Origin of the sequence: Arthrobacter sp. B6 (assembly GCF_001663775.1) — a bacterium.
In the GTDB taxonomy this organism is placed as follows: Bacteria; Actinomycetota; Actinomycetes; order Actinomycetales; family Micrococcaceae; genus Arthrobacter.
Genome location: NZ_KV467168.1, coordinates 1,209,766 through 1,267,436, shown reverse-complemented (window position 1 = coordinate 1,267,436; position 57,671 = coordinate 1,209,766). Strand labels below are relative to the sequence as shown.

46 protein-coding genes, 1 pseudogene and 1 riboswitch (2 of these 48 only partly in view) are annotated in these 57,671 nt (G+C 66.0%); of the genes and pseudogenes, 18 read left to right on the top strand and 29 right to left on the bottom strand.

The features are described 5' to 3' along the window. Positions 1-528, bottom strand: partial view of an FMN-binding negative transcriptional regulator gene (locus AU175_RS05425; protein ID WP_066286486.1) — the 5' portion only. It extends 102 nt beyond the left edge of the window; 528 of the gene's 630 nt are visible here — the first part of the coding sequence; it begins with the start codon at positions 526-528; its stop codon lies beyond the left edge, outside the window. 4 nt (positions 529-532) lie between these two features. Further along, complete coding sequence (locus tag AU175_RS05420; protein ID WP_066286485.1) at positions 533-1,504, bottom strand: DMT family transporter; 972 nt, start codon at positions 1,502-1,504, stop codon at positions 533-535. Here AU175_RS05420 and AU175_RS05415 point away from each other — a divergent pair. Further along, entirely contained in the window at positions 1,503-2,915 is a 1,413-nt protein-coding gene (locus AU175_RS05415) for an aminotransferase-like domain-containing protein (protein ID WP_066286484.1), read from the top strand. The genes AU175_RS05420 and AU175_RS05415 overlap by 2 nt on opposite strands. 27 nt (positions 2,916-2,942) lie before the next feature. Here the strand turns inward: AU175_RS05415 and AU175_RS05410 are convergent, their stop codons facing one another. Both AU175_RS05410 and AU175_RS21200 read right to left on the bottom strand, forming a co-directional pair. Continuing rightward, on the bottom strand, positions 2,943-3,347 hold the full coding sequence (locus AU175_RS05410; RefSeq protein WP_197497040.1) for a GNAT family N-acetyltransferase: 405 nt from the start codon (positions 3,345-3,347) through the stop codon (positions 2,943-2,945). A gap of 143 nt (positions 3,348-3,490) precedes the next feature. Next, positions 3,491-3,698, bottom strand: a pseudogene (locus AU175_RS21200) (dihydrofolate reductase family protein); the annotation flags it as partial. A 297-nt stretch (positions 3,699-3,995) separates the two neighbouring features. On the opposite strand from AU175_RS21200, the gene AU175_RS21195 reads away from it, so the two are divergent. Both AU175_RS21195 and AU175_RS05400 read left to right on the top strand, forming a co-directional pair. Next, positions 3,996-4,574, top strand: a complete 579-nt coding sequence (locus AU175_RS21195; RefSeq protein ID WP_082979017.1) for a hypothetical protein — start codon at positions 3,996-3,998, stop codon at positions 4,572-4,574. A gap of 98 nt (positions 4,575-4,672) precedes the next feature. After that, complete coding sequence (locus AU175_RS05400) at positions 4,673-5,344, top strand: hypothetical protein (RefSeq protein ID WP_066286481.1); 672 nt, start codon at positions 4,673-4,675, stop codon at positions 5,342-5,344. A 20-nt stretch (positions 5,345-5,364) separates the two neighbouring features. Here AU175_RS05400 and AU175_RS05395 read toward each other — a convergent pair whose 3' ends face one another. The 9 genes from AU175_RS05395 to AU175_RS05355 form a co-directional block, all read right to left on the bottom strand. Next, the gene (locus AU175_RS05395; RefSeq protein WP_066286479.1) at positions 5,365-6,273 is read right to left on the bottom strand and encodes a GGDEF domain-containing response regulator; all 909 of its coding nucleotides are present in this window, start codon (positions 6,271-6,273) and stop codon (positions 5,365-5,367) included. Beyond that, a complete protein-coding gene (locus tag AU175_RS05390; protein WP_066286478.1) occupies positions 6,270-9,674 on the bottom strand; it encodes a response regulator in 3,405 nt (1,134 codons plus the stop codon). The genes AU175_RS05395 and AU175_RS05390 overlap by 4 nt, the downstream gene beginning before the upstream one ends. A 149-nt stretch (positions 9,675-9,823) precedes the next feature. After that, on the bottom strand, positions 9,824-11,149 hold the full coding sequence (locus tag AU175_RS05385) for an MBL fold metallo-hydrolase (RefSeq protein ID WP_066286474.1): 1,326 nt from the start codon (positions 11,147-11,149) through the stop codon (positions 9,824-9,826). A 60-nt stretch (positions 11,150-11,209) separates the two neighbouring features. Beyond that, positions 11,210-13,288, bottom strand: coding sequence for a putative bifunctional diguanylate cyclase/phosphodiesterase (locus AU175_RS05380; RefSeq protein WP_066290592.1), 2,079 nt, complete (start codon positions 13,286-13,288; stop codon positions 11,210-11,212). A gap of 285 nt (positions 13,289-13,573) precedes the next feature. After that, entirely contained in the window at positions 13,574-13,840 is a 267-nt protein-coding gene (locus AU175_RS05375) for a GlsB/YeaQ/YmgE family stress response membrane protein (RefSeq protein ID WP_066286472.1), read from the bottom strand. Between the two features lie 256 nt (positions 13,841-14,096). Next, positions 14,097-15,461, bottom strand: coding sequence for a UDP-glucose dehydrogenase family protein (locus tag AU175_RS05370; protein ID WP_066286471.1), 1,365 nt, complete (start codon positions 15,459-15,461; stop codon positions 14,097-14,099). Next, positions 15,458-16,657: a glycosyltransferase family 4 protein gene (locus tag AU175_RS05365; RefSeq protein WP_066286470.1), complete on the bottom strand. Its 1,200-nt coding sequence runs from the start codon at positions 16,655-16,657 to the stop codon at positions 15,458-15,460. The genes AU175_RS05370 and AU175_RS05365 overlap by 4 nt, the downstream gene beginning before the upstream one ends. A 117-nt stretch (positions 16,658-16,774) precedes the next feature. Then, positions 16,775-17,644: an HNH endonuclease gene (locus tag AU175_RS05360; RefSeq protein WP_066286466.1), complete on the bottom strand. Its 870-nt coding sequence runs from the start codon at positions 17,642-17,644 to the stop codon at positions 16,775-16,777. Between the two features lie 297 nt (positions 17,645-17,941). Continuing rightward, a complete protein-coding gene (locus AU175_RS05355; protein WP_066286464.1) occupies positions 17,942-18,898 on the bottom strand; it encodes a hypothetical protein in 957 nt (318 codons plus the stop codon). Positions 18,899-19,180: 282 nt separating this feature from the next. Here AU175_RS05355 and AU175_RS05350 point away from each other — a divergent pair, with 282 nt between their 5' ends. Next, positions 19,181-19,996, top strand: a complete 816-nt coding sequence (locus AU175_RS05350) for a DUF2382 domain-containing protein (protein ID WP_066286462.1) — start codon at positions 19,181-19,183, stop codon at positions 19,994-19,996. 263 nt (positions 19,997-20,259) lie between these two features. On the opposite strand, the gene AU175_RS05345 is transcribed toward AU175_RS05350, so the two are convergent. Beyond that, positions 20,260-20,721 carry a DUF4383 domain-containing protein gene (locus tag AU175_RS05345; RefSeq protein ID WP_066286460.1) on the bottom strand — a complete coding sequence of 154 codons (462 nt, stop codon included), beginning with the start codon at positions 20,719-20,721 and terminating at the stop codon, positions 20,260-20,262. Between the two features lie 150 nt (positions 20,722-20,871). On the opposite strand from AU175_RS05345, the gene AU175_RS05340 reads away from it, so the two are divergent. Then, complete coding sequence (locus tag AU175_RS05340) at positions 20,872-22,182, top strand: cell division protein PerM (RefSeq protein WP_066286458.1); 1,311 nt, start codon at positions 20,872-20,874, stop codon at positions 22,180-22,182. A gap of 12 nt (positions 22,183-22,194) precedes the next feature. Here AU175_RS05340 and AU175_RS05335 read toward each other — a convergent pair whose 3' ends face one another. Beyond that, a complete protein-coding gene (locus tag AU175_RS05335) occupies positions 22,195-22,623 on the bottom strand; it encodes a hypothetical protein (RefSeq protein WP_066286456.1) in 429 nt (142 codons plus the stop codon). Between the two features lie 39 nt (positions 22,624-22,662). Here AU175_RS05335 and purN point away from each other — a divergent pair, with 39 nt between their 5' ends. Both purN and AU175_RS05325 read left to right on the top strand, forming a co-directional pair. Continuing rightward, positions 22,663-23,238: a phosphoribosylglycinamide formyltransferase gene (gene purN / locus AU175_RS05330; protein ID WP_066286453.1), complete on the top strand. Its 576-nt coding sequence runs from the start codon at positions 22,663-22,665 to the stop codon at positions 23,236-23,238. A 92-nt stretch (positions 23,239-23,330) separates the two neighbouring features. Then, positions 23,331-24,293, top strand: a complete 963-nt coding sequence (locus AU175_RS05325; RefSeq protein WP_231938462.1) for a hypothetical protein — start codon at positions 23,331-23,333, stop codon at positions 24,291-24,293. Between the two features lie 84 nt (positions 24,294-24,377). On the opposite strand, the gene AU175_RS05320 is transcribed toward AU175_RS05325, so the two are convergent. Further along, positions 24,378-25,730, bottom strand: coding sequence for an MFS transporter (locus AU175_RS05320; protein WP_066286452.1), 1,353 nt, complete (start codon positions 25,728-25,730; stop codon positions 24,378-24,380). 141 nt (positions 25,731-25,871) lie between these two features. Between AU175_RS05320 and purH the strand changes: the two genes are divergently transcribed. Beyond that, positions 25,872-27,542: a bifunctional phosphoribosylaminoimidazolecarboxamide formyltransferase/IMP cyclohydrolase gene (purH, locus tag AU175_RS05315; protein WP_066286451.1), complete on the top strand. Its 1,671-nt coding sequence runs from the start codon at positions 25,872-25,874 to the stop codon at positions 27,540-27,542. Between the two features lie 374 nt (positions 27,543-27,916). Here purH and AU175_RS05310 read toward each other — a convergent pair whose 3' ends face one another. After that, entirely contained in the window at positions 27,917-28,882 is a 966-nt protein-coding gene (locus AU175_RS05310) for a trypsin-like serine peptidase (protein ID WP_066286446.1), read from the bottom strand. A gap of 276 nt (positions 28,883-29,158) precedes the next feature. Here AU175_RS05310 and AU175_RS05305 point away from each other — a divergent pair, with 276 nt between their 5' ends. Both AU175_RS05305 and AU175_RS05300 read left to right on the top strand, forming a co-directional pair. After that, positions 29,159-29,383 (top strand): hypothetical protein, encoded by a 225-nt coding sequence (locus AU175_RS05305; protein WP_066286444.1) that lies wholly within the window; start codon positions 29,159-29,161, stop codon positions 29,381-29,383. A 226-nt stretch (positions 29,384-29,609) separates the two neighbouring features. Further along, complete coding sequence (locus AU175_RS05300; protein WP_066286442.1) at positions 29,610-31,829, top strand: NADP-dependent isocitrate dehydrogenase; 2,220 nt, start codon at positions 29,610-29,612, stop codon at positions 31,827-31,829. A 57-nt stretch (positions 31,830-31,886) separates the two neighbouring features. Here AU175_RS05300 and AU175_RS05295 read toward each other — a convergent pair whose 3' ends face one another. The 8 genes from AU175_RS05295 to AU175_RS05250 form a co-directional block, all read right to left on the bottom strand. After that, the gene (locus tag AU175_RS05295; RefSeq protein WP_066286441.1) at positions 31,887-32,393 is read right to left on the bottom strand and encodes a hypothetical protein; all 507 of its coding nucleotides are present in this window, start codon (positions 32,391-32,393) and stop codon (positions 31,887-31,889) included. Further along, the gene (locus AU175_RS05290) at positions 32,390-33,598 is read right to left on the bottom strand and encodes a serine/threonine-protein kinase (RefSeq protein ID WP_066286440.1); all 1,209 of its coding nucleotides are present in this window, start codon (positions 33,596-33,598) and stop codon (positions 32,390-32,392) included. The genes AU175_RS05295 and AU175_RS05290 overlap by 4 nt, the downstream gene beginning before the upstream one ends. A gap of 207 nt (positions 33,599-33,805) precedes the next feature. Beyond that, positions 33,806-35,242, bottom strand: a complete 1,437-nt coding sequence (locus tag AU175_RS05285; protein WP_066286438.1) for a hypothetical protein — start codon at positions 35,240-35,242, stop codon at positions 33,806-33,808. 1,155 nt (positions 35,243-36,397) lie between these two features. Further along, the gene (locus AU175_RS05275) at positions 36,398-37,468 is read right to left on the bottom strand and encodes a Gfo/Idh/MocA family protein (RefSeq protein WP_066286434.1); all 1,071 of its coding nucleotides are present in this window, start codon (positions 37,466-37,468) and stop codon (positions 36,398-36,400) included. A gap of 388 nt (positions 37,469-37,856) precedes the next feature. After that, on the bottom strand, positions 37,857-38,951 hold the full coding sequence (locus AU175_RS05265) for a substrate-binding domain-containing protein (protein WP_066286430.1): 1,095 nt from the start codon (positions 38,949-38,951) through the stop codon (positions 37,857-37,859). Positions 38,952-39,007: 56 nt separating this feature from the next. Beyond that, the gene (gene mmsB, locus AU175_RS05260) at positions 39,008-40,297 is read right to left on the bottom strand and encodes a multiple monosaccharide ABC transporter permease (protein WP_066286428.1); all 1,290 of its coding nucleotides are present in this window, start codon (positions 40,295-40,297) and stop codon (positions 39,008-39,010) included. A 19-nt stretch (positions 40,298-40,316) separates the two neighbouring features. Continuing rightward, positions 40,317-41,903, bottom strand: a complete 1,587-nt coding sequence (gene mmsA / locus AU175_RS05255) for a multiple monosaccharide ABC transporter ATP-binding protein (protein WP_066286425.1) — start codon at positions 41,901-41,903, stop codon at positions 40,317-40,319. Between the two features lie 122 nt (positions 41,904-42,025). Continuing rightward, complete coding sequence (locus AU175_RS05250; protein WP_066286424.1) at positions 42,026-43,225, bottom strand: ROK family transcriptional regulator; 1,200 nt, start codon at positions 43,223-43,225, stop codon at positions 42,026-42,028. Between the two features lie 175 nt (positions 43,226-43,400). Here AU175_RS05250 and AU175_RS05245 point away from each other — a divergent pair, with 175 nt between their 5' ends. Continuing rightward, the gene (locus AU175_RS05245; protein WP_066286422.1) at positions 43,401-44,225 is read left to right on the top strand and encodes a carbon-nitrogen hydrolase family protein; all 825 of its coding nucleotides are present in this window, start codon (positions 43,401-43,403) and stop codon (positions 44,223-44,225) included. Here AU175_RS05245 and AU175_RS05240 read toward each other — a convergent pair. Further along, complete coding sequence (locus tag AU175_RS05240) at positions 44,204-45,892, bottom strand: PucR family transcriptional regulator (protein ID WP_082979014.1); 1,689 nt, start codon at positions 45,890-45,892, stop codon at positions 44,204-44,206. The two genes, AU175_RS05245 and AU175_RS05240, sit on opposite strands and share 22 nt — an antisense overlap. A 100-nt stretch (positions 45,893-45,992) precedes the next feature. Between AU175_RS05240 and AU175_RS05235 the strand changes: the two genes are divergently transcribed. The 3 genes from AU175_RS05235 to AU175_RS05225 all read left to right on the top strand — a co-directional run bounded on the left by AU175_RS05235 (position 45,993) and on the right by AU175_RS05225 (position 50,945). Then, positions 45,993-47,531 (top strand): amino acid permease, encoded by a 1,539-nt coding sequence (locus tag AU175_RS05235; RefSeq protein WP_066286420.1) that lies wholly within the window; start codon positions 45,993-45,995, stop codon positions 47,529-47,531. Further along, entirely contained in the window at positions 47,528-49,222 is a 1,695-nt protein-coding gene (locus AU175_RS05230; protein ID WP_197497039.1) for a flavin monoamine oxidase family protein, read from the top strand. The genes AU175_RS05235 and AU175_RS05230 overlap by 4 nt, the downstream gene beginning before the upstream one ends. 163 nt (positions 49,223-49,385) lie before the next feature. Continuing rightward, positions 49,386-50,945: an IS1182 family transposase gene (locus tag AU175_RS05225; protein WP_066285291.1), complete on the top strand. Its 1,560-nt coding sequence runs from the start codon at positions 49,386-49,388 to the stop codon at positions 50,943-50,945. Positions 50,946-51,129: 184 nt separating this feature from the next. On the opposite strand, the gene AU175_RS05220 is transcribed toward AU175_RS05225, so the two are convergent. From AU175_RS05220 to purU, 3 genes are all read right to left on the bottom strand, one after another. Beyond that, positions 51,130-51,648, bottom strand: coding sequence for a gamma carbonic anhydrase family protein (locus AU175_RS05220; RefSeq protein WP_066286418.1), 519 nt, complete (start codon positions 51,646-51,648; stop codon positions 51,130-51,132). Positions 51,649-51,730: 82 nt separating this feature from the next. Continuing rightward, entirely contained in the window at positions 51,731-52,411 is a 681-nt protein-coding gene (locus AU175_RS05215; RefSeq protein WP_066286416.1) for a class I SAM-dependent methyltransferase, read from the bottom strand. Between the two features lie 41 nt (positions 52,412-52,452). Further along, positions 52,453-53,313 (bottom strand): formyltetrahydrofolate deformylase, encoded by an 861-nt coding sequence (gene purU, locus AU175_RS05210; RefSeq protein ID WP_066286414.1) that lies wholly within the window; start codon positions 53,311-53,313, stop codon positions 52,453-52,455. Positions 53,314-53,355: 42 nt separating this feature from the next. Further along, a riboswitch (ZMP/ZTP riboswitch) is annotated at positions 53,356-53,441 on the top strand. 145 nt (positions 53,442-53,586) lie between these two features. Here purU and glyA point away from each other — a divergent pair. The 4 genes from glyA to AU175_RS05190 all read left to right on the top strand — a co-directional run. After that, entirely contained in the window at positions 53,587-54,885 is a 1,299-nt protein-coding gene (gene glyA, locus AU175_RS05205) for a serine hydroxymethyltransferase (RefSeq protein ID WP_066286413.1), read from the top strand. An 8-nt stretch (positions 54,886-54,893) separates the two neighbouring features. Continuing rightward, positions 54,894-55,787 (top strand): bifunctional methylenetetrahydrofolate dehydrogenase/methenyltetrahydrofolate cyclohydrolase, encoded by an 894-nt coding sequence (locus tag AU175_RS05200; RefSeq protein WP_066290577.1) that lies wholly within the window; start codon positions 54,894-54,896, stop codon positions 55,785-55,787. A 179-nt stretch (positions 55,788-55,966) separates the two neighbouring features. Beyond that, positions 55,967-56,944: an ATP-binding cassette domain-containing protein gene (locus tag AU175_RS05195; protein WP_066286409.1), complete on the top strand. Its 978-nt coding sequence runs from the start codon at positions 55,967-55,969 to the stop codon at positions 56,942-56,944. Between the two features lie 11 nt (positions 56,945-56,955). Next, a protein-coding gene (locus AU175_RS05190; RefSeq protein WP_066286407.1) for an ABC transporter permease crosses the window boundary here: on the top strand, positions 56,956-57,671 show its 5' portion. 154 nt of this gene lie beyond the right edge of the window; 716 of the gene's 870 nt are visible here — the first part of the coding sequence; it begins with the start codon at positions 56,956-56,958; the stop codon falls past the right edge of the window.

Below are 57,671 nucleotides of genomic sequence, written 5' to 3'. Positions count from 1 at the left end.
GTTCTGGCTCAGTTTGGCCTTCGCCTCAATCCGCGTGATGACCAGTTCAACACCCACGATGGCGCGCAGCTGGCCGGAGATGTAGCGCTCCGGCGCGTCGTCCACGCTCCACGGGTGGTCAAAGCCGGCTTCGTGGACGCCGGTGAGCCGCCTGACCTGGCCGGCGAGCCAGGCCGGGTCGTCGTGGATCACCAGGTTGCCGTACACGTGCGCCGTGGAGTAGTTCCAGGTGGGCACCACGCGCCCGTGCTCGGCTTTCGACGCGTACCAGGACGGCGACACATATGCGTCTGCGCCCTGGATGATCACCAGTGACTCCCCGGTGGCAGGCTCGGACCACTGCGCGTTGTTCCGGGCCAGGTGCCCCTGGAGCGCGCCGTGCTCACCGGCGTCGGGATCGTAGACAAAAGGCAGCAGCGTAGCCAGCAGGCCCTGGGAGGTCATGGTGACCAGGTTGGCTGCGCCGGGGCGGATGAGCAGGTTTCGGATGGCCTCGGGGCCGGCTTCGAAGTGGGCTGGAACGTACATGGTGCTAGTCCTTTGCGGGCTGGAGGGTTTTGGTGGCGTGGGTGGCAGGCTGGGCAGGGACTGGCTTGAGCCGGACCCGGACAGCGGCGCCCGCACAGAAAATGACGGCCAGGCCGCCCACGATGGTCCCCCACGTGAGGGCCTCGCCGAGCAGGAGGGCTGCCCAGCAGATGGTCAGCACCGGCTGGATGAGCTGGATCTGGCTGACCTGGGCGATGGGGCCGATGGCCAGGCCGCGGTACCAGGCGAAGAAGCCCAGGAACATGCTCACGACGCCGAGGTAGGCGAACGCCAGCCACTGGACCGTCGTTGCGGTGGGCGGCTCCTGCACCACGGACACCGCCGTCAGCAGCACCATCAGCGGCGACGCGAGCACCAGCGCCCAGGACACGGTCTGCCAGGCGCCGAGTTCGCGGGCCAGCAGGCCGCCTTCCGCGTAGCCGATGGCCGCAGCCAGCACGGCACCGAGGAGCAGCAGGTCCGCCCAGTGCAGCTGTCCGAAGCCGGACTGCATGGCTGCGAACGCGATGGCTGCCACCCCTCCAGCCCCGGTGATGAGCCAGAACGCGAGCGGCGGACGTTCACGCCCGCGGAGGACTGCCGCCGTCGCCGTCGCGGCCGGGAGCAGGGCGATGACCACGGCGCCGTGGCTGGCCGGAGTAGTGGTGAGCGCGAAGGACGTAAGAAGCGGGAAGCCGACGACGACGCCGGCGGCCACCACTGCGAGCCGCGCCCACTGCACGCCGCGGGGGAGCCGCTGCCGGGTGAGTGCCAGGGCGAAGGCTGCGAGGATGGCGGCCACTACAGCGCGGCCGGAGCCGATGAACAGCGGATCCAGGCCCGCGACCGCGACCCTGGTGAACGGAACTGTGAACGAAAAGGCTGCTACTCCGATGAGGCCCAGCCAGAGGCCGGAGGGCTGGGGCTGCGATAACACTGGGCGCCGAAGTAGAGTAGCGCTACTATTGTCTCTCATGAACAACGATAGCAGTTCCCGGATTGTGGCGCAGCTGAAAAAATGGATCGCCCTGGCCGCGCCCGGTGCGAAGCTGCCGTCCACCCGGTCGCTCGTGGCCGAGTACCAGGCAAGTCCCGTCACCGTCCAGAAAGCCCTGCAGACCCTCACCGCCCAGGGCCTGATCGAGAGCCGGCCCGGAGTCGGAACCTTTGTGCGGGCCGTCCGGACCGCGCGCCCATCCGACTACGGCTGGCAGACGGCGGCCCTCCGGTCCCCGCTGGCGCCGCTGCCCCCGGCCTCCAGCACCATGCGCAACGTGCCCAATGACGCCATCTCCTTCCACTCCGGTTACCCGGACCGCGAACTCCTGCCGGAACGGCTGGTGCGCGCTGCCCTCGCCCGCGCGGCCCGCGGCGATGCAGCGCTGTCCCGTCCGCCCGCGGCAGGCATGCCGGAACTGCAGTCATGGTTCGCCCACGAACTCGGTGCCTCGACGCCGGCCGGGACCACACCGCCGAACCCGAGTGACGTCGTCGTACTTCCCGGAAGCCAAAGCGGGCTCAGCTCCATTTTCAGCGCGCTCGCGGGCCGCGGGCAGCCGCTGCTGATGGAATCGCCGTCCTATTGGGGTGCGATCCTGGCTGCCGCCCAGGCGGGCGTCCGGGTTGTCCCGGTGCCCAGCGGACCGGACGGACCGGACACGGCGGAACTCGCCCGGGCCTTTGAGGAGACCGGCGCGCGGCTCTTCTACGCCCAGCCCAACTACGCGAACCCCACCGGAGCCCAGTGGTCAGCCGAGCGGCGCGAACAGGTCCTGGACGTGGTACGCGCGAAGGGTGCGTTCCTGGTGGAGGACGACTGGGCGCACGACTTCGGCATCACCTCCAATCCCGTGCCCGTCGCCTCCCGCGACGATTCCGGCCACGTTGTCTACCTGCGCTCGCTGACCAAGAGTGTGTCGCCGTCGATCCGCGTCGCTGCGGTGATTGCCCGCGGCCCTGCCCGGGAACGAATCCTGGCGGACCGGGCGGCCGAGTCGATGTACGTCAGCGGGCTGCTGCAGGCGGCAGCGCTCGACGTCGTCACGCAGCCCGGGTGGCAGACGCACCTTCGCAGCCTCCGCCACCAGCTCGAATCCCGGCGCGACCTGCTGGTCACCAGCCTGCGCCGGCACGCACCGCAGGCTCACCTCGAGCAGGTGCCCAAGGGCGGCCTGAACCTGTGGGTGCGCCTGCCGGACGGGACCGATCTCGACCGGCTGACCCGCGACTGCGAAACCGCCGGCGTCATCATCGCAGGCGGCAATGAGTGGTTCCCGGCCGAACCGGCGGGCCCGTTCATCCGGCTCAACTATTCGGGGACCAATCCGGGCGCCTTCCCGGAAGGCGCCCGGATCATTGGGGAGGCACTGGAAAGGAACAGGGGGTAGGGCTTGGTGGCCGCGTTTGCCCGGCGCTCATGCCGTCGAACCCTCCCCAGGGCCACTGGCGGCGCGTTCCATGCACACGAGCCCCGGCCGTTCATCCCACGAGGGCACAGCGACGAACCCTCGAGATTCGTACAGCCGCCTCGCCTGGGTCCGCCAATCCCATACCGAGAGGCGCACCACGCCAGGGCTTTCCCGCAGGACGGCATCGAGCAGCGCGGAGCCTACGCCTCGACCGCGTACCTGCGGGTCGGACCAGAGCCGCTTGATCTCCGTAGCGGCCCCGACTTCCTTGGCGATTGCAACACCGACGGCTTCGTCATGGATCTCGGCCAAGTACACCGACGCGTTCTCGAAGGCGGACTCGGGATGATCGACCTCGGCCTGATATTTCGGAGGGAGTTCCTCCTCCTGCTCAAGGGGCGGAAGTGACAAGTTCGCTCCCTTCTCACGTTCCGTCTGCCGGAGGTACGCCCCAACGAGGAGTCCAACCTGCTCGGAACCGGCCCGGAGACGATGGCACGGCGAACTGTCAGCAGAGATGAAGAATCAGGCATATCCCCACTCTAGGCACCGACCCGCCCGCTGCCGGCCACTACCGGGTGGGTCATGAGGGTCAGCGCGTCCAGCAGCCCGGCGAACAGCAGCTGGCGGGTGACGGAAATGCTGCCATACAGCGATCTCGCCGCCGTCACGCTGCTTCAGCTCCGCCACGAAATCTTCCAACGGTCCCTCAATCAGGTGCGAGTTCTGCCACTCCAGCGGCTCAGTCAGCGTCCGGGGAGCTGCGGCAGGGAAAGTGCCCGCGGACGTGACACCCTCCTAGGACGCTGACCGGTATGCGTAACTTTTGGCTCGGCGCGCACCCGCCACCCGCGTGAATCCGGCCTTGGCCATTCCGCCGCCGCCGATAAATCACGCATTTAGGGCGGAGTTTAGGGTCAAGGAAATCCTTTCCCAATCCGGTCCGGAGTTAGGTTCGTCACCACCGCCTGCGTGTTGCCGGGATCCGCGCCCCGGCAGCCCCATACTGGTGTTGATGCGGCCTGTCGCCGCAGCCCCCGGCCAGGCAGGAGGAAGTGCATGGAAACCCTGAAGAAGATTGTGAAGAACGAGTATTTTCCTGCTGCCACGGTGCTGCTGGCGGTGGTGCTGTTTTGGACCATTGCCATGTTCGGCGGCCTGTCGCTGCTGAACAACAACCAGCCGCCCATGGCCACGCTGACGTGGATGCTGTTCGTCTACGCCGCCGCAGTGCTGACCCCGCTCGCAGGGGTCCTCGCCGCCCTCAACATCGTCCGCCGGTGGCAGCGCAACCGGCAGTACGCGCAGGCTGTCGCCGAGGCCGAAGCAGAGTTGCCAGACGAGGTTACCCTGGCGGAAGAGCCCGAGATTGCAGCCGCGCTGGAGTCCGAACCTGCATCCGAGCCCGCAGCCGCGTTGGAGTCCGAGCCCGCAGCGGAGCCTGCAGCCGCGTTGGAGTCCGAACCTGCAGCCGTAAAGCCTGAACAGGGACGCCCTGCACAGCATGGCAATCCTGCACCCAAGCAACCGGCCATGAACCACCAGGCACCGAGCCAGGCAGCGGCGAAGAACCACCAGGCAAAGAGCCAGCCGCTCAAGAAGCCTGCCCAGACGAAGCAGCGCAAGAAAGCCGCGTAGCCAGACGGTAATGTCTGTGCCCCTGCATAGGCTTCCCCCGGAAAGTCAGTCAGTGCCTAGGCCCTTGGGCCGCGGCGCTTTCACAAAAGGGGGAAATCGTGATCTCTGGTTCAGTGGCGGCCATCAGTCAAAACCTTCAGCTGCGGCCCACCAGCATTTATTGCTTTGCCGTCTCCGTCCTCGGGATTGCTACGATTACGGGCTCATTGAGCGGAGGGACTGGTTCGCCGGTCCTGGAACTTGGCAAGTGGTGGACATTCTTTACCGATGAGCCCGCCACAGGGCTGGGCGCCGCACATGTCTGGCTGACTCAGCGGGAAGAATTCTTCTCCGGGATCTCCTGGGTTGTGTTGACCAGCATTGCTGTTGTTCTGGCCATAGCCGGATTCCGATCTGTAAAAACGTTGGCGGGCCCGACGTTAGTACTTGCCATCGCGTTGGGCTCATCGGTCGGGATGGCGTTGGCCTGGCAACTTAGTGCTGCAGGCGCCGTCTGTGCAGCCGCCCTACTTATCCGGCGCTTCCTTGCAGCCAACGCCGACGTCTCGGTTGATGACCTTGGCGGAATCGTCATTGCAGTAGTAATGGCATTCGGCTTCGCCCCGGTTTTGCTTTTCCAATGGCTCACCGGCGAGGTCGGCTCGGAGACCGAACAGCTCACGCGGCGGCAGGTTGCAGCCTTGGAAAGGATAGCCCGCAGCGTTAGCGACCCGGACGCCGCGACAGGCGCGGTGGCTGTCAGAGCGGCAAGTCTTCCACGGCGGGCGTAACTCCACCCGGCACAGCGGCGTTACAGCGCCAGTTCCACCCGGTTCCGGCCGGCCGCCTTGGCAGCATAGAGGGCAGCATCGGCTTCACCCAGGAGGGTTTCAGCGTCAGCCTGGTGATCCGCCCTGAAGGCAGCAATGCCGGCGCTCAGGGTCAACTGCCGCGTGGGGTCGCCGGAGTGGGCAATTTCCAGGTCCCGCACGCAGTCCAGCGCCCGCTGCATAAATGCCTTCGCGCCCAGCCGCGACTGGTTCGGCAGGACCAGCAGGAACTCCTCGCCGCCGTACCGGTAGACGCCGTCACTCTTTCGTGCCGCGCCCACGAGTGCGGCCGCCACGGCCCGCAGCGCGAGATCGCCCGCCTGGTGCCCGTAGATGTCGTTGTAGCTTTTGAAGTTGTCCACGTCGCACATGGCTACGCAGTATTCCTCCGCATAGCGCTGGCTCCGGGCGTGCAGTTGCTCCAGGTCCTCGGACAGCTTCAGCCGGTTGTGCAGTCCGGTGAGCGGATCCGTCCTTGCCTGCTGCGACAACACCTTCCGGTAATGCGCCAGGTCGGCGTGAAGCGTGGTGACCCGCAGCGCCACCAGCAGCCGCGCGTGCAGCACGAACGGGTCCAGCGGCTTGGTGACGTAGTCGTCCGCGCCGGCCTCCAGCCCCGCGAGTACGTCCTCCCGGGACCCTTGCGAGGTCAGCAGCACAACGTACGTGTACAGGTCCGCAGCCCGCGCCCGGATGGCCCGGCACAGCGCCAGTCCGTCCATCCCCGGCATCATCCAGTCAGTGACCACAACGTCCGGCTGGTGCTCCAGGTACAGGGCCCAGGCCTCGTCCCCGTCCGCTGCTGCCAGGCAGTCATGACCGTAACGCTCGACGGCGGCCCTTGCCACCAGCAGCGAACCCGGATCGTCGTCGGCCACCAGAACTTTCACTGCGCCACCTCCAATGCCGCATCAAGTTCACGGTCCACGTGCACGAGCTCGGCTTCAAGCCGGCTGACCAGTTGCGCGCCGCCGTCGTGCGTACCGCTGCGCCCCATCTCCTCCAGCTCGCCGCACAGGGCGGCGACGGCGGTGGCCCCGATGTTGGCCGCTGCGCCCTTCAGTGCATGCGCGGCCTGGGCCAGGCCGGGCCCGCCGCCGTTGTGCACAGACTCCCGCAGCGCCGCGAGGCGCTGGGGAGCGTCTTTCCGGAACGCCTCCGCGGCAGCCGGCAGCAGGCCCAGGCCGTCCTCAGGACCGAGGTCGCGCAGCACGGCCAGCCGGTCCGGATCGACCGACGGCGGCCGTCCGCCCGTGACGGCCAGCAGCTGGGGCGCCTGGCGGGGAACCCAGCGGGCGAGCGCAGCTTCCAGTTCCGCGGCGTCCACCGGTTTGGCGAGGTAGTCGTCCATGCCCGCGGCAAGGCAGCGTTCCCGGTCGCCGTCGAGGGCGCCGGCCGTCATGGCGATGATGGGGAGGCGGCTGTGCTTGCCGTCGCGGCCCCGGATGACCCGGGTGGCCTCAAAACCGTCCATGACGGGCATGTGGCAGTCCATGAGGACAGCGGCGTACTGGCTGCGGGCGGTAGCTGCAACAGCCTGGGCACCGTCCGCCACCACGTCCACCGCGTAGCCGAGCTTTGTCACGGAAGCGCGGGCCACGAGCTGGTTCACCCCGTTGTCCTCCACCACCAGGATGCGGCCGCGGGACAGTTCCCAAGGGGACGACCCACCCGCGGACGACCCATCCGCGGACAACCTATCCGCGGGAAACCCAGCGGCAGACGGCTCCGCAGGGGCCGGCTTCAGTGAAGAAGGAGCAACCGCTGCGGCGGGCGCGGCATGTTTACCGGTGGACATCAGGCGCACCAGGCGGTTGTAGAACTCGGAGCTGCGCACCGGTTTCATCAGCCATTCGCGAACCCCCGAGCCGGCAATCTCCGCCGCGTCAACCTGCATGCTGGAGGTGAGCATGATGAGCTCGATGTCCGCCAGCCCGGCGTCGGCCTTAATTTTGCGGGCCAGTTCGAGGCCGTCGGTGTCCGGCATGCACAGGTCCAGCACGGCGAGGTCGAACGGCTCCCCAGCCGCTTTTGCCGCGCGTGCCCGGGCCAGGGCCGCCTCGGCGTCCGGAACTGCCTCCGGCTGCAGCTTCCAGCCACGCAGCTGGGACTCCAGCACCAGGCGGTTGGTGGCGTTGTCGTCCACCACCAGCACCCTGAGGCCGGCAAGGAAGCCGGCCGCGGGCAGCGGATCGGTGGACGGCGGCGCCACCGGAAGCGGGATCCGGAACCAGAAGGTACTGCCCTCTCCCGGGACGCTGTCCAGCCCGATTTCGCCGTCCATGGCTTCGGTCAGCCGGCGGCAGATGGCCAGGCCCAGGCCAGTGCCGCCGTAACGGCGCGTGGTGGAGGCATCCGCCTGTGAAAACGACTCGAACAGCCGTGCATGGTGGGCGGGATCGATGCCGATGCCGGTGTCACGGACTTCGAAGTAGACCATCGCCGTGGCTCCGGACTTGGCGTCCGGCGTGTCCACCTTCACCCGGATGGACACCTCGCCGGCGGCCGTGAATTTCACGGCGTTCGAGGCGAGGTTCAGAAGGATCTGGCGGATCCGGCCCGAATCGCCGTGGAACCTGGCCGGAACGCCGGGTTCGCAGTAGGCGATGAGCTCCAGGTCCTTGACCTGCGCAGGTTCGGTCAGCAGGCCCGCCACCTCCTCCACGAGGACGCGCGGGTCGAACGGCCGGACGTCCAGGTCCACTTTGCCAGCCTCCAGCTTGGAGAAGTCCAGGATGTCGTTGATGAGGGCAAGCAGCGCCTCACCGGCTCCTTTGACACCCTGCGCATACTGCTTCTGTGTCTCGTCCAGCGGCGTCTCGAGCAGCAGTGCAGTCAGCCCCACCACGCCGTTCATGGGGGTGCGGATCTCATGGCTCATGGTGGCCAGGAATTCGGATTTAAGCCTGCTGGATTCCAGGGCCGCCACCCGGGCAGCCTGCAGTTCCTGTTCGGCTGCCCGGCGCAGGGTGATGTCCCTGGCAATGACTGCGATCCCACGCACCTTCCCCGCCTCGCGGATAGGGGAGATGGTCACAGATACCGGGATCACCGTCCCGTCCTTCCGCAGGTGCTCGGTCTCGAAGCTTACGGCCTCGCCGCTGCCGCGGAGCTGCTCGAACACCTCATCGTCGCTGTAGGGGTTGCCCGGCGGCAGCAGGAAACGCGCGTCGCGGCCGACTACCTCCTCGGCCGTGTAGCCGTACTGCCGCTCCGCTCCCGGGTTCCAGCTCGTGATGATGCCCTCCGGCGTGGTGCTCAGGATGGCGTCCGTGGAGGAATTGACGATCGCGCCGAGCCCCTCGAGCTCTGCTGTCCGGGCAGCCACCTCCTGCTCCAGCCCGGTGGTGAGGGTGAGGTTTTCGATGATGATCAGGACCTGGCGGAGCAGGATGAGGGCAACAGTCGTTCTGGCCACCACCAGCAGGAAGGCACTCATTTCGTTGGCGTACGGTGATGCCACCGTCACAACTGCCACCAGGATCGGTGCGTAGGGCAGCAGCTCCAGTGCCAGCGCAAAGGCCTTGCGGTCCGGCCGGGGTTTCTCCGCATAGGGGACTAGCGGTGCCAGCGCAATCAGGAGGAAGGCGCCGATCCAGCCAAGGGCGAGGGGAGACCCGGTGACTCCCGTGACGCCGTCGAACGTCAGCCTGACGTAAATGCTGTCAGTGATGGTCAGGACCAGCAGGCCGCCGCCAAAACACAGCCACGGCAGCCGTTCACCGGGCTGCCGGCGCATCCCGAGGGCCAGTACCAGGGACGTCATGACCACATCCACCACGGGGTAGCCCATGGTGGTCAGACGGGTCAGGAAGTCGCCCTCGGAACTTATGGCCGGGCCCAGCGCCGTATACCAGCTGATCACCAAAACGGAGCCGGCAATCACAGCGGCGTCCAGGGCAGTCCGGACCAGCCCCACCCGCGTGGTGCCGCCGGGCCGCTTAAAGCTGAAGAGGGCGATGGCGGCCGGCACGGAATAGGCGAGGAACAATGCATCGGCCAGGGAGGGGAACGGGTACACATGGTTGTTGGCGAGGCCGAAGTACGTCCAGACGGCCATACCGGCCGCCCACACATAGGCCGCCACCGACATGAGGGTCCAGGCGCGGGCGTTCGCGCCGCCGCGCAGGGCAGCGCGGCCACAGCTGAAACCGGCCAGCAGGGCAGCCGTAAGGATGGCGAAATCCCCCGCCACGATGGCTACGGCAGTGCCGCTGTTGGCACTAAAAAACAGTCCAAGAACGCCCAGCACCACGGCACCAGGCACCATCAGCCAACCCAGTTTGGCCATACTCCCGCCAGTGGCGGGACGATGTTCCAGGAGACCTTTCTGAGGCACGCGGATCCCTCCCCATAGGTGCGCCCGTCACCCATAAAACCCGAGACCTGGGCCCGCCCGAGACCTGGGCGGAGACGCTTCCCTATGATATCCCTCACAGCTCAAGAAGGGCCGTACTTCGCGTCCACGTGGACCACGTCCCGTCCCGCGCGCTGCAGCAGGCTGGCCGCCACCCCGGAACGGTATCCGGTGGCACAGTGCACCCACACCGTGCCGGCCGGAATCTCGGCCATCCGCTTCAGCAGCTCATGCAGCGGGATGTTGACCGCCCCGGCCATGTGGCCGCCGTCGTACTCGTCCGTCCGGCGCACATCCAGCACCACGTCCCCGACTTTGCGCCCCCGTTCCAGGCCGGCCCAGTCCACGCGCGGATAGTGTACGACGGCGGTGCCGGGCGCGAGCGCCGACGGTTCCGTTCCGAGGGCGGCGTCGGGGGAGTCGATGCCGATGCGGGACAGGTCCCTGATGGCTTTCGCGACGTCGTCGCGGGCTCCCACGAGGGTCAGTTGCCGGTTCCACGCCAGGACCCAGCCCAGGTAGGCGGTGAAGCTGGAGCCGCGGCCGTACTCGAAGCTCACGGACCCCTGGAGATGGCTGCTGGCAAAAGCTACCCGGCGGCGGAGGTCCACCACCCACTCGCCGTCCGCCAGCCGGCGCGAGAGTTCGTCCGGATCGAGCGACTCGGGCACGGCAAGGTCCGCGGGGCCGGGACCCTTCCGGTTGGCCGGGGCCATGTGTGCGTAGTAGGACGGGTAGGCGGTGAGGTTGGCGATGAGGTCCTGCACAAAGTGGTCCTCGTCCGGATCCGTGAAGGCGTGGTTGGTGCCCTGCTGCTCGCCGATAGTGGACTCTTGGACGCCCGACGCCGGCCCGGACGAACAGAAGGAGCCGAACCCGTGCGTAGGGTACAGGGCAGCGTCCGGCCCTACTTCTGCTGCCAGCCGGCGGACCGACGAGTACTGGGCGTGGGTCAGCTGTTCGGTGTCCTCCTCACTGACCAGATCTGTCCGACCTACCGATCCGTACAGGAGACTGCCGCCCGAAAACACGGCCTGCTCCCCGCCGTCGGTCACGACGTAGCTGAGGTGGTGGTGGGTGTGGCCGGGCGTGGCCACCGCCCTGACGGTGAGCCGTCCCACCTGGACCGTGCCGCCGTCGGCTATTGGCTGGCGTTCATACTCGACGGCGTCCGCTCCGTTCACGAGGTACGTTGCGCCGTGCGCGCGGGACAGGATGAGGCCCCCGGTCAGGTAGTCGTTGTGCAGGTGCGTTTCGGCAACGTGGGTGATCCTGACGTTGGCTTCCGCCGCCGCAGCCTCCACCCGGTCGGTGTCCCGCTGCGGATCGATGACCAGCGCCACCTCCCCGTCGTGGATCAGGTAGCTGCGGTCACCGAGCGGCCTTGTTTCGATGACAACGACGTCCATGGGACCATTCTCCTCGCTCGGGTTCGCGTCCGGGCCCTGTTAAGGCCACGTGGCCGCTGTTCAGGCCTGGCCCGTCCGGCCGTCCAGCGCGTCGATCGCCTGTTCCGCTTGCCGCACGGCCAGCTCCAGCCGGCTCCCCAATTCCGGAAGCGAGAAGAGGTACCCCTGCAGGGAGTCGCACTCGAGCGCCGTCAGGTAGTCCGCCTGCTGCGCCGTCTCCACGCCCTCGGCGGTAACGGTCAGGCCCAGGCTGTGTGCCATGTTGATCATCGAGCTGAGAATGGGAAGCCGCTCCTCACCGGTGCGCACCATGGACACGAAGGTCCGGTCGATCTTCACAGCATCCACGGGGAGCTCCTGCAGCCGGCCCAGCGAGGAGTACCCGGTGCCGAAATCATCCAGCGCCACGCGGACGCCGGCCTCCCGCAGGCTGCTCAGCTGCCTGATCAGGCTCGGGTCGGCGTCGAAAAAAACACTCTCGGTGACTTCGAGGACGAGGTGGTAGGCGCCCACGCCTGCGGCCTCGGCAAGGCGAAGGACGCCGTCGGCAAAGTGGGCATACTGCAGCTGCATCCCGGAGACGTTCACCGCGAGTGACCGTGACGGGTCTTCATTCAGCCACGGTGCCAGCTGCACCAGGCCGAGCGCCATCACTTCTTCCCCGATCTCGCTGATCAGTCCGCTGCGCTCCGCCAGGGGGATAAAGACCGACGGCGGGACGCGCTCGCCGCCGCGGTCCCACCTGGCCAGCGCCTCGAATTGCACCACTTGCCCCATCCGCGGCGACACGATGGGCTGGAAGGCGACGTAGATCTCGCCGCGCGGGACGGCCAGCCGAAGCCCGGCTTCCATGTTCGTGCGATGCACAAGGGCTGCCATCATTTCGGGATGGAACCGCAGGAAACGGTTCTTGCCCGCCGCCTTGGCCGCGTACATGGCAATGTCGGCCTGGCGCAGCAGCTCGGACGGGCTGATGGCTTCCGAGCCGGCGGACGCAATCCCCAGGCTCAGGCTGGGGCGGAACACCGTGCCGCTGATGGTTACAGGCACGTGCAGGCACCGGACAATGCAGGCGGCAATGGCGTCAGCGTCGGGACAGGCCGTCAGCAGCACCACGAACTCGTCCCCGCCCAGCCTGGCCACCACATCCGCCGTGGGTACGCAGCCGCGGAGCCTGCGCGCCACCTCCACCAGCATGTCGTCGCCGGCCTGGTGGCCCAGGATGTCGTTGACTTCCTTGAAGTCGTCCAGGTCGATCAGCAGGACATCCACGGTCTTGAGGCGGGGCTCGCGCAGGGAAGTTGCCAGGCCGTCGTTGAAGACTGCCCGGTTGGCCAGCCCGGTCAGGGAGTCCTGGAAGGCCAGGGCCCGGAGCTGCTCGGCCTGTGCGGCGAGGTCCTGCATGGCCTGCTGTGCCTGCTCCTGGGCCTTCCGGCGAGGGGTGACGTCGCGGAAGCTCCACACCCGGCCCACGATCCTTTCGCCGAGGCGCCGTGGCCGGGAGTACTGCTCAAAAGTCCGGCCGTCCTTGAACTCCAGCACGTCTTGGCTTGCCGAGTCGGGGCTGTCCTCAACTTCGGAGAGCCGCCTGGTAAAGGTCTCCGGATCCTTCACCTGGGAGACGATCAGGCGCATAACGGGTTCTCCACTGTCGCCCTCCAAAAGCTCAGGCGGAATGCCCCACATCTGCAGGAACTGGTCATTGAAGCCCGCTACGCTGCCGTCCGAGCTGATCACCAGGATGCCGTCTGCCGTGGATTCAAGGGTTGCCGTCAGCAGTGACATGGCCTCACGCAGGTCTGCGTCCGCTGCCTTCCGGTGCGACGTGCTGCGGATGGACACCAGCAGCAGGGGTCCGTCCGGGGATCCAAGGAGCGAGCCGGCCATCTCGGCGGCGAACTCGGTGCCGTCGCTGTGGACCCCGAAGACTTCACGCGGCTGGACCGGCTCCGGGCCCTGGAGGTGCCGGAAGATCTGTGCGACTTCGTTCCGGAAGCCTGCAGACAGCAATGCCCGGTGGTCACTGCCAACCAGCTTGTCCTCCGCCACGCCGAACAGCCGGGATGCGGCGGCGTTGGCGATCCGGATGCTGCCGTCTTCGGCTATCGCCAGGAGGGCATCGGGGCTCGCATCGAACATGGCACTGCTGCCTGCGGATGCTCCCGCAACGACAGGGAGGCCCTTTGACTGCGACCTTCCTGCGGCGTCAGCGTCATCGCCAAAATCCTCAGCGGACAAATCTTCGCTGTGCCGTCCGGAACCCGCCATGACGTAACCACCCCCACGCACATCATAAAGTGCGGATCCTGGATATCAATGCGGCAGATGGAATCGCTTTCCTGCCTTTCCGGGAACAATATGCCGACACAGCGAAGGCGCCGCCCCCGTCTCGGGGTACGACGCCTTGGCATTGTTAGGTAGCGGTTAGACGCGGCTGCCGCGCCTGGTAACCATGCCGTAGATAAGCAGGACAATGATGGAGCCCAGGATGGCCAGCAGCCAAGTCCGGAGGTCGAAGAATTCAGCCAGTCCGCCGCCGAAGATCAGGGAGCCGATCCAGCCGCCCAGGATTGCACCGACGACGCCCAGGACGAGGGTGATGAGCCAGCCTCCTCCTTGCCTGCCGGGCAGGATGGCCTTGGCAATTGCTCCAGCTATCAGGCCCAAAATGAGAAATCCAAGAATTCCCATGATCACACTTCCTTTTCGATAAGTGGTGCCGACGCCTCACCCCGGTCATCCAATTCAATCAGTGTGCTTACTACACCGCAAGGATTCCCCGATATCAAAAAGGCGACAATTGGTTCCCGGCAACCCTAATTACATTCGCCGGGGTCGCCGGAACCGTGCGGGCCCGCCCTTCCCTTCCGGCGATCTGGCAGGGTTCCGGCGGGCCCGGCGTGAAACTCTTACATCAGAGGGTTCCGGGGACCCCGGCGTGGAACTTTCACATCAGGGCTGCGGCGGGGTGGGGCAGGGACTGCCGTCCCAGGCCCCGGACCACCCAGCCTTCTGCCTGCCACGCCGCCGTGTCCAGGACATTCCGGGCATCCAGCACCACCCTCCGGCGGACCAGCCCGCCGGCAACAGCCGGGCACAGGCGCCGGTACTCCTCCCACTCGGTGAGCAGCAGCACCAGCTCGGCACCCTCAAGCGCGCGCTGCGTGGATACCTCGAACCGCAGCTGGGGGTAGCGCATCCAGGCGCTGTTGATGGCTTTCGGGTCCGTCACGGTCACGTGGGCGCCGGCCGCGGCGAGCTGGGCCGCAACGTCCAGCGCGGGGGAGTCCCGGATGTCGTCAGTATCCGGTTTGAAAGCGGCACCCAGGACAGTGACAGTGCGCCCGGCCAGGTTCCCGCAGAGTTCACGGGCCAGCTCCACGGTGCGGGAACGCTGGCCCAGATTGACGGCATCCACCACACCCATCCACTCGTCCACCGAACCCACCTTCAGCGCTTCGGCCTGTGAGCGGAAGCTGCGGATGTCCTTGGGCAGGCAGCCGCCGCCGAACCCCAAGCCCGCATGAAGGTACCGGCTGCCGATCCGGGGATCCAGCCCCATCGCTTCGGAGAGCTCGGTGACGTCGGCGCCGGCGGCATCGCACAGTTCGGACATCGCGTTGATGAAGCTGACCTTGGTGGCCAGGTACGCGTTGGCGGCCGACTTGATCAGCTCCGCGGTGGCAAAGTTGGAGACCAGGCGCGGAATGCCCGCAGTGAGCAGCGGCTCGTAGACCGCATCCAGGGCGGCCGTCACGCCCCGCGGCGCACGGGTTGCGGGATCGAAGGCGGCGGCCCGCCCTCCTGCCACGCCGTAGACCAGCCGGTCCGGAACCAGCGAATCCTTGACCGCCGTGCCCTGCCGCAGGAACTCCGGGTTCCAGCCCAGCAGCACGTCGGCCCGCCTCGCCATGATGCCGCGCAGCATGTCCACAGTGCCCACCGGGACGGTGGATTTGCCCACGACGACGGCGCCCCTCGCCAGGTGCGGAAGCAGCGCCTTCGTGGCGGTCACCAGGAAGGTGAGGTCGGCGCCGTCGGACGTTTTGGACTGCGGCGTACCGACACACAGGAAATGGACCTGCGCGCGGGCGGCATCCGCGAAGTCCGTGGAGAACGTCAGCCGGCCGGTGGCCTGCCCGTCCCGGAGCAGTTCGTCCAGGCCAGGTTCAAAGAAGGGAGCCAAACCGCGGCTGAGGTGGTCCACTTTGGCGGCATCGACGTCGATGCCCACCACCGCGTGGCCCATCGACGCGAGGGTAGCGGCGTGGACAGCGCCGAGGTAGCCACAGCCGATGACCGAGATCCTCACAGTCCCCACCCGTTCCCTGACCTCGCAGGCTCGGCCAGGGAACCCGGCGGGCGTGGGCCCACCTCAACCCAGGGTTCGCCGGTGACCACGGAGCGGTAGTGCCGCACGAGTTCGGCACTGAGCGAAGGCCACGTCCGGTCCTGGACCGAGGCATGTGCTGCCGCTGCGAACGCGCGGCGCTTGGCGTCGTCGCCGATCAGGTCCATCACATGCCCCCGCAGCCCGGCCAGGTCACCGGGCTGGTACAGCCACCCCGTGCGGGAGTTTTCCACCAGGTCCAGGGGACCGCCGCGTCCGGTGGCCACCACGGGAACGCCCGATGCCATGGCCTCCTGGATGGTCTGGCAGAAGGTTTCGAACTCACCGGGGTGGACAAAAAGGTCGAACGACGCCACCGTCCGCGCCAGCTCCTCGCCGTCCAGGAAACCGGTGAACACTGCATCCGGCAAGGCTTCCTCCAGGGCCGACCGCTGCGGGCCGTCACCCACGATCACCAGCTTCGCGTTGGGCACGCCGGCCAGTGCGGCGAGGTCCTCCACCTGTTTCTCGATCGCCAGGCGGCCCACATAGCCGATGATCCGCTCCCCGCCGGGCGCGACGGCAGCCCGCCATCCGTCGTCGCGCTTTCCGGGCGAAAACCGGGCCGTATCCACTCCGCGCCGCCACATGTCCACGCGCGGAATGCCGCGGCCGCGGAGCTGGTTCAGGGCGAAGGTGGACGGGACCAGTGTCCGGCTGGCCAGCAGGTGGATGTTCTCCACCCGGTTCCAGGCCCAGTTCTCCAGGAACGGCACACCGTACCGGGCGGCGTAGCTGGGGACTTCGGTCTGGTAGATGGCGACCGTGGGGATGCCGAGCTGGTGTGCAGCCTGCACCGCCCGCCAGCCCAGGACAAAAGGTGATGCCAAATGGACGACGTCCGGTGCGTAGTCGGCAAGGATTCGCTTGACCCGGTACACACCGCCCATCGCCACGCGCACGTTTGTGTAGCCGGCCAGCGGGACCGAGGGAAGCCGGTGCACCAGGGCACCATGCACAGCCTCGGGGACCGCGGTGTCCCTGGTGTCCAGCGTTGAGGGGGCAATGACCAGGACCTCGTGGCCCCGCTCCTCCAGATGCTCCAGCACGCGCAGGATGGAGTGGGTCACCCCATTCATCAGTGGCAGGAATGATTCAGCGACAATTGCGATCCTCACCCCTCCACGGTGGGCGCCCGGGCTGACGGTGCGGGGTCGCGGGGGTAGAGCGCAGGGAAAGGTTGGGTTAACAGATCAGCGGCGCCGTCCGTCAGCCGGGAGCCACTGCAAGCGTGGCTATTGGCCGAGGATCTCGCGGGCGGCCCGCTGGGCCTCAAGCTGTTCAGGGGTCACCGTGGTTCCACGGAGGTAGCCCGCGTTGGCAATGATGCGCCGCAACTCGGCCTCGCTCCGCGGCGAGCTGACCCCGTGGTGGGCCATGGCATGGCAGTTGGCGCACAACGGAACCAGGTCCGTGAGCGGGTCCATCACGTAGCCGTTGCCAAGTTGGGACGCAGGCACCACGTGGTGCACGTGGATGAAATCGGCGCCAACCTCGCCGTAGGCCATTTCGAAGGAGAACCCGCAGGCCGCGCAGTTGATGCCCCGATGCGCGATGCAGGCCCGCCGCGCCTCGGGGTCGCGTTCGTACCGGTTGACCGCGATCCGGGCGACGGCGTCACCGGGGTAGGTGCCGGGCACCGGTTGGGTTGGGTCGGACTGCGGCAGCGGACCGTAGTCGGCCCAGAGCGCGCGGATGGTCGCCTCGTGGCCGGGCTCAAGTGCCAGGCCGGTGGTTTCGGGGCCGGCCCATGCGACGTCGGGCATCGCCTCCCGGAGGACCCCTGCCGGTACGTGGTCGCCCAGCGGCAGGAGCGCGTCAAACGCCACCTGCACGGTGAATTCGGGGCCAGCCGGCGTGATTGCGGGCTCCGTCTGCAAGGGGACGTCCAGCTCCGGCTGTCCGGAGAAGACAACGCCATGACCGATCAGGCCGGGGCTGTGGTCTCCCAGCAGAAGCAGCCACGCGTCAGTGCCTTCGGCGACGCTCCGGCCAATTCTCCACGGCTCCAGGTGCAGGCCGGCAACGGCGACCCGTTCAACAATGGCCGCGTAGTTCCAGCGGTTCCAGCGGGCAGGATCCCAGCCCAGGATGATGGCGCTCATGGGGCCATTGTTCCAGCGGCCGGCCCCGGCCGCATGTGGCTGGCAGTGCCGCCCCCATTAGGCGTGCCGGCTGGCTGGGTGGGTGGGGCGGCCCCCAGCGCCGCCCCACCCAACCTTTGGCCTTAGCCGAGGCTGCGCATCGGGTCCGGCCAGTTGCCCACGGTCGAAACGACTTTGGCACGGTTGATCCCAGCGATGTTGGTGGACATGACAGTTACTCCTGACTGAACGTGGTACCCGGGCGCCGGTGGCGCGCGGTGGTCATGTTCTGCCGCGAAGAGGGCAGAGGTGACCTGTTCAGTCGGGTGAGGACCCGGGGTCGTAGGACGGGCTGGCCGGCGGCGTCTCGGCGCCGGACAGGTTTGGTCCAGAGGTTCCTGCGGGGAGGGCAGGCCAGGGCCCGGACAGTTCGGCGGCGCCCTCGAAGCCGGCGGACGCGGTGTTGCCCGTTCCTGCCCCGTTTGCCACGGCCGGAAGATCCAGCCTGGCAGGATTCTCCGCCCCGCCGTCTGTGCCTGAAGTGCCCGCCGTTACCCCGGGAGGCGAGGCAAAGCCGGCGCGGTCCTGGGCAGGCGCGAAGCCGAACCTCAGGGTGCCGGGCCCGACCGCTGTCCCCGCCGGTCCGGCGGGGACAGCGGGGATACTGGCGGACAGCGAACCCGGAATCGCAGGGATGGTCCCGTCCGACGCCGGGAGGCTGGGTGCCGCCGTGGGCACCTGGCCGGGTGCCGGCGTCGTCAGCGGTGGCAGGTTGGGCAGCGGCGTTGAGCCGGGAACGGGCAGCAGGTCGGGCAGTGGCGCGGGCAACGGCACAGGGGCGGGCAGCGGTTCCGGAAGGAGCGGCGGCAACTGCTCCGGCAGGGGCAGCACGTCCGGCAACGGAAGGGGGAGGGGCGCCTGCACAAGAGGCAACTCGGGAAGCCCGGGCACCAGGCCAGTAACGGTATCAACAGTGCCGGAGACCAGCGGAACGGCCGGGGCTGCCAGGCTGCTGACGAGGCCGGTCGCTGTATTCGTCAGCGCGGTGGCCGCGGTCCTTGCGGCGTCGCCCGCGCTGACCGCGGGGGGAGGGGCCGGAAGCGGAAGTGGTTTTGCAGCAACGGGCGATGCATGCTTGACGAGATCCCCGGTGTCGGGGAGTCCGGAAGCCGTGGCCGTCCCGGCTCCCCACACAAGCCAGGCGAGTGCAGCCAGGAGTGCCAGCAGGACAGGCCGGAGGGCAGGGCGGCAAAAAGTCCGCGCTATCGCCCCCATCCGATCCACCCCCTCGCCGATGGGCACCAGCGTACGCCGACTGGCACCGTTCGTCGAGCCTTTTTTGTGCGGCTCCGCTGCCCTGGGACGCGAAAGGGAAAAAATACTAAGTAGGCTTTGCAATCGATGCTAAGCATGCTTATCGTATAAGGGCAGTTACAGCGGAAACCTCAAGACGATGGGGCGGATGGCACCCTGGCCGGACAAAAGAAGTCCGTCCCCGGACGGGTGGATCTACCGCAAGCCAAGCCCAGCGCAAAGACACCATCCAAAGGAGAAGTCATGCTCACGAGGGAAAACATCGAAAACCTGCTCAACAGGGGCGGAAACGTGATCGGTACCGACGGCGAGAAGATCGGCACCATCGGCCAGCTCTATGCCGATGATGACACCGGCGAGCCCACCTGGGTCACCGTCAAGACCGGGCTGTTCGGAACGTCCCAGTCGTTCGTTCCGGTTGAAGGAGCCCGGGCCGAGGGCGATGACCTGGTGGTCCCGTACACCAAGGACCATGTCAAGGACGCCCCGCGGGTAGACACGGACGGGCATCTGGAACCGGACGAAGAGGACCGCCTCTACGCCCACTACGAGCAGGGTAGCCGCACGTACACCGAGGCGCGCTCCGACGCGGACAGGGACGTTGACTACGCGGGCGACGCCGACCTGAACGCGGGCACGCGGACTGCGGGCGCCGTCGGCCACGACACCTCCGGTCCCACCACGGACGACGCCATGACCCGGTCCGAAGAACGCCTCAACGTGGGCACGGAGCGCGAGGCCGCAGGCCGCGTCCGGCTTCGCAAGTACGTCACCACGGAGAATGTCACCAAGACCGTGCCCGTGCAGCGCGAGGAAGTCCGCCTGGAACGCGAGCCGATCACGGACGCCAACGCGGGGGCCGCAATGTCCGGACCGGACATCAGCGAGGAGGAGCACGAAGTGACCCTCCACGAAGAGCGCCCAGTGGTCGAAAAGGAAACCGTTCCGGTGGAGCGCGTACGCCTCGACAAGGACGTGGTCACCGAAGACGTCACGGTCAATGAGGAAGTCCGCAAGGAACGCATCGAAACGGACGGCGTGGACGGACCTCGCCGCTGATTGAGCGCGCCGTTGCGCGTCGAGTCCGCTAGGGAATGACGCCGCTGAAACGAACGACGCCGGGAGCCGCCTTGAGCGGCCCCGGCGTCTTCGTGCCGCCGTCGGGAGTGCCGTTGTGCGCCGTCGAATCGGCAGGAGGCAAACGAAAGCCGGTGCAGCTATCCGCGTCACCGCGCCAACTGCACCAGCCCTTAGGACGAATATTCAGAATTTATTGACTTAACCTCATACGCGGCTCCTATTTTCCCGGGGTCGATTCCGGGTTACCTTCTGTCGCTGGCCATGTTGCGGGACAACAGCCAGCCACCAGCAATCATCACTACACCCAGCACCAGGTGGGTCCAGTTGTCCATCATGTTCAGCGACAGGAAATTGGCCGCCGAATCCACTCCGACACTGAGCCCGAAAATGCTGAGGACGATGTACAGCGCGCCGGCGCCCAAGAGGAAATTACGCGCGCCATGTTCGGTCCGGGACATCGCCCAGCCCGTTGCACCAATGGCCAGCTGCACAATGTTGAGCAGCATGGACACCTGGAACAAACCAAAGAGCATGGCGTGGGACGTAGGCCCAAGGAACATTAATTCGCTGTACTGCGTGGTGACGCCCGGGATAAAGCCCAGGATGCCCACCACGATCAAGAGGATACCTACACCTATGCCGGCATTCTGGACGTCTGCACGCCCAAAATGAACGCCGTGTGCATGTGGGGATGCGGTAGTCATTTCTGCCTCCAACCACTGATTGCGGACATTCCAATTTTACGGCGGACCTGTGGAAAAAGCTCCGGGCGTGCTCAGGTGAGGCGCGTCTCGTGCGCTGGTTGAGCCTGTCGCAACGGGCGGAAAGGCCGCGCCGTGACACCATGGAACACGATGAAACTGCGCGCTGATCAGACCGGAGACCGTGGCCTTCCCATGCCCCTGTGGCTGCAGGGAGCGCTCGAGACGGCGCAGGCAGCCATTATTTCGGCGCTCGCGGTGATCGCTCCGATCGTGGCCGTCTGGGCCACCGCCGGTTTCCAGAACTCGGCGTTCGATGTCCTGGCCCGGCTGGCCGGGCAGGCGTGGCTGCTGATCCACGGTGTCCCCCTGGAACTGGCCGATATGGGATCCGGGGCGGCCGGCAGCGCAGGGTCCGGCATGCTGACCCTGGTGCCCCTGGGCCTGACCCTGATCCCGTTCCTGCTCGCCTGGCGGGCGGGGCGCCGGCTGGCCCGCGCTTCCTATACCGACCAGTTGTGGCAGGCCCTGCTGGGATCCTGGGTGGTCTACGCAGCGTTTGGAGCGGCCACGGGATTCGTGTGCCGCACAGCCGACGTCGTCATTAACCTCTGGTACGCCATGCTCGTCCCGCTGGTCCCTTACGCACTGGGGATGGTGGTCGGTGCACGACGCGAGGCAGGTTCATGGAGCAGGCTGATCGGCGTCGACGCCGTGGCCTGGATTTCCCGCACCAGCCAGCACTCCCGCTGGGCAGGGTCCTACCTGGCCTCGGCTGCCAAGGCCGGTTTTGTTGCGCTGGCCTCTGCCCTTGCGCTCTCGTGCGTGCTGCTCGCCGCCGACCTCTTCATCCACTGGAACCTGGTGGTGGCCGTTTATCAAGCGCTCGACGCCGGCGCCCTGGGAGGTGCGGCACTGACCATTGCGCAGCTCGGGTACCTCCCCAACCTCGCGGTTTTTGCACTCGCCTGGGCGTCCGGGTCCGGTTTTGCGATGGGTGTTGGCTCGCAGGTGGGTCCGCTGGGAACCGCCACCGGGCCGCTGCCGTCCATTCCCGTTTTCGCTGCCATCCCCGCCGGTTCCCTGGAGTATGGGTTCGTTGCACTGGTGGTGCCGGTCCTGGCAGGTTTGCTGGCGGGCTGGTGGTTCCTGCGCGAAGGGGAGAACCATTTCGACGAGTGGCTCTCCATCAAGATCCATGCCCGCTGGTTCACGGCGACTGCGTCCACGCTGGCGCTCGGTGTGCTGATCGGTGCAGTTGCCGGGCTGCTGTCCGCCGGACTTGCCTGGCTGGCACGCGGATCCGCCGGCCTGGGACGCCTGACGGACATCGGGCCTGACCCGTTGTGGACGGCGGTCTGGGTTGCCGCGGAGGTGGGCATCGGCGTCGTCATCGGTTACGCGGCCGGGCCGTGGCTGGAACGCCAGCAGCAGGTCGAAGAGGAAGCCGAACTGAAACTGTAGTTTGACGCGGACTCAGCGAAGCTGCGGCAGCGAGTTCTCCACCTGGACCTGGCACGCAGACCTGGCCTGCTCGGTGAGGGCCTGGCGGACGCAGGTCTGGTAGTCCCGGAACTCATCGAAGAACACGGACACAGCCAGGATCACCACGACCATCACCAGGGACACCACCAGCCCGGAGATGGTCCCGATCAACACCAGCTTGGACTCCTTGAGCCGGACCGCGCGGATCAGCAGCAGAGTGCCCAAAACGAAGCTCGCTGCCGTAAGAATGCCGGTGAGCCAGAGATAGCTGACGTCGAGCTGGAAGACGAAGAACGCGCCCAGCACCGTGATGATGAAGATCCGGAACAGGTTGTGGGTGATGCTCAGCGAGCTCTTGGCTGCCTGGCTAAGTTGTGGTTTGGTCCGCTGCTGGCCAGCGGGTTCCGGGGTGGTGTTCATGTTTTCCAGCCTACGCGAGCCTGCCCATAAGCTAGACCCATGCGCATCGTAGTCCTCGTTTCCGGTACCGGCTCCAACCTCCAGGCAGTTATTGACGCCGTCAAGGCAGGGGAGCTGGACGTGGAAATCGCAGCGGTAGGCGCCGACCGCGAGGGGACGTACGGCGTCGAACGCTCCTCAGAGGCGGGTCTGGAGACCTTTGTGGTGAACTTCAACTCCTTCCCCACGCGCACCGAGTGGGATGAGGCGCTGACCGCCAGGGTGGCTTCCTATTCCCCGGACGTTGTGGTGTCCTCCGGCTTTATGCGGATTGTCAGCGCCGAGTTTATCGAGACCTTCAACGGCAGGTACCTCAACACCCACCCCGCCCTGCTGCCTGCCTTCCCGGGCGCCCACGGGGTCCGCGATGCCATGGCGTACGGCGTGAAGGTCACCGGCTGCACGGTGCACTGGGCCGACGCCGGCGTGGATACCGGGCCCATCATCGCCCAGGAAGCCGTGGCCGTTGAGGACGCCGACACCGAGGAAAGCCTGCACGAACGCATCAAGGTGGTGGAGCGCCGCCTCCTCGTCTCCACGCTCGCAGCCCTCGCCGCCGCCGCCCCGCCCAACTAGGTAGCAGCAGATGTCGTTTTGAGGGCTCATAACGACATCTGCTGCTACCTAGTTGGGGCCGTGGGGGCCGGCCTGTGGATAACTTCCACGGTGTGGCGCAATTTTTGCCACGATGGGCCCATGAAGTCTCCCAGCCACTGCCGGAACCGCTGGCTTCCGCTGCGTTTACTTTCCAGGAAGCGGTCGACGCCGGTGCGACAGTTGGGCGGCTGCGGCACCGTTCGTTGGTGGTACCGAGCCGGGGGATCAGGCAGCCGGCGCACCTGACGTTCACCGAACAATCGTCGATGATCCGGCCGCTGACCTTGATCACGGAGTTCTCGGCCGCCTCCCATGCGACGGCCTTCACGTTGTGGTCCTTCCCGGGCTTCCTCCCGGGCGCGGACGGCGCCATCACCCACATCTCCAGGCCGGACACCATGGCTATTCCGCGTCGGGCGGGAGTTCGGGGACACCGGGGTCAGTTCTTTGCCGACGAGATCGTCACTCACAAAGGCCTGCTGATCACGTCCCGGACCCGCACGTGGCTGGACTGCGCCCGCAGGATGAGCGTCGAGGAACTGACGGTGGTTGCTGACCACTTGCTGCGGATCCCGCGGCCGGACTTTGAGGGCCGAACCGAGCCCTACGCAACGCGCGAAGACCTTGCGGACATGCTCGACCGGCACAAAGGAACGCCAGGCATTCAGAAGGCACGCCTTGCCCTTGAACAGGCGCGTGTGGGGTCCGACTCCGCGCCGGAAACGCGGCTGCGGCTGGCCCTGGAATACGCGGGTCTGCCCGAGCCGCAACTGAACATGCCCGCTGACCTGGGTGCCGCCGTCGTACGTCAACCGGACCTGGCCTATCCGGCACAGAAAGTGGCCGTGGAGTACGAGGGCGAAGGGCATTCCGAGGCGGCCCAGATCATCAGGGACATCGCCCGCGAAGAGGATTTCGGCCGGGCAGGGTGGGTGGTTGTCCGCGTCTCCAAACGGCACATGGAGAACGAGGCCCGGGCCGCCGTCGCGAAAGTCCGTTCCGCTCTCGCCAGCCGTGGCTGGTCACCCAAGTAAGTAGCAGCAGATGTCCTTTTGACCCCTCAGAAGGACATCTGCTGCTACTTACTTGGGGAGGGAGGCACCTACTCGAGGAGGCACTTACTCGAGACGGCGCTGCTTGGTCTCCGGGGAGAAGAACGCCATCCACAGCACAGCCACCAGCACAAGACCGCCGGCCAGCGCGAAGGACGTGGCAAGGCCCAGCTCCGGCCAGAAGTAGTTGGCAAAGATGAGCGGACCGAAACCTGCGCCCAGCCGCGAGAACGTCGAGGCCCAGCCAAACCCGGTGCCGCGAAGTTCCGTGGGGTACAGCTCCGACACGTAGGCGTAGAGCACCGGGATGGCAACCTGCACCACAAAGCCGAACACGAGGAGCCAGAACACCGCGGCCGTGGGGATGTCCACCACAAAGGCCACAATCACCAGTGTCAGCGCGGACAGCGGGCCGGTGATCGCCAGGATCCACTTCCGGCCAACCCGTTCCACCAGGAGCGCGGCCACAATCACGCCCAGGAGACCGACGGCAGCCATGGACGCGGTGGTCACAAACGCCTTGTACTCCGCGAAGCCCGCGCCGATGAGGATCCGGGGCATCCAGGTCAGCGACAGGTAGTACACCAGCAGGATGCTGAAGAACAGCGCCCAGGCTGTGGCCGTGATCTTCCAGTTGAACTGCCACACGAGCCGCAGCTGATGCCACGCACTTCCCGCGGAGAGCCTCGGAACCTCCTGCGCATCGGGGAGGCTGTACGCGCGGGCTTCGGCGCCGGTGGCGGCCACCAGGCCGTCGATGACCTTGGCGGCTTCCTCACGCCGGCCCTTCCGGATGAGGAACAGCGGGGATTCCGGAACGCTGCGCCGGACCCAGAACACCAGAAGCGCCGGCAGCACCATGACCAGCATGGTCCAGCGCCAGTCGCCGAACACGGCCACCAGACCGGCCGAGACGAACCCGGCCAGGGCCGCGCCCACGGGCCACCAGCCGTCCATGGCCGTGAGGACCTTTCCGCGCTGCTTCCGCGGAGTGAACTCACCTACCAGGGCATAGTCCACGGGGATGCATCCGCCCAGTCCAAAGCCGGCCATAAAGCGGAACACACAGAACCAGATGAAGTCGGGGGAGAAGGCACCCAGTACCGTGAAGAGCGAAAAGATCAGCAGCGTGGCCGTGAACGCCTTCTTGCGCCCGATGGTGTCCGCGATGGTGCCCCACACAAAGGCACCCAGGGCCATGCCGATCAGGTTCGAGGTACCCACCCAGGCAACCTCGCCCGGAGCAAGTGCCCAGTGCATGGACAGCAGGGGAATGAGGATGCCGTTCAGCGTCACGTCCCAGGCGTCGAACATAAAACCCAGGCCGCCGATGAGGAAAATCCGTCCCTGGACTTTCCACCGCCACGGCAGTTCCTGGACCACTTGTTCGCCGCTGGGCACAGTGGTGTAAGTATTCATCTCAGCCTCCTGGGAAAACTCTAACCGTGCCCACAGACCTTCACACTCCAGCAGCCAAACGGGGCAGCCTCCGCAACGCGATAAACTGGCCCTATCCCCACCAACCGCGGCACTGTTCCGCGAGATAAGACGGAGACTTTTGTGAGCTTCACGCAGCTTGACCGTGTTCCCATCCGCCGGGCCCTCATCTCGGTTTACGACAAGACCGGTCTGGAGGAGCTCGCCAAGGGCCTGCATGCAGCGGGAGTGAAGATCGTATCCACCGGCTCCACGGCCAGGAAGATCGCCGAGGCCGGCATCCCGGTCCAGGAAGTCGAGGAAGTCACCGGCTCACCGGAAATGCTGGACGGCCGTGTGAAGACCCTTCACCCGCGCGTGCACGGCGGAATCCTGGCCGACCGCCGCGTCCCGGCACACATGGATACCCTCGCCGGCATGGAGATCGAAACCTTCGACCTGGTGGTGGTGAACCTCTACCCGTTCGTGGAGACGGTCAAGTCCGGCGCTGCACAGGACGACGTCGTGGAGCAGATCGACATCGGCGGTCCCGCCATGGTGAGGTCGGCAGCGAAGAACCACGCCGCCGTCGCCATCGTCGTTGATCCCGGCTTCTACGGCGAGGTGGTCACCGCCGCAGCTGAAGGCGGCTTTGACCTGAAGACCCGACGCCGGCTCGCGGCCAAGGCGTTCGCCCACACGGCCACCTACGACAACGCAGTGGCCACCTGGACCGCCAGCCAGTTCCTGGATGAAGACGGCGACGGCGTCATCGACTGGCCTGCCTACGCGGGCGTGGCACTGGAGCGCTCCGAGGTCCTCCGCTACGGCGAAAACCCCCACCAGCAGGCCGCGCTGTACGTGGACAAGGCAGCCCCGGCCGGAATCGCCCAGGCTGACCAGCTGCACGGCAAGGCCATGAGCTACAACAACTTCGTCGACGCCGACGCCGCCCTCCGCGCCGCCTTCGACTTCGCCGAGCCTGCCGTCGCCATCATCAAGCACGCCAACCCGTGCGGGGTGGCCGTCGGTGCAGCAGATGCCGAAGACCCCATCGCCGACGCGCACGCCAAGGCCCACGCCTGCGACCCCGTCTCGGCCTTCGGTGGCGTCATCGCAGCCAACCGCACGGTCACCGCCGGCATGGCGAACACCGTCAAGGACATCTTCACCGAAGTGGTCATCGCCCCGGGCTTCGAACCGGAAGCAGTGGAGATCCTCTCCCAGAAGAAAAACATCCGCCTCCTTGCCCTGCCCGAAGGCTACGACCGCTACCCGGCGGAAATGCGCCAGGTTTCCGGCGGCGTTTTGGTGCAGATTTCCGACAAGGTTGACGCCGACGGCGACAACCCCGCCAACTGGACACTCGCCGCGGGTGACGCTGCCGACGAGAAGACGCTTGCGGATCTCGCCTTTGCCTGGACCGCCTGCCGTGCAGCCAAGTCCAACGCCATTCTCATAGCCGCCGACGGCGCGGCCGTTGGCATCGGGATGGGCCAGGTCAACCGCCTCGACTCCTGCCGCCTGGCCGTGGAGCGGGCCAACACGCTGGGCGTAAAGGTGGAGTCCGACGTCGAAGGTGCGGGCGGTGCCTCGAATGCCGACGCGAGCGGCGCACCTGAGCGGGCACGCGGTGCCGTGGCCGCGTCGGACGCGTTCTTCCCGTTCGCCGACGGCCTGCAGATCCTGGTCGACGCCGGCGTCCGCGCCGTGGTCCAGCCGGGCGGCTCCGTCCGGGATGAGGAAGTCGTCGCGGCAGCCAACGCGGCCGGCGTCACCATGTACTTCACGGGTGCCCGCCACTTCTTCCACTAAGCAGCGCTTCATCGGTTGATCCCCACCGGCACCCTCGCCTCGCAGGCTCGGCCAGGGAACCCTGCCGGCGTGGGCCCTGCGCCCTTTTCATCCCTGAAAACGGCGCGTAGGGAGCAATCGATGAAGGAATTAAACGTCGACGGCGTCCGTTCCCGGAAAAGGGGACGGACGCCGTCGGGCTTTAAAGTGGCTGTCAGGGCTCAGTTGTTGAGGATCCGCGCCCCGCTGCTTGAGGCGCGGACCCCTCCTCCGGAAGCCGAAGCTCCCGGGGCCTGGCTTCCGCCAGCCGCTCGTCCGTCCAGTACGCGAGGATCCCCTCGTGCGACTGGCCCGGTTCGCTGTGGCTGACGGTCTCCTCTCCTGGCGGGGATTCCTTAGGACGCGGCTGCACTGGCATAGGTCTCCTGGATGACGGTTCCCCAGTACGGGCCGTACATCACGGGGGACCGGTTGTACCCGTAGCTGTTGACGGAGTTCTGGAGACCCGCAGCGTTGCTTCCGATGAACCAAGGACCGCCCGAGGATCCACCGGTCATGTCGCAGCTGATGCCCTGCGTCAGGAACTGCGGGTTGTTGGGGTCATTGGATGCCGGGCCGTAGCAGCTCTTGAGGCTCTCACCGTTGAACGGTGACGAAGCCGGATAGCCGTAGGCCTTGTAGGTCAGGCCACGGGCCGCGTTGAACTCCACTCCGGATTCGGCAACAACATCGGTCAGGTACTTGCCGTCGAGGGTGTTCATAACAGCGAAGCCGGTGTCGTACTGCATGTCGCCTTTGCTGCTCCAGGCACTGGGCGCGTGGTAGGCCCTGGCAGTCCACTTCCCGTAGGGGGCCGCACCGTTGAGGTAGGCAGGCACAAAGATGAAGTTGGTGGCAAAAGCGCCGGGGCCTTCGTTGAGGCAGTGGCCGGCCGTGGCCACGGTGCTCCTGTTGGCTGACGCCACCGCATTGCCGGAGCAGACATAGTTGCTCCCGTCGAGGGTGAAGAAGACTTTCCCGATGTGGTCCACGGGATTTTCACTGACGGCAATGGTGGTCTTGCCCTTGCCGCCCTGGACCTTCGTGTTCTGGCCCTTTTCCACGGTCGCAGCGCTGGAGGTGTTGCCGCGCTCCAGTGCCTTGCCTGCCAGGACATCACCGGGGATGGCGCTGCGCATACGGTCTTCGGTCCAGTACTCTGCGGCTCCCGTGCTGTCCACGGTGGCGCTGGTGACGGAGGGCTCTTTTTTGTCGCCGGAGACGGCGGGTGCGGCAGTTGCGCCGCCGGCCGCGGTCAACGCCAGCAAAGCGGCGGCGGAAAGGCTCAGAAAGCTGGTAGCCAGAGACCTCGTGCGTGTCATGGTTGTCCTGTCTAAACGGGTGGGGGAGGGCTCCAGTCAAGCCCGCCGAGTGACCTACCGAATTTATCCGGATATGACAAGTTTGTAAATAGTAGTGACGCCTCATGTAGGGTCCGCCCGGCCCCGGGTGAAAGCCGCAGCGGGGCCACAAAAATCCCGCAGAAAGCCCTGAAGCCACGGGTTTTTTCTGGCGGCGGCTCCGGATGGTGGAGTAACTTTGAGGCACAGCAATGGCTGTCCGACTGGGCTCCGGACACGTACGAGATTGGGGCCCTCATGTTTCGCTTCCGCAAGTCCGGCAAAAAGTCCGCCGCCGACGGCCGTCACTTCACATCTGCCGAGTCGCAGGAGGGCGCCGCGGACCTGGCAGCGCAGGCCGACGCCTTCCAGTTGCGCGACGTCGACCCGGTACACACCTTCACGGCAACGGAGGAGTTGCGCCGCCGCGAACCCAAGTATGTGCAGGTCTGGCCCAGTGATGTTCCCCACAGGCGCCGCTGACTGAGCGGGTGCCCTGGCGGGCTACTCCCTAAAGCACACCCCGACGGCGGCCTTCCGCCCGTGGTGCGCGCCGCCGTCGTACGTTTTCCAACGCTGTAATCCGGCAGTAACGGAGCGGCGCCTATGGCTGCGGGTAGGGTTCAAAACCCCGTCCTCGGGTAAGTTAACCATGGTGAAATAGACCGGATTTTCAAAAATCAGCCGACCTCCAGGGAGACGCCCGCGCATGTCCAAGATTATCTATACCCACACCGACGAAGCGCCGATGCTGGCTACCTATTCGTTCTTGCCGATCATCGAGGCGTTCGCTTCGACCGCAGGTGTGGAGGTGGAGACCCGTGACATTTCGCTCGCAGGCCGCATCATCTCCGTGTTCGGTGACTACCTCACCGCGGAACAGCAGATCGGTGACGCCCTTGCTGAACTGGGTGAACTGGCAAAGACGCCGGAAGCCAACATCATCAAGCTCCCCAACATCAGCGCCTCCATCCCGCAGCTGAAGGCCGCCATCGCCGAGCTCCAGGGCCAGGGCTACAACCTGCCGGATTATCCGGACAACCCCTCCTCCGACGAGGAGACGGCCATCCGTTCCCGCTACGACAAGATCAAGGGTTCCGCCGTGAACCCGGTCCTGCGTGAAGGCAACTCGGACCGCCGCGCCCCCCTGTCCGTCAAGAACTACGCCCGCCAGAACCCGCATTCCATGGGTGCCTGGTCCGCGGACTCCAAGACCAACGTGGCCACCATGAACGCAGATGACTTCCGTTCCAACGAGAAGTCCGTGGTCATCGAGTCTGAAGGCACCATCGCCATCCAGCTGGTCCGCGAAGACGGTTCAGTCAAGGTCCTGAAGAAGGCCTTTCCCGTCCTGGCCGGTGAGGTCATTGACGGCACGGTGATGCGCGCCGCCGCGCTGGACGAATTCCTCGCCGCACAGGTGGCCCGCGCCAAGGAAGAAGGCGTCCTCTTCTCCGCACACCTCAAGGCAACCATGATGAAGGTCTCGGACCCCATCATCTTCGGACACGTGGTGAAGGCCTACTTCTCCGAACTGTTCGACACCTACGGCAAGCAGCTTGCCGCCGCCGGGATCAGCCCCAACAACGGACTCGCCGCCATCCTGAGCAGCCTCGAAGACCTGCCGGAAGACGTCCGCGACGGCGTGCAGGCACTCATCAAGAAGGGCCTCGAAGAGGGTCCGGCGCTGGCCATGGTGGACTCCGACAAGGGCATCACTACCCTGAACGTCCCCAGCGACGTCATCGTGGATGCGTCCATGCCCGCCATGATCCGCAGCTCGGGCCACATGTGGGGCCCGGACGGCAAGGAAGCCGACACGCTGGCAGTCCTGCCGGACAGCTCCTACGCCGGCATCTACCAGGTTGTTGTGGACGACTGCCGCGCCCACGGCGCCTTCGACCCCACCACCATGGGCACCGTCCCGAACGTTGGCCTCATGGCCCAGGCCGCCGAGGAATACGGCAGCCACGACAAGACGTTTGAGATCCAGGAAGCCGGAACGGTGCAGATCGTTGACGCATCCGGTGCCGTGCTGATCGAGCACGAGGTTACCCCCGGTGACATCTGGCGGGCTTGCCAGACCAAGGATGCCCCGATCCGGGACTGGGTCAAGCTGGCCGTCACGCGCGCCCGCGCTTCCAAGACTCCCGCCGTGTTCTGGCTGGACGAGACCCGTGCCCACGACCGCAACCTCATCGCCAAAGTCCGCGAGTACCTCAAGGACCACGACACCGAGGGCCTGGAGCTCGAGATCATGTCCCCGGTGAAGGCCACGGCCTTCACCCTGGAGCGCATCCGCAAGGGCGAGGACACCATCTCCGTGTCAGGCAACGTGCTCCGCGACTACCTCACGGACCTGTTCCCGATCCTGGAACTGGGCACCAGCGCCAAGATGCTCTCCGTGGTTCCGCTGATGAACGGCGGCGGACTCTTCGAGACGGGCGCCGGCGGTTCCGCCCCCAAGCATGTCCAGCAGCTGCTCAAGGAGAACCACCTGCGGTGGGACAGCCTGGGTGAATTCCTTGCCCTGGCTGTCAGCTTCGAGCACCTGGCCAGCACCACGGACAACGCCCGCGCCCAGGTCCTGGCTGACACGCTGGACAAGGCCACCGGGACGTTCCTGCTGGAGAACAAGTCCCCGAGCCGCCGTGCCGGCGAACTGGACAACCGCGGCAGCCACTACTTCCTCGCCCGCTACTGGGCCGAGGAACTGGCCAAGCAGACCGATGACGCCGAACTGGCGGCATCGTTCTCCTCCGTGGCCAACGAGCTGTCGTCCAAGGAAGAAACCATCGTGGGCGAACTGGCTGCGGTCCAGGGCTCACCGGTGGACATCGGAGGCTACTACCGTCCGGACGAGGCCAAGGCCTCGGCTGTTATGCGTCCGTCGGCCACGCTGAACAAGGTTATTGCGACCCTGAACTAGTTCCGATCCAGACGAACAAAGAGACGGCGCTCCGGGAAACCGGGGCGCCGCCTCTTTTCAGTCGTCGTCTTTGTCTTTGCCCTTGCCTTCGTTTCCTTTGCCGTTGTCGGCGGGCGCCGGAGCCACCGGTGCGGGGGCTACGTGGGCGGCCTCAGCAGCAGCGGCTTCTGCCGCAGCCTGCTCCTGTGCTGCCGCGGCTTCCGCAGCAGCTTTCGCTGCCGCGGCGTCGGCCACCGCCTTGGCTGCGGCCAGGTCAGCACGGACGGCGGCGGCGGCCGTCATGATGCTCCGCCTGCGGTCCTCGGAGACCTGCCCGGTTCCGACGGCGGCGGCCAGGTCAGCCTCAAGGCCGTCCAAAGCCGCTAGTCCGCTGGCGGGGTCATTGCCGGCCGCAGCCTGGGAGACGCCGAGGACGCGTTGCTGGAGTTGCCGGGCGGCGTCGTGCTGGAGGCCCGTGTTGGCGGGTCCGCAGGCGGCAATAGATCCGGTGAGAAGAAGGGCCGCTGCCGCTGCCAGGCCCCGGACCGTGGCCAAGCGCCGGCCGTTGTTCTGTGCAGAACTCATGGTTCAACGCTCTCCTGAAGTTCCTTGAGGTGGTCACCCAAGGTGCCGGTGACCGTGGGGTAGGGGACGACGTCGGTCGCCGTCTGGGCTGACAGGCTGACGGTCAGTGCAGTTGCAATAGCTCCAACGCCGAGGAGGCCCAGGACAACCACGAGCCAGATGCGCTTTCCGGTACGGCGGAGTCGGGAGAATGCCGGGACCCTGCTGCCCGGGGTGGAACCGCCGGGAAGGTCCAATTTGCCCGGGTCGGCCTCGTAGGCGGGCAGCTCGGTTTCAGCGGTGATTGACGGGGGCCTGAAAGGCATGGCCGGCAGCACGCGCGTAGTTTCCGGAGCGAGCTCACCCGGAGCGGAGACCGGCGAAACCAACGCTTGACGCAGCGCGGCTTCCACGTCTGCCGCGGCAGGGCGTTCCAACGGTTCGATGGCGGTCATGGAGCGGATGAGGTCGGCCCATTCCGGCGGCACGTCCGCGGGAATTTCGGGTGCCCGGTGCAGCCTGGCAACAGCGGATTCGACCGCGCTGCCCGGGTACTCCACCGTCTGCTTGATGCATTCCAGAAGGACAAGGCCCAGCGAGTAGATGTCCGTGGCGGGCGTAAGGGGGGAACCCATGGCCTGCTCCGGACTGAGGTACGCGGCAGTGCCCACCATTGTTCCGGTGGTTGTCAGCCGTGTTGAGTCGGCGATCCTGGCGATGCCAAAATCCGTCAGCTTGGGCCGCAGCGGTTCACCCGCGCGGATCTGCACCAACAGGATGTTGCCCGGCTTGACGTCCCGGTGGATGATGCCCAGGCTGTGCACATAGGCCAGCGCGTCAGCGATCCCTGCACCGATGACGGCGAGCTCGTCCAGTGGAACTGCGCTGTGCCTGATCCGGCTGCGAAGGTCCTGGCCCTCCACGAGTTCCATCGTCAGGAAAGGCCGCGGTTCGTCCGGGATGCGGGTATCGATGCCGGCATCGAACAGTGTGACCAGGCTGGGATGGTTGAGGGTGGCCAGCAGCTGGATTTCCGCCTCCTGCCGCTTGAGCTCATCGGCGTCCGGAGCCTGCGGCGCAAAGAGTTTCAGTGCCACATCCCGGCCAAGATGCTCGTCCCTGGCACAGTACACCGATGACATGCCGCCGCGGCCAATCACTTCTCCCAGCCGATACCGTCCGCCGACCACTTCATTCTTGATGGAGCTAGGCGAATCCGCCACCATGACCAGTTCCCTCCGGTGCGTTGCGGCACTATTCTTCCTAAATTATACGGGCCGGTAACGCCTCCTGGAGTGGTCATTGTGCGCGCCGGCGGTCCGGATACGAAGGCTTGGAGGCCTACGCACCCGGACCACAGGCTACAAGGACAAGTGCAATCTGGCCCGTCGCCACCTCCTTCCGTCAGTTGCCGTTGGTGATTCAGCTTCTGTCTAGGTCGTCTTGCGACGCAGGAGCATCAGCAGGCCTGCGACCAGCAGGAGCAGGGCGATGGGGATCAGTGAAGCGTCAATTCCCGTCTTGGCCAGGGTGGCGGTACCGCCCTGGCCCGTGGTGCTGCCCATGGTGCTGGCTGCGGCCGTTACCGAGCCGGCAGCATTGCCTGAGGCAATAGTCCCAGCCGGGGCTACAGTGATCCCCGTCGTGACTGAGCCGGTGGTGCCCGAGGTGGTGCCGGTGCTTCCGTTGGTGTTCGACGTGCCCGTTCCGGGCGTGTCGGTACCGGCGGCTGCGCCAGTGCCACCCGGGTTTTCGGTGCCGGGGGTCTCAGTGCCAGGTGTTTCTGCGCCCGGTGTTTCCGTGCCCGGGGAGACGCTTCCGTCCGTGGCGCCGTCGATGATGACGGATCCACCGACGCCCACCGTGCCGTCATTCACGAGGCCACCGATGGTGCCGATGACGTTGCCGAGGCCGATTGCGATGTCGGCTGCGGCGGCCACGTCAGTGGCGGTGTCGGTGCCTGTCACGTCCCCGAGTCCGAGGTTGATGTCGACTGCGGCGGCGACGTCGGCGGTGGTTCCGTTGGTGTCGGTGCCACCGAGGACGCCGTTGCCGAGGCCGATTGCGATGTCGGCTGCGGCGGCCACGTCAGTGGTGGTGTCGGTGCCGCCGAGGATGCCGTTGCCGAGTCCGATTGCGATGTCGGCTGCGGCGGCCACGTCAGTGGTGGTGTCGGTGCCGCCGAGGATGCCGTTGCCGAGTCCGAGGTTGATGTCGGCTGCTGCTGCGACGTCGGCGGTGGTTCCGTTGGTGTCGGTGCCACCGAGGACGCCGTTGCCGAGGCCGATTGCGATGTCGGCTGCTGCTGCGACGTCGGCGGTGGTTCCGGTGCCTGTCGCGTTGCCGAGTCCGAGGTTGATGTCGGCTGCTGCTGTGACGTCGGTGGTGTCGGTGCCTGTCGCGTTGCCGAGGCCGAGGTTGATGTCGGCTGCTGCTGCGACGTCGGCGGTGGTTCCGTTGGTGTCGGTGCCGCCGAGGACGCCGTTGCCGAGGCCGAGGTTGATGTCGGCTGCTGCTGCGACGTCGGCGGTGGTTCCGTTGGTGTCGGTGCCGCCGAGGACGCCGTTGCCGAGGCCGAGGTTGATGTCGGCTGCGGCGGCCACGTCGGTGGTGGTGTCGGCACCTGTCACGTTGCCGAGTCCGAGATTAACGTCGACTACAGCGGCAACATCCGCGGTGTCAGACGGCGTTGAGCCACCCAGCAGGCCCAACGACGTCGTGTCGGCGGATGTCGCCGCTGAGACCAATGCGGATGCGGTGAGGTCCGATCCGCTAGTTGTATCCGCAGCGTTGGCTGCGGTGGCGCCGAGGGCTAAGAGCCCGCCGGCGAAGAGGGTGCTAAGCAGCCCTCTGCGAAGGTTGGATTGCATGATTTGTCTCCTGGCAAGTTGATGTGGGGCGCAGTTCAGCACCCTGGGGCCGTGTTCTGCCGTGGACGGCAGGCAGGCTCAACTAGTCAGGAGAGGAACCGGGGTCGAATGACACCGGTGAGGGGGCATGCTCAGGGGATCCGCTGATCCGGAAAGTGCCGGGCAGCGTGGGTTCAAGATCGAGGTCGTGCAGGCAGGCTGCAGAGCCTGAGGGACCCGACGGAGATGCGCCGCTTCCGGCCCCCGAGCTGGGCCCGGCAGGCGCAGGGTAGGGTGACGGGTCGCCCGGCAGCGGTAACGCCGGGCCCTCTGAGTGGAGGGTAGTCGTTGGCGCGGCGGGGCCGGCAGACGTTCCGGCAAGGGCTACCGGCTGTGCCGGGGAGCCTTGTTCTGTGCCTGGGCCGGCAATGGGAATCTGTTCCGAGACAGTCGCGGTGTGAACGTCAGAGACGGAATGAGCAGCCGCTGAAGAAGTTTCAGCTAGCTTGCTGGCGTGGTCAGCATCAAGTAACCCATTGTCTGGCACGCCGGGCAACGTAACGGGCAAAGGAGCAGCCCCTGTCACAAGCTCCGAGACGGGCTGAATCACAGGTTCAAGAACCGGAACCGCCTCAACAAGCGGGGGAGCCACGGTATCCACCACGCCCGCGGCGGCATCATCGGCCACCACGGCAACAGGGACGGCCACCGCGGACACCGAGCCTGCAGGGACGACGTGGTTCACGACAGGAACGTCCGCGACCAACTGGTCTGTGGGACCGGCCACGGTGCCTACCACGGGCTGCAGGAGCCCGGGTGCAGTACTGGCTGGAGGAGCGGGGGGCGCAGCTTCGGGCAGAGAAGGCAGCGCGCTGGTCAGCGGCGCCGCGAGAGACGAAACCGACGAAGTCACCCCGCCCAGAAGCGAGCCGGACTCCGTTGAGTCTGCGGTCGCAGCAGTACTGGAAAGCGTCAGCCAGGTGAGCGTGGCGGCCCCAGCGAGGAGAACTGGCCGGAGCGCACGCCATGGCGATAGACCTCTAGCCATGCGTACCACCCCCAGTACCGATGAACCGACGATGTTTACATAGTAAGACTACTTATTGATGGAAGTCTAGGAAAACAATCCACATATTCCCGTCAAATTGACTTCTTTGTCACTCATATTCACGGGCTTTAGGGCGCATCGTTTGGGTAGCTGACACCCATTTGAGCTCGAACCCCATCGAAAAGGCGCATGGTGTTCAGGGAGTCCTCAAGCGGCATGACAGGGCTCTCTGTCAGTCCCTGCTGGATGCAGCGCGTCACCTCGCGAAGCTCGTACGTGTAACCCCGCCCGACGGCGTCGAACGCTTCTCGGCGGGATTCTTCGCGGCCGACGCAGACCAGCAGTTCCCGCGGATTGTTGATGGACCCCACACTCTGCAGGTATCCCCGACTTCCGGCGACAGTTGCAGTCCGGGGCCCGTGGGCCAAGAGGGAGGACGTCAGTTGGACCTGGGCGCCGTGATGGTAGCCGAGGGTCATCGCATTCTGGGAGTCCACGCCGTCGTCGTTGACAACCCCCGTTGCGCTGACCGTTTGCGGGAATCCGAGGGTTCCCAGCGCCCAGAGCAACGGGTAGACGGAGATGTCCAGCAGCGCCCCGCCGCCGTCCTGCCTGGCCCACAGCCTGGACGTGGGGGAGTAGTGTGCGGGGAAACCCAGATCGGCGCTGACCCAGTGCACGTCACCGAGTTCTCCTGAGGCGGCGATGTCGAAGGCCCGCTGCATCGCAGGGAGGAACCGGCTCCATACAGCCTCCATCAGGAAGAGCTTCTTCTTGCGGGCCACATCAATGAGCTCACCGGCTTCGCGGGCGTTGATGGTGAAGGCCTTTTCGCACAGAACGTGCTTTCCGGCGTCCAGGGCAGCGAGCACAATCTGGTGGTGCTGGGCGTGCGGTGTGGCGACATAGACCACGTCCACCGAGTCATCGGCGAGGAGCCTCTGGTAGCCGTGGACGCCGTCGTCGTCCCCGTACCCCTTGGCAAAACCGTAGGCTGCGGCGAAGCTGTCGGCAGTTTCCTGGCCGCGGGAGCTGACGGCGTAGAGCTCGGCGTCAGCCAGGAGGGCAAGATCCTCGGAGACGGACCGGGCGATCGCGCCGGTGGCGATGACTCCCCACCGCAGGGTGTTGCCGGTAGCGGACCTGGGGTCCTGGTCGGACTGGCTGGACAGCCATGGCTTGGCAATGGGGGCACTCATGACAGTCATCCTCTCATTGCGGTGAGAGAGGGATTGGGAAAAGCACGCGGAAAGTGAGAGAGGGATTGGGAAAAGCACGCGGAAAGTGAGACAGGGTCCGCGTCAGGCCGTCCCTCCTCATCTGTGGCCAGGCCGAGGAGGCCCTCGTGTCTACGCCGAGGCTGCCGCCGCGGTCCGGGCTGAGTGAGCTGAGGAGCTCGATGATGTGGTCACCGGTCTGCTCGTCCAGGCTGCCATGTTTGCGCTGTGACGTCCGATCCATCTGCGGGTGGAGGGCCCGGCGTCGTAGGTTTTCCGAACACACACTAGTTTCCGGAACGCACGTTAAAAGGGGAATGCCCCAGGTCCCTGTCGGACCGGGGCATTCCCTGTACTACTTGGCGATCGGTTACTTGGTGATCGGGCCGAGTACCGGATCGTCCACGTAGGCCGTCTTCACGTTGGCGGCGGTAACGATGGCCGGCGGCAACAGGTAGGCCGGAACGCGTTTGAACTCGTTCTTGTAGTTGCGGTTGTCGTTGATCTCCAAGGCAAGACCCTGCTGGAGATCCTTGATCATGGTGATTGTGTGTTCGACGATCTTGCGGGTGTCCTTGTTGATGGTGGAGTACTGCTCCCCGGCCATGATCGATTTAACAGACTCAACCTCGGAGTCCTGTCCGGTCACCACGGGTACGGACTTGCCGGCGCTCTTGATGGACGTGATGATGGCGCGGGCCAGGGTGTCGTTGGGGGAGAGGACGCCGTCGAGCTCAGTGGAGGCATAGCTGCCCGAAAGGAGGGAATCCATCCGCTCCTGGGCGTTCTCCGGCTTCCAGTCCTGTGTGACAGCCCTCTGGAAATCGGCCTGGCCGGACACGACTTTCAGGGTGCCGTCGTCGATCTTAGGCTTCAGCACGCTCATGGCGCCGTCGAAGAAGACCTTCGAGTTGGCGTCGTCCGGCGACCCGGCAAAGAGCTCAACGTTATATGGGCCCCCCTTCTTGGCCTGCATGCCTTCCAGCAGCGCCTGGCCCTGCAGCTCACCGACCTTGAAGTTGTCGTAGGCCACGTAGTAGTCGACGGCCTTGGTGTTTGTCAGCAACCGGTCGTAGGCGATGATGACCGCGCCGGCGTCCTTGGCCTGCTGCAGCTGGGTGCCCAGCTGGGCACCGTCCACAGCGCCGACCACAATCACCTTGGCGCCGGAGGTGATCATGGTTGAAATCTGGTTCTGCTGTTCGGACACGCCGTTGTTGGCGAACTGCACGTTGGGCTTGAAGCCGGCCGAGGTAAGACCTTCATTAAACAGTTTCTCTGCCAGGGTCCAGTTCTCGCTGGTCTTCTTGGGGAGGGCGACGCCGATCACGGCGTCCTGGGGGAAGCCGGACAGGGCGGTGCCCGCCTTGGCCGCTTCGGCGTCGACGTCGGACCGGCCGCACCCTGTCAGGGAGAGCGTTGCGACGGCCGCGAGGACGGTCAGGGTCTTTGCGATTTTACGCATGTGAGTTTCTCTTTCTGGGTCCAAAGGCAGCCGGGGGTGCCGGCCGCCGTCGCGGTCTATTTGGAGGTTCCGGCTGGTTCTGCGGGAGCAATGATCTCGGAGGTCTTGGCGATCTCCTTATCCGGTGTGGGCGGCTGGTTGGAACGAAGACCGTTCATCAGCATCCCGATGAGGGAGCGCCGCCCCTGGCTCTTGTTGTAGACATCAATGGCCACGGCGATCAGCAGCACCAGGCCCTTGATGATCGACTGCATGTCCGCGCCCACGCTCAGCAGCTGAAGGCCGTTGTTCAGGACAGCCATAACGAGGCCACCCACGATGGAGCCGATGACGGTGCCAACGCCGCCGCTCACAGCCGCACCGCCGATGAAGACGGCGGCGATGGCGTCGAGTTCCCAGCCCACGCCGTCGGCGGGTCCTGAGCTGGTGGACCTGGCCACGAACATCATGCCGGCGAGTGCGGCCAGGATGGACATGTTCATCATGACCAGGAAGTTGACCTTCTTGGACTGCACCCCTGACAGCTCGGCGGCGTGGCGGTTGCCACCGACCGCGTAGACGTGGCGTCCCAGGATGGTCTTGCTGGTGATGAAGACATAAAGCGCCACCAGGCCCACGAGTATAAGGCCGGAGACGGGGAACGACGTCCCGTAGCGTCCGGTGGAGAACAGCCAGGTCACGTAGAGGACTGCGCCGGCAAGCAGGACCAGCCGGGTGACGGGTACCCAGATCGGATCCACCGTGGCACCGGTGCGGGTTTCGATGCGGCGGTTGCGGAACTCCAGGAGCACCACGACGGCGATCAACAGGAAGCCGAGGATGACGGTGGGGGCGTTGTAGCGGGCGAAGTCGCCTATTTCGGGCAGGAAGCCGGCGCCCATGGTACGGAATTCGTCCGGCACCGGCACTGTGAGCGACTTGCCAACAAACTGGTTGAGGCCGCGGAACAGCAGCATGCCTGCCAGGGTGACGATGAAAGCGGGAATTCCCACGTAGGCCACCCAGAACCCTTGCCACGCACCGATCACGGCGCCAAGGACCAGGCCAAGGAGGATGCCAAGGTACCAGGGGATGCCCCAGTCCCGCATGGCAATTGCCACCACGATGCCCACCGCAGCGGCAACGGAGCCTACAGAGAGGTCGATGTGGCCGGCGATGATCACCAGCACCATGCCGATGGCCAGGACCAGGATGTAGGAGTTGCCGTTGAACAGGTTGATCATGTTGGTCGGCGTCAGGACTTTACCGCCTGTGAATAACTGGAAAAACAGCACGAGCGCCACGAGAGCAATGATCATGCCGAACTGGCGGGTGTCACCGCCGAAAATCCTTTTAAGTGCTTTCATAATTGTTCCGTCCTCGGGCTTATGCGGTTTGTGCAGTGGGGGCGGCGTTGTTGCCGGCGCGGGTGGCTGAGGTCATGAGGCGCATCAGGCTTTCCTGGGTGGCGTGTTCTTTGTCCAGGACTCCCGTGATGGAACCCTCAAAGATTGTGTAGATCCGGTCCGACAGCCCGAGCAGCTCGGGCAGCTCGGAGGAGATCACGATGACGCCCTTTCCCTGCTGCGCCAGCTGCTGGATGATGCCGTAGATCTCGTACTTTGCGCCGACGTCGATTCCACGCGTGGGCTCGTCCAGGATGAGGAGGTCCGGGCCGGTGAACATCCATTTCGCCAGCACCACCTTCTGCTGGTTGCCGCCGGAGAGCTTCGACACACCTTCGTTGACCGTGGGTGCTTTGGTCCGAAGGCTCTTCCGGTAGCCCTCGGCCACCGTGAATTCCTTCCGCTTGTCCACCACGAGGCCTTTGGTGATGGCCTTGAGGTTGGCTGAGACGGTGGTGCTCTTGATGTCATCGAGCAAGTTGAGGCCGAGGCTCTTGCGGTCTTCGGTGACGTAGGCCAGTCCCGCCTTGATGGCCTGCGGAACGTTCCGGATGTGGATCTCCTGGCCGTTCTTGAAGACCTGGCCGGAGATGAAATTTCCGTAGGAGCGTCCAAAGAGGGAACGAGCAAGTTCGGTGCGACCGGCGCCCATCAGCCCGGCGAACCCGACGATCTCGCCGCGGCGCACCGTGAAGCTCGAGTTTTTGCAGACAAGCCGGTCCGCCACCTGGGGGTGCCCGACTGTCCAGTTGCGCACCTCGAACAGGACGTCGCCGATCTCGGGGGTGTGCTCCGGGAAGCGGGACTCGAGTGAGCGGCCAACCATCCCCTTGATGATGCGGTCCTCGTCCACGCCATCTGCGACGATGTTGAGCGTTTCCACCGCTTTGCCGTCGCGGATGATGGTGATCTCGTCCGCGATCTGTTCGATCTCGTTGAGCTTGTGGGAAATGATGATCGAGGTGATGCCCTTGGCTTTGAGGCCGAGCATCAGGTCCAGCAGGTGCTGGGAGTCAGATTCATTCAGGGCGGCGGTGGGCTCGTCCAGAATGAGCAGCTTCACAGACTTGTTCAGGGCTTTGGCGATCTCCACAAGCTGCTGCTTGCCAACGCCGATTTCCTTGACAGGGGTGTCCGGATCCTCCCGAAGGCCAACCCGGGCCAGGAGTTCGATGGAGCGCTTGCGGGCTTCTCCCCAATTGATCACGCCGCGGTGTGCGGGTTCGTTGCCCAGGAAGATGTTCTCCATGATGGAGAGTTCCGGGATGAGGGCCAGTTCCTGGTGGATGATGACGATTCCGGCTGCCTCGCTCGCACGGATGTCCTTAAACTGCTGGACCTCGTTCTGGTACACAATGTCACCGTCGTAGCTGCCGTACGGGTAAACGCCGGAGAGCACCTTCATAAGCGTGGATTTGCCGGCGCCGTTCTCGCCGCAGATGGCGTGGATCTCGCCGGCCTTAACCCGGAGGCTGACCTCCGAAAGCGCCTTCACGCCGGGGAACTCCTTGGTGATGGAGCGCATCTCGAGGATTACTGGATCACTTTGCGTGTTCTGGGACGTCATAAGCCCTTACGCCTCCAATGCATGACTTCGTTGTCCGTCCCCGCAAACCGCGGGGCCGTCTGATGAAAAAGTAAACTGGATCACGGCCGTTGTCGTCAAGTCTTTAACGCAAATGGCCGCAGTTAGTCAGTCTGCATGCGCCGCATCCCGGCGTGTTGGAAGACCAGTGCAGCAGCCCCGAGCGCTTCGGCCCGGTCGCCGAGTGAGGACATCGTGAGGGCGGTGGTCTCGCCGATGACGGGTACGGCATGCCGGACCAGGCCCCGCCTGATGGGGTCCAGGAGAAGGTCGCCCAGGCCGGCCAGCGGACCGCCCACCACGATTACTTCAGGGTTGATGAGGTTGGCCACGTTGCCCAGCGCGCGCCCCACAGCCAGGCCTGCATCGTCCACGACGCGCAGGGTGGCGGGGTCCCTGGCCAGGGCTTTCCGGACGATGTCCGCCGGGGTCAGCGGCCTGTCCTCGCCGCGGCTGAGGAGCTCGATCATGGTGGTGGTGGATGCGATGGTTTCAAGGCAGCCGCGGTTTCCACACCGGCACACCAATCCCTGCTCGTGGATGGTGGCGTGGCCGATTTCGCCGGTGATGCCAATGTTTCCGTAGTACGGTGCGCCGTTCAGGATCAGGCCCGCACCGATGCCCGATCCGATCTTCAGGAACATCAGGTTGCTGGCCCCGGTGTGCCGCCCCCAGGTCACCTCGGACCAGGCCCCAAGATTGGCGTCGTTGTCAACGTAGACGGGGACTTTGAGGGTCTCCTCCAAGTGCTGGAGAATGTTGATCCCCACCCATTCGGGGAGGATCGCGCCCTGTGCCACGGTTCCGGTCCGGCGGTCGATCGGGCCCGGAATTCCGACGCCGGCGCCCACCACGGCGCTCCGGTCCACTCCGCTTTCACGCAGCAGCTTATCCAGCAAAACCACCGCCGCCTGAATGCCTTCCGCTGACTGGTGGCCCAGCGGAAGCATCACGGATTCCTCCGCGATGACGTGGTAGCTGAGGGACGCCAGGACCACCCGGAGGTGCCTGCGCCCGAAGTCGATTCCGACGGCCACGGCACCGTTGCTGTTCAGCCTGACGTTCAGCGCCCGGCGCCCGGAACTGGTGATCGGCTCCGTCGACGCCAGCCCCGAACCCTGCATGATTTTGACGATGTTGGAGACCGTCGCGGTGGAGAGGCCGGTCTGCCTGGCAAGCTCAGCCTGGGTGGCAGGTCCGCCCATCAGGGTCTCAATGATCCGCTGCTGGTTCAACTGCCGCAGGGCGGATTGCGATCCTGGATTTATGGGCTTGCTCCTCGTCGAGCGCGGTGTTGCGGGCATGAAAAGAAGAGTGCCCTACTTTGACTCTTGTAGTCAAGAAGTTAACGCAAACCATCTGCCGAACGGGCCGGGAAGGCGGGACAATCCGTCCGGATTGAGGCCTCAGCAGGTGCAATTCGCCCGGCATGCCGCCAAGGCCGGTGGCTAGGCTGGAAGGGCGGACGCACTCTTCCCTATGCCGTCCCGATCATGTGAGGTGGTAACGGTGCTGCTGGCCCTGATGCAGGCAAACGCCCGCGTACTCGACGTTGATGCCAACTGCGCTGCCCTGGATTCGGCTGCCAAAGCGGCCGCCGCGGAAGGTGCGGCCGTCCTGGTGACACCCGAACTGTTTCCCGTGGGCTATGCCCCGCTGCGGCTCCGTGCGGACCTGGACCCCGATCGGCTTCCCGCCATCAGGGCGAAACTGTCGGGCATCGCGCACCGGCACGGGATCGCCCTGGTGTACAGCCTGCCGACTGTCACGGCCCGAGGCAGCTGGCACATCACCTCCACCCTGGTGGACGCCACCGGGGCCGAGCTTCTCAACTACGCCAAAGTCCACCTCTTTGGTGATGATGAACGCGCGGCTTTCAGCCCTGCCGAAGCGGGTCCCGCCGTCGTCGACTTCAACGGATTCCGGACATCGATGGTGATCTGCTATGACGTGGAGTTTCCGGAAACTGTCAGGGCTGCGGCGCGGGCCGGGGCAGAGCTGCTCCTGGTGCCCACCGCACTGGCGCACGGCTTCGAAACCGTTCCGCAGGTGCTGCTCCGGGCCCGCGCGCTGGAAAGCCAGCTGACCATCGCCTATGCCAACCACTCGGGAGTGGAGGAGGGCTGCGAGTTCCTCGGCGGCAGCGTCATTGCCGGACCGGACGGTTCGCTGCTGGCGACGGCCGGATCGGACACCGAACTCCTGTATGCGGAGGTGGATCCGGACGCCGCCCGTAAAGCCCGTGACCTGGTGCCATACCTCCGCGAACGCCGCCCCGAGCTTTACCGGTCCTGGGGACTCTGAAGCACGTCGTCCCCCGCTCCGTCCACGTACTGCAGGGCAATCCACAGTTCAGCCCGCACCTGCGCGGAACCAAGGTCCATGTCCAGCAGCTCGGCCAGCGCGTTGACCTGGCGCCGCACGCTGTTCCGGTGCATCCCCAGCACTTTTGCTGTGGCATCCCAGTTGCCGTTTTCCCCCAGCCATGACTTCAGGACCCTGAGAAGGGAGCCGCGGCGGTCAGGCTCCTGCGCCAGGACCGGCCCCAGCAGCCGGGAGGCCAGCATGGTGCCGGCGCTGCGGCCCAACAGCCCCGTGACCGACCAGGCAACGTCATCTACGCGCACGCTTTCTCCGCTTGCCTGGACGCGGGAACGCAGCGCCCCGGCGCGCTGGTAAGCGGTAGGAAGCCCGGCCATTTCCGTGGGATCGCCTACTACCAGGCGCCAGCCCAGGTCCTCCACCTCACGCAGCAGCGCGTCGTCTACCTTCAGCCGGGTGACTGCGGCAAACCCGTAGTCCGTCAGCTCCACCATCTTCGTGTCGAACAGCCGGCGCCACTGCAGCAGTTCCCTGACCGGGCCATCCGCGGAGGCAGGCGCCGACGCGTCCGCCCGTACGCCCTGGACCACCCGGAGGGCACCGGACCGGGTTCCGGAAACGCTCTGCGCCAGGAGGTCCCGGAGGACGTTCAGCTGCCTGGTTGAGCCGGCGGTCAGGGTCTCCGGATGCAGCAGGAGTGCTGTCGCCAGCTGACTGGGAGCGAGCGAGCCGCTGGTGCGCTGGCGGACCAGCAGTTCCAGCAGCCCTACCACCGAGGACACCACGCTGTTCTGCGCCGGAGTGAGCGGCTTGTCAGTGCCCAGCATCAGCGCCCCGAGGGTGGCGTCCTTGGTGCTCCGCAGGGGGTGGCCGAACACCAGGGCCGAGCCGTTGTCCGGAAACGAGTCCGTCTCCACCCGAGGGCCGTTGCCGGCCAACAGCCGCTTGAGCATGGGCTGCAGGGCAGAAGGCTCGACGGCGGCGGCAGGGATGGTCCCGCCGGTCCCGGTTGCTGCGGCGCGGGCACGCACCCGGCCGTCGGCCCCAAAGAGCTGGGCCCACACCGGGACCCGCTGTGCCAGGGCCGAAAGGAGTTCATGCTCTGGCCTGGCGGACAGCACGGCCCGCATCAGCTGCCGGTTGGTGTCAGCCAGTTGACGGAAGACCCGGGCGTTGCCGGATTCCAGGAGCTGGGAGAATTCCAGGCCGATGGCGGCGAAGGGGACGCTGCCGGGGATCTGCACCAGGGTGAGCTGATGTGTCCGGCACGCCGACAGCAGATGGTCCGGGACGGCGTCGAAGTATGGCTCCAGTCCAAACCCCAGTGCTGCCACGCCGGCCCCGACCAGCCGCCGGACGTACGCTTCCGCTCTCTCCTTGCCGCCGTCGTCCAGGAACGGCAGTCCAGCCGTGAGGACGAACTCCCCATCCAGCAGATACGGGGTGGGATCCTCCAGTTCGCTGGGCTCCACCCAGCGCAGAGGCACACCGGAGTTGCCGGCGTCGTGGAGGACTGTGAGGGACCGGGGGAGCGCTGCCAGGAATTGACCCAGGGTTACGGCGTCCAGGCGCTCCGTCGCATCAGAGTGCAGGCCGGACCCCGTGATGGCGTGTTCGGCACTGTCCACGCCTGGTGCATTACGTCTCATGATCGACAATTATAGGTCAATTTGCACACCCTTGAGATCCGGCTCACACGCCTACGCTGGATGGGGGAACCCGACAACTACTCAGGAACGGACGTCAACGATGACTGTGCCAACACTTACCGGACCGGCCACGGGCCGTGCCGCCGGCCGTCCCGGGCTCGGCGCGCAACTGCTGCGCCGGAAGCCGATCGGACAGATGGTCAGCGAAGCAGAAAGCGGCCAAAGCGGACCCCGGCTTATCCGCAGCTTCGGCGTTCTGCAGCTGACCATGATCAGTGTCGGCGCCACCCTGGGGACAGGCATCCTGGTGATCCTCGGCGAATCCGTTCCGCTTGCCGGACCGGCGATCTGGATCTCGTTCGCCATCGCCGGGCTGGCCGCGCTGCTTTCCGCCGTGTCCTACGCAGAGATGGCCGGCATGGTCCCCGTTGCCGGTTCCAGCTATTCCTACACCTACGCGACCATGGGCGAAGGTATGGCCTGGATCTGCGGCTGGTGCCTGGTCCTTGAATACGCTGTTTCGGTGGCTGCCGTGGCCGTGGGCGCCGGCCAGTACGTCAACGAGACCCTGGCCGTGTTCGGGCAGGTCCTGCCCGACGCTGTTTCGCAGCCCCCGGGCGACGGCGGTGCGGTCAACATCCCGGCCATGGTCATCGTGGTGCTGGCCACCATCCTGCTGGTCCGCGGTGCCAAGGAAAGCGCCTGGATCAACACGTCCATCGTGGTGGTCAAGGTGGGTATCCTGCTTTTCTTCTGCGCCGTGGCGTTCACCGCCTTCAACGCGGGCAACTTCGAACCGCTCCTGCCCATGGGCGCCGCCGGGGTCTCCGCCGCAGCGTCCCGGGTGTTCTTTTCCTACATCGGCTTTGACGCTGCCTCCACCGCCGGCGAGGAGGCCCGCAACCCGAAGCGGGACCTTCCCCGGGCCATCATGCTCTCCATGGTCATCGTCACCACAATTTACGTCCTGGTGGCGGTGGCAGCCATCGGTGCCCGCCCCTGGGGATGGTTCGACGGCACGGAAGCAGCCCTGGTGAAAATCCTGGAGGAAACCACCGGCCAGCCGTGGATCGCCCTGGTCTTTGCCGTGGGCGCCGTCCTGGCCATCGCCAGCATTGTGCTGACCGTCCTGTACGGCCAGACCCGCATCCTGCTCTCCATGTCCCGCGACGGGCTGATCCCGAAGGTCTTCGGCCGCGTCTCCCGCCGGACCGGCACCCCGGTGGCCGGCACGCTCCTGGTGGGCATCGCCGTCGCCCTCACCGCAGGGCTGGTCCCGCTCGGGGCCCTGGCGGACGCGACCAGCATCGGCACCTTGTTTGCCTTCGCCCTGGTGAACGTGGCCGTTATTTACCTGCGACGCACGCGGCCCGAGCTGGAGCGCACCTTCCGGGTCCCGTTTTTCCCGCTGACGCCGATCCTCGGTGCACTGATGTGCGGCTACCTTATGGCCAACCTGGGGGCCGACACCTGGGTGACATTCGGAATCTGGATGCTGGTGGGCCTGGCGGCCTACTTCGGCTACGGGCGCCGGAACTCCAGGGTGGCGGCGCTGAGCCACGAGGAATACCGTGAGCTGAGCAGGTCGGAATCTTCAACGTTGTCCACCACCGAACAAACGAAGGCAGAGCTTTCATGACCGTCGCCACCGAACTCCCGGTCTCTGACCCGTCCAGCACCCAGTCCGTCCCCATCACCATGCTGAACCCCGATTTTCCGTTCAGCTACGACCACTACCTCGCACATCCGGCAGGGCTCGGGGCGGTTCCGCCGGAGCTGTACGGCACCGAAGTGGCTGTTGTGGGCGCGGGGCTTTCGGGCCTCGTCACGGCCTACGAGCTCATGAAGCTGGGCCTGCGTCCGGTCGTCTACGAAGCGGACCAGATCGGCGGCCGGCTGCGCACTGCAAGTTTCCCGTCCGCACCCGGCGTTGTGGCGGACCTTGGCGGCATGCGTTTCCCGGTGTCCGGCAAGGCTTTTTACCACTACGTCGACCTGCTGGGGCTGGACACCCAGGATTTTCCCAACCCGTTGGCACCCGTCACGTCGAGCACCGTGATCGAACTGGCCGGCCAGAAGCACTACGCTGAGACCGCGCAGGACCTGCCGCCGTTTTTCCGTGAGGTGGCGGATGCCTGGAAAGCCGCCGTGAATGACGGCGCAAAGTTCGTCGAAATGCAGGAGGCCATCCGGGCGCGGGACACTCGCCGGATCAAAGACCTCTGGAATGAGCTGCTGCCGCTCATGGACGAGCAGACCTTCTACGGCTTCATCGCCGGGAGCGAGGCCTTCAAGGAAGCCGGCTTTGCGCACCGCGAGGCCTTTGGCCAGGTGGGCTTCGGCACCGGCGGCTGGGACACTGACTTCCCCAACTCCATCCTGGAAATCCTCCGCGTTGTCTATACGGACGCCGATGACCAGCACCGGCTCATCAGTGGGGGAGCACAAAGGCTCCCGGAGGCACTGTGGCAGGACACGCCGTCGGGCATGGCCCACTGGCCGGACGGCACGTCCCTGGCGTCCCTCCACTCCGGCTCACCCCGCGGGGCTGTGGGCCGGATCAGCCGGGATGCCAACGGCGACCTACGGATCCGGGAGCGCTGGGGCCGCGAAGCCAGCTACCCCGCCGTGGTGACCACGTGCCAGTCCTGGCTGCTGTCCACCCGCATCCACACGGAGGAGGCACTCTTCCCCGCGGAGCTGTGGACCGCCATCGAGCGCTCGCACTACATGCAGTCCTCCAAGACCTTTGTGATGGTGGACCGGCCGTTCTGGAAGGACGTCGATCCGGACACCGGCCGTGAGGTCCTGTCCATGACATTGACGGACCGGCTGAACAGGGCCACGTACCTGCTGGATGACGGTCCGGACAAGCCCGCCGTGATCCTGCTGTCCTACACCTGGAACGATGACGCGCTGAAATGGCTGGCGCTGGACGCTGATGAACGTGTTGAGCTGATGCTGCATTCGCTGGAGCAGATCTATCCTGGCGTGGACATCGCCAGCCACATCGTGGGCCAGCCGATCACGGTTTCCTGGGAAGCGGATCCGAACTTCATGGGCGCCTTCAAGGCAAACCTGCCGGGGCACTACCGCTACCAGCAGCGGCTGTTCACGCACTTCAAGCAGGACAAGCTGCCCGATGCCCAGCGCGGTATCTTCCTGGCGGGGGACGATGTGTCGTTCACCGCGGGCTGGGCGGAAGGGGCCGTGACCACCGGCCTGAACGCCGTGTGGGGTGTGGTCAACCACCTGGGCGGGTCCTCGGCGGCCGGCAACCCCGGTCCGGGCGAGCTCCTGGACTCTATCGGACCCATCAGCCTCGACTGAAACAGCTTGATGACGCAGAATCGGTCCGGGGACACCCGTTTTCGGGCGTCCCCGGACCGATTGCGTGTCCTCGGACGGGAAGCGCGTCCTAGGAGACTGCTGAATTAGTCAAGGTTGGGGCGCGTCGGCTGGACTCACGTGTCTGGTGGTTAAGACTGGTCTTATGCAGGGACGCGAGGACGCGCAACGCGGGTATTTGGATGTGGAGGCGCTGGCCGGAGAGTTGTTGGCTCCGGGCAGTGTCTTCGCTTTTCTGGCCAAGCATCGGGGGCGGTTGTTTCCGGATTCGATGATGGAGGACCTGTTTCCGTCGCGGCGGGGCCGGCCTTCGGTTCCGGCTCCGGTGATCGGCTCGGTGCTGGTGTTGCAGTCGTTGCAGGGCCTCTCTGACCGGGAAACAGCCGAGGCTTTAACCTTTGATCTGCGTTGGAAAGCCGCGTGCGGGTACGGGCTGACCGATACCGCGTTCCACCCGAGCACCCTGACGTACTGGCGCAGGCGTCTGGCCGGTTCCGGGAACCCGCACCGGATCATGGAAGCTATCGCCGAGGTCGTCGCGGAGACCGGGGTCCTGAAGGGCAAACGCCGGCGGGCTGTGGATTCAACAGTGTTGGATGACGCGGTCGCGAGGCAGGACACCATCACGCAGCTGATCGCGGGGATCCGCCGCTTCGGCCGTGACCTCCCCGGCGGCCGGGAACTGCTGGCCAGCCAGGCCACAGGCTATGACTACACGCGCACCGGCAAACCGGACATCGCCTGGGATGACCAGGATGCCAAGGAAGGGCTGGTTTCGGCGCTGGTCACCGACGCGCTGGCGCTGCTGGCCGCGGTCGATCCCGAGACCTTGGACGGCAGGGCGGCCGATGCGTACGCGCTGCTCGCACTGGTCGCCGGGCAGGACGTGGAACCGGCCGAGGATTCGGACGGGACCGACGGGCGGTGGCGTATCGCCCGCAAGGTCGCCCCGGACCGGATGATCTCCACCGTGGATCCGGAGACCCGGCACGCGCATAAAACCCAGTCCCGGCAGCAGGATGGATTCAAGGCCCATCTTGTCATCGAGCCCGATACCGGACTGATCACCGCCGTGGAGCTGACCAAGGCCTCCGGGCCGGAGAACAGTGACGGGACCGTTGGTGCCCGGCTGATCTCCATGGATCCCACGATCGCCGGCACCAGCGTGGACGTCCTGGCCGACTCGGCCTACGGTTCCGGGGAAATGCTCGCCGCTCTCGCCCGCACCGGCCATACCCCGGTGATCAAACCGTGGCCGCTTCGCCCTGCCGTCGAGGGCGGGTTCACCCTCGATGACTTCACCGTCGATGAAGCAGCCGGCACCGCAACCTGCCCGAACGGTATCACCAGGAACATCACCGCCAAACGGCGGGTCACGTTCGGCGCCGCCTGCACCGGCTGCCCCCTCCGGCACCGGTGTACCGCCTCACCGCGGGGACGCAAGCTCGATCTCCACGAACACGACGCGCTGCAGCGCGAGCACCGTCAACGCGCCGCGGACCCGGCCTTCCGGGACGCTTACCGCAGGCACCGCCCGATGGTCGAGCGGTCCATCGCCTGGCTCACCCGCGGCAACCGACGCGTTCCCCACCGCGGCATCAAACGGAACAACGCCTGGCTGCACCTACGAATCGCGGGACTAAACCTGCGACGCCTGCTGGCCCTCGGACTCACCACGAACAAGGGATCATGGGCGCTGGGATGAACCGCCCGCCGGACCGGATCCATCGGTAAAAATCGCTGGATGACACCCCAGATCTGCGGCAGAATGTACGCAAGCGGGCGGAACGACCCCGTTGTCGCACCCAAGGGTGCTGACCAGAACACGCCGCTAGACGGCCATTGGCGGCGTTCCGCCCGCCCCAACATCCCGCTAATTCAGCAGTCTCCTAGCCGTGCAGCCCGCGGTGCGCCCGGGCCAATTCAACGTAGCGGGCGGCGTTCTGCTTCACGCCGTCGAACTCCTCATCGGTGAGTTCCCGCCGTACCTTGGCGGGGACGCCGGCCACGAGCGACCGGGGCGGCACTACCGTGCCCTCCAGGACGACGGCACCGGCCGCCACGAGCGAGCCGGTGCCGATCACCGCGCCGTTCAGCACGGTGGCGCCCATGCCGATCAGGCAGTCGTCCTCCACAGTGCAGCCATGGACGACGGCGGCGTGGCCCACGCTGACGCCCGCCCCGACGCTGCAGGGGAAACCGGGGTCTGCGTGCAGCACCACGTTGTCCTGCAGGTTGCTGCCGGCGCCCACACTGATGGCTGCGGTGTCAGCCCGGACCGAGACGCCGTAGAACGCGCTGGAGTCTTCGGCGAAGGTTGCGTTGCCGATGACCGAGGCTGTGGGGGCGACAAACGCGGAGTCGTGGACAGCCGGTGACGCGCCGGCGAAATCATAAAGAGGAGCCATGGCCCAAGCCTAGGACATCCCCCATCCCAACCAGGTAGCAGCAGATGTCCTTATGAGCCCCCAACACGACATCTACTGCTACTTAGTTGGGGGAGGCGGGGGTGCGGAGGATCAGGAACTGGTAATGCTGTGTCCAGGTGCCGGCGCCCGGGCCGGATTCCTCACCGGTGCCCTCGGCCCAGGTGACAAACTCCTCGATCCTGCCGTGCTGTCCGAAGACGTGCCGGACTGTTTCGTCGCTGCGGCGGCTGAAGAATCGCCGGGGTTCAAGGTCGTCCTCCGGGTTCAGCACCTCTTCGTCGTCACCGGACCAGAGTCCGACGGCGATGGGCGAGTTGGGTGCCGTGACCCGCACCAGTTCACGCAGGACCCCGTCGATATCAGCGGCCGGGATGTGCAGCAGCGTGCTCATGGACCACACTGCGGGAAAGGCCCCCTCGGCGAACGGCAGTCGCCGCACGCTCGCCACCGACACGTCCAGGCCCTTGGACCTGGCCTGCCGGACGTGCACCTCCGAGAGGTCCACCCCGGTGTAATGGATGCCTGCCTGGACAAACTTCAGGCCGTCCAGGCCGGGGCCACAGCCGATCTCCAGGACGTCGTGGCGGCCCTCAGCCTTGAGCAGGGTGATGAACCGTTCGCGCTCTTCCACCCGCCGCGGAGCAATCGGATGATCCCAGCCGGAAGCGGCACGGCGGTTGTAGAACTCCGCGAGACGCTGTTCGCTGCCGGCTTCCTCCATGCCCTCAGATGCTGCGTCCATGGTTCCCGTCCGTCCGTCGAACTCCGTCAGTTAAAAGGGTGTCAGTTGAAGACCACGGTCCGGTTGCCGTCCAGCAGTACGCGGTGCTCGGCATGCCACTGCACTGCCTGTGCCAGCGTGCGGCCTTCCACGTCCCGGCCCATCTGCACGAACTGCTCCGGCGTGCGCGCGTGGTCCACCCGGATCACTTCCTGCTCGATAATAGGTCCCTCATCCAGGGCAGCGGTGACGTAGTGGGCGGTGGCACCGATCAGTTTCACGCCGCGGGCGTGGGCCTGGTGGTACGGCCGGGCGCCCTTGAATGAAGGCAGGAACGAGTGGTGGATGTTGATGGCCTTGCCGGTCAGGTCCGTGCAGAGCTCATCAGACAGGATCTGCATGTACCGGGCCAGGACAGTCAGCTCGATATCGTGTTCGGCAATGATGCCGCGCAGCTTGTCCTCGGCCTGGGCCTTCGTGTCCGGCGTGACCGGGATGTAGTGGAAGGGGATCCCGTAAAACTCGGCAAGCCCGGCCAGGTCCTGGTGGTTGGAAACGATGGCGGGAATATCAATCGGCAACGTGCCGGAGCGCTGCTGGAACAGCAGGTCATTCAGGCAGTGGGCGGAGGTGCTGGCCATGAGCAGCGTCCGGACTTTCTGGCCCACGGCGTTGAGGCTCCACTGCATGCTGAACGCATCAGCCACCGGTTGCAGCGCGCCCCGCAGCTCAGGCGCGGAGGCCGCCGTCGTGACCTCCACCCGCATGAAGAAGTTTCCGGTGGCGGTACTGCCGTACTGCTGCGAGTCCGTAATATTGCATCCCGCCACCAGCAGGGCACCGGTCACGGCGTACACAATTCCGGGGCGGTCCGGGCAGGACAGGGTTACTACATACGCTTGGTTCAGCTGCTGTTCACTCACGCCTACCAGCCTACCCGCGCCGGCCGGCCGTGTTTGGTAGTCTGGTGGGGTCGCAACTGGCGTTGGGTGGCTAACCACCAGGGAGCGGCAATCACGAAGACCACGGATCGTACGCCTGGGCCGAGGGTCATGTCTTGCCGGACAAATGCTGCATCCCCGAGGGGAAACAGCGCCATCCTGCGCGCTCTTAGGCTCCTGTCATCAAGGGGCGGCGGCGTGCGCCAGCCGGTAGCCTGACCTTAGTACTGCCCGTATCCCTAGCCAGGAGTTTTCGTGACCTCTACCGCCACCACAACAGCCGCAGTCAGCAACCAGCCGCTGGCCGAGCTCGATCCCGAAATCGCCGCGGTCCTTGACCAGGAACTTGGCCGCCAGCGCGGCACCTTGGAAATGATCGCGTCCGAAAACTTCGCCCCTCGGGCAGTGATGGAAGCCCAGGGCTCCGTCCTGACCAACAAGTACGCCGAGGGCTACCCGGGCCGCCGTTACTACGGTGGCTGCGAATACGTGGACATCGCCGAGCAGTTGGCCATCGACCGCGTCAAGGCACTGTTCGGCGCCGAGTACGCCAACGTCCAGCCGCACTCCGGTGCACAGGCCAACGCCGCCGCGCTGTCCGCCATGATCACTCCCGGTGACAAGATCCTTGGCCTGTCCCTGGCCCACGGCGGCCACCTGACCCACGGCATGAAACTGAACTTCTCCGGCAAGCTCTACAACGTTGCCGCCTACCAGGTGGAGCAGGACAACTTCCGCGTGGACATGGACAAGCTGCGCGAGCAGGCCATCGCCGAGAAGCCCCAGGTCATCATCGCCGGCTGGTCCGCCTACCCCCGCCACCTGGACTTTGCGGCTTTCCGTTCCATCGCCGATGAAGTGGGCGCGCTGCTCTGGACCGACATGGCTCACTTCGCCGGCCTCGTGGCAGCAGGCCTGCACCCGAGCCCGGTGCCGCACTCCGACGTCGTCACCTCCACCGTGCACAAGACCCTCGCCGGCCCGCGTTCCGGTGTGATCCTGGCGAAGCAGGAGTGGGCCAAGAAGCTGAACTCCAACGTCTTCCCCGGCCAGCAGGGCGGCCCGCTCATGCACGTCATCGCTGCCAAGGCTGTTGCCTTCAAGATCGCCGGCACCGCGGAATTCAAGGAGCGCCAGGAGCGCGTCCTGGAAGGCGCCAGGATCATCGCCGACCGCCTCAACCAGGCCGACGTCGCCGAAGCCGGCGTCTCCGTCCTCACTGGCGGCACCGATGTGCACCTGGTCCTCGTTGACCTGCGCAACTCCCAGCTGGACGGCCAGCAGGCCGAGGACCTCCTGCACTCCGTGGGCATCACCGTCAACCGCAACGCCGTTCCGTTCGACCCCCGCCCGCCGATGGTCACCTCCGGCCTGCGTATCGGCACCCCGGCCCTGGCCACTCGCGGCTTCGGCTCCGCGGAGTTCACTGAGGTGGCCGAGATCATCGCCACCGCACTGAAGGCCGGCTCCGCCACCGATGTCGAGGCCCTGCAGTCCCGCGTGGACAAGCTCGCCGCCGACTTCCCGCTGTACCCGCAGCACGAGCAGTGGTGAACGCGTCCGTGGCCCAGACCGCGAAGATCCTTGACGGCAAGGCAGCCGCCGCCGCCATCAAATCCGAGCTGGCTGAACGCGTCGCGTCCCTGAAGGCCCGCGGCGTCACTCCGGGCATTGCCACAGTCCTTGTGGGCGCGGACCCTGCCTCGCAGCTGTATGTGTCCATGAAGCACAAACAGTCCATGGAGATCGGGATGAACTCGATCCAGCGGGAGCTTCCAACGGACGCCACGCAGGCGCAGGTTGAGGCCCTCATTGACGAACTCAATGCGGACCCCGACTGCCACGGGTACATCGTGCAGTTGCCGCTGCCCAAGCACCTGGACACCGACGCCATCCTTGAGCGGATCGACCCCGCCAAGGATGCCGACGGCCTGCACCCGACCAACCTTGGCCGGCTGGTGCTCAACGTCAACGGCGAGATCACCTCGCCGCTGCCGTGCACGCCCCGCGGCGTCATCGAGCTCCTGGAGCGCAACGGCTACAGCCTCTCGGGCAAGCACGTTGTGGTGGTCGGCCGTGGCGTCACGATCGGCCGTTCGATCGGCCTGCTGCTCACCCGGAGGGCCGTGAACGCCACGGTGACGCTGACGCACACCGGCACCGTGAACCTCCCGGAGCTGCTGCGGCAGGCGGACGTCATCGTGGGCGCGGCGGGTGTCAAGCACATCGTCAAGGCCGCGGACGTGAAGCCGGGCGCAGCCGTACTCGACGTCGGCGTCACCCGTGAAACTGACCCGGAGACGGGCAAGAGCAGGGTCCACGGCGACATTGATCCCGCCGCCGCCGAGGTGGCCGGCTGGATTTCGCCGAACCCCGGGGGCGTCGGTCCCATGACCGTTGCGCTGCTGATGACCAACGTGGTCGAAGCCGCGGAACGCGAGGCGGGAATCGCCTAACACCTGGTCAACACAGCAACGCCCGACGGCGGCAGTCCCCTTCGCGAAAAAGGGGACTGCCGCCGTCGGGCGTTTTCATGCCCTGCTGCAGTTGTCCGCGGATGTCGCCGCCGGCTTTTCCCCGAGCCCAACTGCAAGTCCCCTTTCACATTCGGGGGGCCTCCACTAGTCTGCGGAGGGTGCACAATAAAGCCATCGTGTCCTCCAACCCTCTCGCCGACCATCCCGCCAAGCAGCAGGCTGTCATCGCCGCGAAGGACCTGCGCAAGACCTATGGCGACGTCGCTGCCGTCGACGGGATTTCCTTCAGCGTTCCGGCGGGGGAGTCCTTCGGGCTGCTCGGCCCGAACGGGGCCGGCAAGTCCACCACCATGAAGATGATCGGCGCGGTCACGCAACGCACGTCCGGCGAGCTCAGCATCATGGGCCTTGACCCCGACAGCCACGGGCCGGAGGTCCGTGCGCATCTGGGGGTGGTGCCGCAGCAGGACAACCTGGACGAGGAACTCAAGGTCCGGGACAACCTCCTGGTCTACGGCCGCTATTTCGGCCTGCCCATGAGCTACCTGAGGCCAAAGGCCGACGAACTGCTGGAGTTCGCCCAGCTCACAGACAAGGCCAAATCCAAGGTCGACGCGCTCTCCGGCGGCATGAAACGGCGGCTCACCATAGCCCGTTCGCTCATCAACGAGCCGCGCATCCTGCTGCTGGACGAACCCACTACCGGGCTCGACCCGCAGGCACGGCACATATTGTGGGACCGGCTGTTCAGGCTCAAGGAACAGGGCGTCACCCTGATCCTGACCACGCACTACATGGATGAGGCGGAGCAGCTCTGCGACCGGCTGATCGTGGTGGACAAGGGCAGGATCATGGCCGAGGGATCGCCTGCGCAGCTGATCCGCGAGCACTCAACCCGCGAGGTGCTGGAGCTGCGGTTCGGATCGGAGCGGAACGGCACCATTGGCGCAGAACTGCAAGGGATCGGGGAACGCCTCGAACTGCTTCCGGACCGCGTGCTCATTTACGCGCACGACGGCGAGGCCGCCCTTGAGGAGGTGTCCTCCAGGGGACTGCGGCCACTGACGTCACTGGTACGACGGTCCTCGCTGGAGGACGTCTTCCTGCGGCTGACCGGCCGGAGCCTCGTTGACTGAGGGGGGCTGGGTTGACTGAGTCCGGTGGGTCGGCTGAAACAGCAGGACTGACGGCGGCCACGGCACGGGCGCACTCCCCGGAAACCTCCGCGGCCAGGGCGCGCCGGTGGGGTTCCTTCTACTTCGCGGAACAGGTGCTTCGGGTGATGTGGGGCTACGCCTGGTCCATCCTGATGTACAGCGTGGGGCAGCCGGTGGCCTATCTCTTCGCCATGGGCGTGGGCCTTGCGACGCTGGTGGACGCCGAAAGCGCAGGGGTCTTCGGCGGCGTCAGCTACCTGACGTTCATAGCCCCGGCGCTCCTGGTCTCCGCCGCTGTCATGACGGCCGCCAACGAGTTCACGTTTCCCGTGATGGCGGGCTTCAAGTGGCGCCGGACCTACTACGGGCCGCACGCGTCGCCACTGGCGCCGGAGCAGATTGCGGCCGGACACATCATGGCGGTGACCCTGCGTTTCCTGGTGCAATCGGCCATCTACTTCGGGGCAGTGGCCCTCTTCGGAGCTTCGCCCGCTGGCTGGGGGTGGGTCTCCGTCCTGGTGGCTACGGTGGCCGGGCTGTCCTTCGGCCTGCCGTTGATGGCGTACTCGGCATCAATCAAGGACGACAAGGGACAGTTTGCCCTGGTGATGCGGTTCATCGTGATGCCGCTCTTCCTTTTCTCGGGGACGTTCTTTCCGCTGGACACGCTTCCGTTGGCCGTCCGCTGGATCGGCTGGATCTCCCC

Coding starts and splice junctions, on each gene's coding strand:
- AU175_RS05415 (WP_066286484.1), top strand. CDS start 1,503: ATGAACAACGATAGCAGTTCCCGGATTGTGGCGCAGCTGAAAAAATGG.
- AU175_RS05420 (WP_066286485.1), bottom strand. CDS start 1,504: ATGAGAGACAATAGTAGCGCTACTCTACTTCGGCGCCCAGTGTTATCG.
- AU175_RS21195 (WP_082979017.1), top strand. CDS start 3,996: ATGGAAACCCTGAAGAAGATTGTGAAGAACGAGTATTTTCCTGCTGCC.
- AU175_RS05390 (WP_066286478.1), bottom strand. CDS start 9,674: ATGGCCAAACTGGGTTGGCTGATGGTGCCTGGTGCCGTGGTGCTGGGC.
- AU175_RS05385 (WP_066286474.1), bottom strand. CDS start 11,149: ATGGACGTCGTTGTCATCGAAACAAGGCCGCTCGGTGACCGCAGCTAC.
- AU175_RS05380 (WP_066290592.1), bottom strand. CDS start 13,288: ATGTTCGATGCGAGCCCCGATGCCCTCCTGGCGATAGCCGAAGACGGC.
- AU175_RS05375 (WP_066286472.1), bottom strand. CDS start 13,840: ATGGGAATTCTTGGATTTCTCATTTTGGGCCTGATAGCTGGAGCAATT.
- AU175_RS05360 (WP_066286466.1), bottom strand. CDS start 17,644: ATGAGCGCCATCATCCTGGGCTGGGATCCTGCCCGCTGGAACCGCTGG.
- AU175_RS05355 (WP_066286464.1), bottom strand. CDS start 18,898: ATGGGGGCGATAGCGCGGACTTTTTGCCGCCCTGCCCTCCGGCCTGTC.
- AU175_RS05350 (WP_066286462.1), top strand. CDS start 19,181: ATGCTCACGAGGGAAAACATCGAAAACCTGCTCAACAGGGGCGGAAAC.
- AU175_RS05345 (WP_066286460.1), bottom strand. CDS start 20,721: ATGACTACCGCATCCCCACATGCACACGGCGTTCATTTTGGGCGTGCA.
- AU175_RS05340 (WP_066286458.1), top strand. CDS start 20,872: ATGAAACTGCGCGCTGATCAGACCGGAGACCGTGGCCTTCCCATGCCC.
- AU175_RS05335 (WP_066286456.1), bottom strand. CDS start 22,623: ATGAACACCACCCCGGAACCCGCTGGCCAGCAGCGGACCAAACCACAA.
- purN (WP_066286453.1), top strand. CDS start 22,663: ATGCGCATCGTAGTCCTCGTTTCCGGTACCGGCTCCAACCTCCAGGCA.
- AU175_RS05320 (WP_066286452.1), bottom strand. CDS start 25,730: ATGAATACTTACACCACTGTGCCCAGCGGCGAACAAGTGGTCCAGGAA.
- AU175_RS05310 (WP_066286446.1), bottom strand. CDS start 28,882: ATGACACGCACGAGGTCTCTGGCTACCAGCTTTCTGAGCCTTTCCGCC.
- AU175_RS05305 (WP_066286444.1), top strand. CDS start 29,159: ATGTTTCGCTTCCGCAAGTCCGGCAAAAAGTCCGCCGCCGACGGCCGT.
- AU175_RS05300 (WP_066286442.1), top strand. CDS start 29,610: ATGTCCAAGATTATCTATACCCACACCGACGAAGCGCCGATGCTGGCT.
- AU175_RS05295 (WP_066286441.1), bottom strand. CDS start 32,393: ATGAGTTCTGCACAGAACAACGGCCGGCGCTTGGCCACGGTCCGGGGC.
- AU175_RS05290 (WP_066286440.1), bottom strand. CDS start 33,598: ATGGTGGCGGATTCGCCTAGCTCCATCAAGAATGAAGTGGTCGGCGGA.
- AU175_RS05285 (WP_066286438.1), bottom strand. CDS start 35,242: ATGCAATCCAACCTTCGCAGAGGGCTGCTTAGCACCCTCTTCGCCGGC.
- AU175_RS05275 (WP_066286434.1), bottom strand. CDS start 37,468: ATGAGTGCCCCCATTGCCAAGCCATGGCTGTCCAGCCAGTCCGACCAG.
- AU175_RS05265 (WP_066286430.1), bottom strand. CDS start 38,951: ATGCGTAAAATCGCAAAGACCCTGACCGTCCTCGCGGCCGTCGCAACG.
- mmsB (WP_066286428.1), bottom strand. CDS start 40,297: ATGAAAGCACTTAAAAGGATTTTCGGCGGTGACACCCGCCAGTTCGGC.
- mmsA (WP_066286425.1), bottom strand. CDS start 41,903: ATGACGTCCCAGAACACGCAAAGTGATCCAGTAATCCTCGAGATGCGC.
- AU175_RS05250 (WP_066286424.1), bottom strand. CDS start 43,225: ATGCCCGCAACACCGCGCTCGACGAGGAGCAAGCCCATAAATCCAGGA.
- AU175_RS05245 (WP_066286422.1), top strand. CDS start 43,401: ATGCCGTCCCGATCATGTGAGGTGGTAACGGTGCTGCTGGCCCTGATG.
- AU175_RS05240 (WP_082979014.1), bottom strand. CDS start 45,892: ATGAGACGTAATGCACCAGGCGTGGACAGTGCCGAACACGCCATCACG.
- AU175_RS05235 (WP_066286420.1), top strand. CDS start 45,993: ATGACTGTGCCAACACTTACCGGACCGGCCACGGGCCGTGCCGCCGGC.
- AU175_RS05230 (WP_197497039.1), top strand. CDS start 47,528: ATGACCGTCGCCACCGAACTCCCGGTCTCTGACCCGTCCAGCACCCAG.
- AU175_RS05225 (WP_066285291.1), top strand. CDS start 49,386: ATGCAGGGACGCGAGGACGCGCAACGCGGGTATTTGGATGTGGAGGCG.
- AU175_RS05220 (WP_066286418.1), bottom strand. CDS start 51,648: ATGGCTCCTCTTTATGATTTCGCCGGCGCGTCACCGGCTGTCCACGAC.
- AU175_RS05215 (WP_066286416.1), bottom strand. CDS start 52,411: ATGGACGCAGCATCTGAGGGCATGGAGGAAGCCGGCAGCGAACAGCGT.